Here is a 54,625-nt window from a genome sequence, read left to right as displayed (position 1 = left end):
TGGTGGCGAGGTCCGTGGCCAGTTCGCCCCACCGTCGGGCGTTCGGATGCTGCGTCGCCGCGAGTACCCGATGTGCGCTGCGAAGTGCCCAGTACCAGAGCATCTGCAGGGCGATCGGATCGCGGCCGATTTCCAGTGTGAGGCCCCAGTCGAGGAACACCGAGCCGTGCCCGGCGTCGACGAAACCGCCTGGCTGGTTCGTGGGCCGGAACACCCCGTCTTCTCCCGAGTGTCGGGCCAGGTCGGTGACGAACGCGTCGAGTCGGTCCGCTTCCGTGGCGGCGAAGGAGAGATCGCCGAAATACCGCAGGCGAAGGCCGGCGTTCACCACCCACCAGAGTGAATAGTCGGCGATCCCGTTCACGTATCCGTGATCGGGTCGGCCCAGCGCGACAAGTCCGTCGGCGACGACACCACCGACCCCGAGCGCGTAGGCGTTGGCGAGTGTGCTCAACGCCTGGTCGCCGGCCCACGGCATCCGATCACGTTTGATCCCGTCGATCATCAGTCCCTGCATACAGAGACGTAGGGTGTACTGCGATGCAGCCCAGATGCGGGTGAGCCGGTCATCGGAGCAGGCGAATGCTCCCGGGCGGTCGACCGGGGGCACGGATGCCTGCACGACGACGGATGCGAGGGGAACGCTCGATTCGACGGAAAGGTATCGGAAGCCGAGCAGATGTCTCGTCGTCCAGCCCCCATCGCCCATGGCGACGAGCTCGTGCCGCGTTTCATGTGTGTCCGGGTCGGCGCGGGCCTCGTCGATGCTCTCGCCGCTGGACACACGCGGGGGATGGCCAGGCGGGAAGATCGGGCGGCCGAGCACAGGCGCGCCCACGTCGAACAGCGAGTCGCCGATGCCGAGCGCGACGACTTCGACCGAGCCGGCCTGTTCGAGGTGCGGTGCGACGTCGCCGCCGTGTCGGGGGAGTACGGCCTCCCACGCACCGTCACCGGTCCGCGCCTGCCAGTTCCGGAGCGGCGCGTCCCGATCGACCAAAACACCGGGAACCTCACCCTCGGCCCCGGTGACGTCGACGCGGACCTCGGCGCCTGCTGGAGCGGTGACCGAGAGAACTCTTGCGGACTGATCGAGGACGTCGCGGGTGCTGGGCACGCCGTTCACGGTAGCCGCGGTCAGCGTGCCGGCGATGCGCACGGTGACGGTCGCGGCATCCGTGGTCGTCGCGACGAACGACGCCGCGCAGGAGGCCCGTCCGTAGTTGCGCGGGTAATGCACGTTGCGGTTGGCGGCGAAGCCGTCGTCTACCAGCCGGGCCAGCAGGGCGAGTTCATACTGTCCGGGTCCGTATACCCACGCCGTCCCATCCGGAGATTGCTTGACAGCGGCATCCTCGAAAGGCTGGGGAGAGCGTTCACGAACGCAGGCGCGGACTTCTGCTGCCGTGCCAGGCAGCCGCTGGTCTCCGGTCACCCCTTCACGGCACCGGAGGTCATGCCGGCGACGATCTCTCGCTGGAAGAAGATGTACATGATCAGCGGCGGGATCGTGATGAGGAGTACATCCGCGAAGAGGAGATTGAACGAACTCACCGATTGGGAGATGAAGTTGAATGTCGTCAACTGCACGGTGGCGTTCTCATCTCCCGGCAGGAAGTACAGCGCATAGGTGAAGTCGCTGAAGACGAAGACGGACTGCACGACGATGACCGTGACGATTACTGAACGCAGCAGCGGGAAGATCACGCGGAAGAAGAGCTTGAGCGGGCCGGCGCCGTCGATGATCGCCGCCTCGTCGAGCTCGCGCGGGATCGTGGAGACGAACGCACGGAACAATAGGATGCAGAACGACAGACCGAATGCGACGTGCACCGCGATGAGGCCGGGCAGCGTCTTGAACATCTCGAGACCCTGCAGGACCCAGATGGTGGGCACGACAGCCGGTGGAATGATGAGGCCGGCAAGGACGAGACCGTTCACCAGCGGATTCCAGCGCGACCTCCGGCGCTGCAGGACGTACCCCACCATCGCAGCCAGCACCACCATGACGGAGACCGCCACGACGGTCAGGATGGTGCTGTTGAGAAATGCCCGGACCAGCAGGAAGTCGCGGTTCTGGATGACGGTGATGATGTTGTCGAACAGCACCCACTCGGTGGGCCACGTGAATTCGAGGGCAGCTGCCTCCGCCTGCGTTTTTCCAGCCGTGAAGACGATGAACGCGAACGGGACGATGAAGACGATGAGGGCGAGAACGATGGCGACGATGCCGGCGCCCCACTTCCAGGCGACATTTCTCATTGTGCGTCCCCCTTTCGGTTGAGCCACCACGACAGTGGGAAGATGATCGCGCCGACGACGACGAACAGAACGACGTTTCCGGCAGTGGAGAGGCCGAAGAACCCGGCCTGGTACTGCTTGTAGATGACAGATGCGAGCACGTCACTGGTGAAGCCAGGACCTCCACCGGTCATCGCCCAGATCAGGTCGAACGATCGCAGGCCTCCGATGAGGGAGAGCAGGACAACGGTCACCGTCGCGGGGCGGAGCAGTGGAAGTGTGATGTGCCGGAAGTTGTTCCACGCCCCGGCGCCGTCGACTTTCGCGGCTTCGAAGTACTCCTGGGGAATCGCGACCATGCCGGCGATGTAGATGAGCGTTGCAAGACCGACACCCTTCCAGATGTCGACGAGGGCGACCGAGAGCAAAGCTATCGACGGGTCGGTCAGCCATGCAGGGCCCTGGATCCCGATCGCCGCAAGGGTCTCGTTGATAGGGCCGCCGAACGGGTCCATCAGCACCTTGAACAGGATGCCCACGCCGATGGTGCTGACAAGCACGGGGAAGAAGATGGTAGCTCGCAGGAAACCGCGTCCGATGATCTGCGAACTGAGGAAGACGCCGAGCAGGAGGCCCAGTACGACCTTGGAGGCCGACGTGATGAAGGCGTAGATGAAGGTGTTGATGAAACCCTGCACCAGTTGTGGTTCCTGGAAGAACCGCACGAAGTTGGCGAAGCCGATGAATTCGACCTCGAAGAGGGTCCAGCGCGTGAGTGAGAAGTAGAACGACGCGAGCGTGGGAACGAGGAAGAGGACGACATAGAAGACGCCAGCCGGAATGAAGAACCAGGTCGGGTACGAGCTCTTCATTTGCCGACGCTTGGCTGGTTGCGGAGGGGTGACGTCCCCGCGCGATGTGGAGGTTGGTGTTGTCGCTGTGGTCATTGTGTGATCTCCCGGATGTGCCTGCGGGGCCGGACTGCTGCCCGGCCCCGCAGGTCATGGATGCGGCTTACCAGCCCTCGATGCCGAGCTGCTGTGCCTGCTTTTTCACATCCTCGTCATACTGTGCTGCGCCGTCGGCGGCAGAGGTGATTCCGGAGCCGACCGCGACCGTGATCTGTTCGAGCGCAGGGCCTTTGATGGGGGAGAGGAACTCGAGGGCGAGGTTCGTCTTCTCCTCGTCGAAGTACGGCTGGAGGTCGGAGACGATCGCCGGCACGTCGTCGGGCAGTTCGCAACCCTCGACGACGAACGGACCCTGGGGTGCCGTGGTCTCGGCCTGGATGTCGCAGCTCTCCGGTGTGACGAGCCACTCCACGAACTTTTTCGCGGCTTCGAGCTTCTCGCCCTCGGTCGACTGGGGGATGTAGACCGCGCCCGGCATCCACACGGTGAGCCCGTTCGTTTCGGCGTCCGGACCGGGCAGTGGGAACGTCCCGACGGTGTCGGCGGCTTCGGGATTCGTCGTCATCAGTTGTGACGCGGCGAAGGTGAGCATCGGGTAGTGCGCGCCTGCGCCTGTAGCAACCATGGTGACGCCGTCCGCGTAGCCTGCCGACGCGAAGTCCTCGTTGAACAGCCCGGCTTCGAATGCCTCCTGAAGGTGCTCGAAGCCTGCGGAGGCGGGTTCATCGACGTACTTGGCCTCATTGTTGGTGTATTTCTCGGCCCAGTCGGGGTCTTCCGCGAGGACGTTGTTGAAGTCTCCGAGCACGAAGAGCTGCGAGGTCCATGTTTCGCCATAGGTCTGCACGATCGGCGCGGCCGTCCCGGCATCCTTGATCGCCTCGCTGTTGGCGATGAACTCATCCCAGGTGGTGGGAATCTCGAGGCCGAGCTCTGCGTAGATGTCCTTGTTGTACAGCACGGCGCCGGCCATTGCCTGCCCCATCGGCACGCCGAAGACGCCGTCGTCGCCGCCCACCGAGTCGATGAAGTTCTTGTCGAGCTTGTCGATCCATGCCTCGTCGGAGAGATCGACGAGGGTGGACTTCGGGGTCAGTGCCTGAAGGAGCGACCCGGAGTTGTAGGCGAACACGTCGCTCATCTCTCCAGTGGACAGACGCGTCTTGATGAGGTTGTCGCCGTCCGCGCCCTGCGGGCGAGTTTCGACGTCGATCTTGATGTCAGGGTTTTCCTCGGTGAACGCCGTCGCGAGGGCCTCGGCGGTCGCGACCGTCGCCTCCTGGTTGTCGACGAGATAGCTGAGCGTGGTGGTGCCGCCCGAATCGGAATCCCCGGCGGAACAGCCGGCGAGTGCTAGCGACAGGGCTATACCGCCTGCGCCTATGGCGACGACCGAGCGTCGCGACGTACGGGGGACCATCATCTTTACCTCCATGTAAAGCAACTGCACTGTTGGATGCTCCGAACGATCTCGGTGCTGTGGTGGCCCACGTTACAAGTGGCGCCGAATTTATGTCAACCGATCTACAACAATTTATTGAAACGATTTTACAACGCCCGGGAATCCAGTTGTAGATCGGTCTATCTTTTCGCCGTCGAGCGTGTATCGTGGCAGCCAGTCGAAAGGGGGAGGCATGCCAGGATTGCGGGGAGCGACCATCGAGGATGTCGCGCGAGTGGCTGGGGTCTCGCGCGCAGCGGTGTCCAAAGTCATCCGGAACGCGTATGGCGTGAGCCCCGCGATGCGCGAGCGAGTGAACGCGGCGATCCAGACGCTCGACTATCGCCCGAGCGTCGCGGCCCGGGCGATGCGCGGCGTGAGTTTCACGCTCGGGATCGAGCTGCCGAACATCGGAAACCCGTTCTTCTCGAAGATCATCGCCGGGGCGACTGCCGCGTTGCAGCACACCCAGTACCAGCTCATCATCGCTCCGGCCACAGGGGATGACGGTGACGAAGGAGTGCGCGCGCTGAGTGCCCTGTCCGACCGGCAGGTCGACGGCATCGTCGCGATTTCGCCTCTTGTGACGTCCGAATGGCTCGAACGGCTCGCGACGAAGGTTCCCGTGGTCATGCTCGGCCGCCACGACCACGCGGTCTCGTACGACACGGTCATCGGTGACGATGTCGAGGGAACCCGCCTCGTCATGGAACATCTTTTCCAGCTGGGCCATCACCGGATCGTCCACCTCACCCGAAGCGAAGAGGTCACCCGACCGGGCTCAGGCAATCCCCACGCGGTTCGGCTGGAGCAATACGTCGCCCGGATGCACGCTGCCGGCTTCGGCGAGCACACACGTGTCGTGCGCACGGGCCTCACCGAAGAGTCCGCGCGGCTCGACACTCTTGCGCTGCTCGACCAGGAGATTCCCACGGCGATCTTCGCCGGGAACGACGAACTCGCCCTCGGATCTCTGCGGGCGATCGATGAGTTCGGCCCCACCGCAGCAGAGGTTTCCGTCGTGGGCTACGACGACATCGACATCGCCGGCCACCCCGCCGTCTCGCTCACGAGCATCAACCAGTCCGGCGAAGCCATGGGTGAGCAAGCCATCCGCCTGCTTCTCGAGCGCATCGGCGGACGCTCTGAGCCCACCAACTTCATGGTCGAGCCCGCGCTCAAGATCCGAAAATCATCGCGACCAGTACCGACCAGAGACACACCCTGACCCGAACCACTCACACCGGGCACTCACCCAAGGAAGGTTGACAATGTCCCAGCTTCTGCCTGCCCCAACGGCCGTCGATCCCAGCGCTCGCATCGTTGCGCTGCGAACGCAGTATCCCGAGGATCTGATCGGCGTCCCGCTGACTGATCTGCGCCTCACCTGGCGAGCGAACGCGGCATCCCCCCAGATCGGCTATCAGGTGCGCTGGCACGGAGCGACGAGCGGCACGGCGGAACCGACCGTCGCGGACACCTCGATCGGCGTCGTCGTGCCAGGGCCTTCCTTGCAGGCGGGGCAGGTGCGGATCTATGAGGTTCGCATCGCAACGGCTGCCGGATGGTCGGCGTGGAGCGATCCGCTCACTGTGGAGGCTGCCGTCGACCCGGGCGCACTGACGGCGCGACCGATCGGTGGCACTGAGTCGGTCGACGGCCCGGTGATGCTGCTGCGCACGACGTTCACCGTTCCTGCGACGCCGGTACGGGCTCGCCTGCACGCCACGTTCTGGGGTGTCGGTGAGCTGCGGATCAATGGCGAACGCGCAACGGATGAACACCTCACCCCCGGCTGGACGGCGTACAAGGATCGTGTCGTTCTCGGAACCTGGGACGTCACCGGGCTGCTCCACGTCGGTGAGAACGCACTCGGTGCGTTGCTTGGCGACGGCTGGTACCGGGGCCGTCTCGGCTGGGAGAACGGAACCGAGCAATACGGGACACAGACGGCCGCTTTCGTCCAGCTCGACGTCGAGTGTGCCGATGGCACGACGGTGCGCGTGGCCACGTCCCCCGAGTGGACGACCTCCACAGGGGGCATCCGATCCGCCGGCCTTTACGACGGAGTGGAGATCGATCTCGGGGCTGAGCCCGAGGGGTGGGATGCCGCGGACTTCGACGATTCCGCGTGGGTTCAGGCCCTCCCGATCGATGTCGACACTGCAACCGTGGAGCCCAGGATCACCGGCGGTGTGCGGACGATCCGGGAGTGGGACGTCGCCGTCGAGCAGCGTGAAGGCCACAGTTTCCTTGACAGCGGCCAGAACATCGCCGGATGGCTGCGGCTCGTGGTTCGCGGCTCGGCCGGCGACCGGGTGGAAGTCCGTCACGCCGAGGTGCTGGAGCCCGACGGCTCCATCCACACCAAGTCACTGCGCACAGCGCGGGCGACCGACGGCTACGTGCTCGCCCACGACGGTGAGACGACGCTCGAGCCGACCTTCACTTTCCACGGTTTCCAGTACGCCGAAATCACGGGTGCCGAAGTCGTATCGGCCACGGCCGTCGCCATCTCCAGCGCGGACCGGCCCCGTTCCGAGTTCGCGTGTTCCGACCCGATGCTCGAGCAATTGCACTCGAACGTCGCCTGGTCTCAGCGCGACAACTTCGTCTCGCTGCCCACGGACTGCCCGCAACGAGACGAACGACTCGGCTGGACCGGCGATGCCCAGGCATTTGCACCCACCGCCAGCACACTGTTCGATGTCGAGCAGTTCTGGGTGTCGTGGTTGCGAGACCTCGAACTCGATCAGGACGCTGACGGCTCCGTCGCGGCCGTCGTACCCAACATTCTCGTCGACCCAGAGGAGCCGAAGGATGGCGAATGGACGACGATGGGACGCGCCGGGTGGGGGGATGCCGCCACCATCGTGCCGTGGGCGATCTACGAGTCCTATGGCAGCGATGAGGTTCTCGTTCGGCAGCTGAGCAGCATGCGCCGCTGGGTGGCGAGCCTGGAACGCCGGGCCGACGGTGGTCTGCTTCCCACCGAATTCCAGTTCGGTGACTGGCTCGACCCTGATGCACCGGGCGATCAGCCGTGGAAGGCGAAGGTCTCGTCTGACTACGTGGCGAACGCATTCTTCGCGCACAGCGCCCGGCTGCTGGCGAACGCCGAGCGGCTCGTCGGCGACGCCGACCGCGCCAAGGCCGCCGATCATCTCGCCGACCGCGTGACGCAGGACACCTGGGAGCGCTGGGGCGCTGAAGCGGTTAGCACCCAAACCGGTGCGGCGATCGCGCTGGAGTTCGGGATCTCACCCGACGAGGAACGCGCGCGCATCGGCGAGGAGCTCGCGCGGAATGTCCGCGATGAGCGCGGACGCATCGCCACCGGATTCCTCGGCACCCCGCTCGTGCTCTTCGCCCTGGTGAACAGCGGCCACACCGACGAGGCGTTCCTCATGCTCCTCCGACTGGAAGCACCGTCGTGGCTGTACCAGGTGGAGATGGGCGCGACGACCGTGTGGGAACGATGGGACGCGCTGGCGCCCGACGGAAGCATCCACACAGGGGAGATGGCCACGGACGACAGCTCTGGAATGCTCTCGTTCAACCATTACGCCTACGGAGCTGTCATCGATTGGATCTACCGCTACGTCGCCGGTATTGCCCCGACTCTCGAGCGGCCGGGTTACCGGCGGATCGTCGTGGCACCGCGACCCTCAACGGCCATCACCTGGGCACGCGCAACCGTTGAGACCCGACTGGGCGACGCATCCGTCGACTGGCGTCTCTCGGGGAACAACCTGCACATGGACCTGGTGGTGCCGTACGGCGCCGAAGCGGTACTTGACCTTCCGGCCACGGAAGAGTCGTCGATCGAGGTTGACGGTGGCGCCTATACCGGTGAACCCGTCGGCCCTGGAGAGCATCGCATCGTCGTCTCTGCGGTGCGCGTCGCTGACCCGCAGGCCCTTCTGGCGGCGACCTCCTGACGCTCATCTCTCAGACGGTTCGTTCTCCGCCAACGGCACCAGGGAAACATCGAGCAGTGCGGGACAGTCCCGATTGCAGCCGGCCAGATGATCCAGGTCGTCCGAGATGTGCCCGATGAGAGAAAAGCCGTCATGGGGAACGGCCGCGCCATCGGTGAGGAAGACGATAATGCTCTCTTCGGCCGTCCAATAGGCGACGTCGCCGGCGCGGTAGTGGGTGATGGGGTCGCCGTCGGAGGGCCCCAGTGGCTCGGCAAGACGGGCAACCTGGGCTGTGCCCATGACGTCGTTGAAGACGAGTGAATGTGGAACTCGCTGTGCGAGCTGCGCGGCCTGGGTTGAATCGTTCAGTTTGATCTGCGGATGAACAGGGGTGTCTGCGGGACCTGCTGTCGCCGCGGCGATCGCCAGGAAGAGCACCACGAGTGGCGTGAGTATGAATCGGAGGCGCATGACATCAGCAAACTGCGCGACGGCGCTATGCGGGAGTCCCGGCTCTGACGCGCCCTGGCAGGGCATCCCACTCCCGATCGCCACCGACCTAAACTTCAGGCATGGAACACCACGCGGAGGTTCGCGACTTTCTGATGACGCGGCGAGCCAGGATTGAACCAGAGCAGGTCGGTCTTCTGAGAGGGAGCGACCGACGAGTGCCCGGGCTTCGTCGGGGCGAGGCCGCCGCGTTGGCCGGTGTCAGTGTCGAGTACTACGCGCGACTTGAGCGTGGTGCGATTGGGGGAGCGTCCGACGCAGTCCTGGACGGTCTCGCGAGCGCGTTGCTCATGGATGCCGCCGAACGCGAGCACCTGTACCGGCTGGCACGCCAGTCGGGCGGTTTTGCGTTGCCCAGCCGAGGCAAGGCGAAAGCGCCGAAGGCATGGCGTCCGTCGCCGAGTATCCAGTGGTTTCTCGATTCCATGGAATCAACTGCCGCGCTGATCGGAAACGGCAGGACTGACCTCCTGGCGTGGAACCCGCTCGGCGGCGCGCTCATGGAGGAGATGATCTCCTCGTCGACGACGTCTCCGCCGAACTTTGCGCGGTTCATCTTCCTCGAACCGGTCGCACGACGATTCTTCCCGGATTGGGACATTGCAGCGGGCACGAACGTGGCGCAACTTCGCACCGAAGCAGGCCGCGATCCGCACAGCAAGGAATTGCATGACCTGGTCGGCGAACTCTCGACCCGCAGCGACCACTTTCGTCACCTGTGGAGTCGTCACGACGTGTGGCACCACGAGACCGGAACGAAACGCTTCCATCATCCGTTCGTCGGCGACCTCACTCTGCATTACGACGGCCTGGATCTGGTCGGAGACCCACCGGCGCAACTCACCGTGCTGACTGCCGAGCCTGGATCCCGAGACTATGAAGGGCTCAAGCTACTCGGCACCTTCGTGGCGCCTCAGAGCGCGCCTGCGGAACCACGGTCTCGCGCCTCGCAGTGACAATCGACTCGCGACCGGGTAGTCGAACCCGTGGGGGTTGGGGCGACTCCGGCCGTCACCGTTCGAGCACCTTCTTCAGGCGCTGCAGGTGATCCCCGTCTTCTTTCTTCAGCTCGGCAACGACCAGTGGAAGAAGTAGCTTCTTTGCACCGCTCGCCGTGACCTCACAGACCAGGTCAGCGCGCGTACCGGTCGCCTCTGGGCGGAACGCATAACGGTAAACGGTCTCGATTCCCTCGGTCAGATTCTTCACGGCATACGTCTGATTCGGTTCGTACACGACGACCTCGAGTTCGGCCTGCTCTTCCCTGCCCCTCATCAGGCGGGTCTCGCGATAGCGCGAACCCACCCGGGTGGGTCCCTCGGTGATCGCGACCATGCTCTTCACGGATGGAACGACCTTCGGCGCGTTGTCGGGTGTCGTGATGAAGTCGAAGACATCCTGCGGTGGACGAGAAATCCATTCACTCGTGGTGAACCCGGCCATTGTGTCCTCCTTGTCGGATCGGTCGAGCTCACGGTAACCCCGGGCAGGTCGCCGCACAAGCGGCCGCGAACGACTGCGACTGCCCTGGTCTGCGTTGGAATACGGCGTCGCCGTCTGACCCCTACCGGCCCGCGCCGCGGCACTCTATATTGTCGTCAGCGTCTGGCACAGCACAGGACGCGGCCCCACCACATCGAGTCGCCAACGGCGACGCAATTGAATGGAAGTCGAATGCCTGAAAGCAACAAGCCGACCATCGTCCTCGTCCACGGCGCGTGGGCGGACGCATCCAGCTGGAACGCCGTCGTCGTTCCCCTTCAAGCCCAGGGTTACACGGTTCTCGCACCGCCGAACGAGCTTCGCGGGCTGACGAGCGATGCCGCGTACATCTCGTCCTTCCTGGCACAGCGGACGACAGGTCCCGTCGTGCTTGTCGGGCACTCGTACGGCGGTGCGGTCATCACCAACGCAGGCGCGAACGGAGGCGACGTCAAGGCGCTCGTCTACGTCGACGCGTTCATCCCTGACGAGGGTGAAACCGTCGTAAGTATTCTCGAAGGTTCTGGTTCGGCACTTGCCGTGGCCGATCCGACGACCGTGCTCGATGTGGCGGGCTATCCCGGCGCCCCTGAGGGCGCCGCCGAGGCCTTCCTGAAGCCGGAGACGGTGCACACCGCCTTCGCCCAAGACCTGCCTGAAGCGGATCGGTGGGTCATCGTGGCGACTCAGCGACCGGCATCCTTCGTCGCCAACGTCACACCCTCAGCCGCCCCGGCGTGGAAGTCGATTCCGAGCTGGGCGGTGCTGGGCACCGACGATCTCGTCATCCCGATCGCCACGCAACGGAAGATGGCTGAGCGAGCGAACGCGACCATCACCGAGGTCGACGCATCCCATGTGTCGATGGTGTCGCGTCCAGAGGTGACGATCGCCGCGATCCTGGCAGCTGTGGAAGGGATCAGCTGATGTCGACCATCGTCGAGAAGATGACGGCGTCGCTGCCGTCCTGGGGCGCAAGGATGGCGTTCGGCGAGAGCGTCACGGTGGGCGGGCAGGAGGTCATCCCGGCCGCCCTGGTCGTGTTCGGTTTCGGCGGTGGCGAAGGCTCAGGCACCTGGCCCGAGCGCGGTGGGGCCCCCGAAGGCCAGGGCGAAGGGAGCGGCGGTGGAGGTGGGGGTTACGTCTTGCCGATCGGCGCATACGTGGGCGGCCCGAACGGGTTGACGTTCCGGCCGAACCCGGTCGCCATGATCATCGTGAGTGTCCCTCTTGTGTCCGCTCTCGGTTGGGGCGTCGCACGGATCATCAGCGCCGCGAAATAGGCCTCCGCTTCGTGCGGATCGCGTCTGCTCGGGTGTCGCGCGTCACGCCCGCCACGGCGTGATTCGCGGCCACCACCCGGGAACCGGGTTGCGCACGAAGCCGCTGAAGCTGCCTGTGCCATGCGCGTCAGGCTATTCCGATTGGTGCGACCGCGCGAGGGGGCGGTTTTCAGGATGCAGCTGCATCCTCGGGTCCTCGGTCGGATCGGCGTACAGGCGAGGACAACCACCGCTGATCGCCTCGGGACGGAGCTCGTAGTGCCATGGTTCATTGCCGTAGATCTGACACAGACCGTAAGCGGCGCCGTGCTCGGACAGCCACAGCGTGGCATCGAACTCTCCGATGTCGATCGCGGTCCCTGACACGTGGGCGGATGTTTCCGCTGTCGCGACCCAGCGGGCAGCTTCTTCTTCCGAGCCGTACTCGGAGACGGCGTCGCGAAGAAGCTGGTCCTGATACTCGCCGGAACGCCACCCGCTGTTGATGTAGAACTCGATGCCTGCATCTCGTCCGGCAACCGCGGCCGCCTGTCGCACGGCATGGAGCAGATCGGAGTCGAGGTTGGCGACAGCGGGGAACCGGTCATCGAACACGGTCACGCCGCCCGGGAGAGTGCCGTCCGCCTCGTCGATCACACCGTCGGGCTCGACAACCGTCGCCCGCTCGTCGCCGCCGAGGATGCCGCCAGGCGCGGCGGCCGACGATGACGTCGACTGGTAGATCAGTGTTCCGGTCATCGTCGCGGCGATGACGGCCAGGACGATGGCGAGAATGCGGAGAATGCTGCGGGTCGTCGTTCGAGCTGCCGTGTTTGTCATGCCGCCAGTCAACGCAGTCCCGTGTTGCCAGCGCGTACGCAGTTTTCGATATGCCGACGATATGTGCCGGCTCGTAGGATCGAGACCATGCGAGTCTTGGTCGTCGAGGATGAGCCCTACATGGCTGAGGCCATCCGCGATGGCTTGCGCCTGGAAGCAATCGCTGCCGACATCGCAGGGGACGGCGACTCCGCTCTGGAATTGTTGAGCATCAACTCGTACGACATCGCCGTTCTCGACCGCGACATTCCCGGTCCCTCCGGTGACGAGATCGCCCGGAGCATCATTGATTCCGGAAGCGGGATGCCCATTCTGATGCTGACCGCAGCCGACCGGCTGGACGACAAGGCCTCCGGGTTCGAGCTCGGAGCCGACGACTATCTCACCAAACCGTTTGAGCTTCGTGAGCTCGTTCTCAGGCTGCGAGCGCTCGATCGCCGGCGCACACACAACCGGCCCCCCGTGCGGGAAATCGCCGGTCTGCGTCTGGACCCGTTCCGACGTGAGGTCTACCGGGATGGCCGGTACGTCGCGCTGACCAGGAAGCAGTTCGCCGTGCTCGACGTTCTCGTCGCCGCCGAGGGTGGCGTGATCAGCGCCGAAGAACTTTTGGAGCGGGCGTGGGATGAGAACGCCGACCCGTTCACGAACGCCGTGCGCATCACCGTTTCGGCACTGCGCAAACGGCTGGGCGAGCCCTGGGTCATCGCCACGGTTCCCGGCGTCGGCTACCGCATCGACACCGGTCCGGACGTCGGACATCGGGGAGGCGACCGTGGTTAGGCCGTCAGGGCCCAGCGTCCGACTCAAACTCACCCTCAGCTACGCCGGGTTCCTCATGCTGGCAGCCGTATTGCTGCTCGCGGTCGTGTGGCTGTTTCTCCTGCGTTACGTGCCCAGTGATGCGGTCAGCGGCCCCGGCGGGTTCGTGCCCGGCCGCGACGATCTCGTGCGCGCCTTCGCCCCGCCGATCGCGTGGGCGCTGGTGTTCCTACTTGCTTTCGGCCTGCTGGGAGGGTGGATCCTCGCCGGACGGATGCTCGCTCCACTGACCCGCATCACGAACGCCACCCGGGTGGCAGCGACTGGTTCGCTCTCGCACCGCATTGCGATGGAAGGCCGTGACGACGAGTTCCGCGAGCTCGCCGACAGCTTCGACGCGATGCTCGAACGGCTCGAAGCACATGTCGCCGAACAGCAGAGATTCGCCGCGAACGCATCCCACGAGCTTCGAACACCCCTCGCGATTACGCAGACCCTCCTCGATGTCGCCCGCAACGATCCCGACCGGGACTGCGACGAACTCGTCGAACGCCTTCACGCGGTCAACTCCCGCGCGATCGACCTCACCGAGGCCTTGCTCCTGCTCAGCCGCGCCGACCAGCGATCATTCGTCCGGGGGCAGGTCGACCTGTCCCTCCTGGCCGAACAGGCCGGCGAGACCCTCCTTCCTCTCGCCGAGAGGCACGGTGTCGCCATCGAGGCCGCAGGGGATATCACCCCCACCATCGGCTCCCACGCGCTCCTGCTGCAGATGACGACCAACCTCCTGCACAATGCCATCGTGCACAACCTGCCCGACCACGGCACGGTGCAGGTCGACACCGCCACCGTCGCGGAGTTCGTCGTGCTCACGGTCGAGAACACCGGCGTCACGCTCAGCCCACAGCTGGTGTCGACGCTCACCGAGCCGTTCCAGCGCGGCAGCGAACGCATCCGCGGTCATCATGCGGGTGTCGGCCTCGGTCTCGCGATCGTCAAGAGCATCGTTCAGGCTCACGACGGCGCCCTCACTCTCACCCCTCGCCCGGACGGCGGGCTTCGCGTCACGGTGCAACTCCCCGCGGCTCCATGAGCGTTGCACTCGTGGCCAGAGGCACGATGACGCGGGTGGGGGACCGGCGGGGGTGTCGTCAGGATGTGATGCGCAGTATTTTGGGGCGATCGCGAGCGGGGAGGAATCATGGCGGAACTGACGACCGACGATGTCTGGCGGGTGATCGAGAAGCAGAACTTCATGGTGGTCGGGACGATCACGTTCTGCGGTGTCGCCGAGGTCCTTCCGGCGGCTCGGATGCCGGCCACGGTGCGGGATGCCCTCACGAAAGGGCTGGAGCTGAGTGAAGACGGGTCTCGTGGCACGCTGCTCGGCATCGGTGTCCGGCCGACCGGCGACTTCGTCACGTATGGCGTCGGGGTATCGGTCGTGAAGATGCGCGACACCGAGGCCGCGCGGGGGAGAGCGCCGAGCGGAGGCTAGCTCAGTACTCGCCCTTGATCACGAAGAAGGAGCCACGGATGACGCCTGCGAGCTTCGACTTCTGGCGGGCGAACTTGAAACGCGTCGCCAACTCCTCCGGTATCTCCATGCCGTCGGCCAGTTTGAATCCGACCGCTCGCTTTCCGCCCTCTTCGACGCTGTACATGACGTTGATCGACAACCCTGACTCGTAGAAGACGTAGCTCATCCGCAGCCCATCGACCTCGAACTCGGTTGCTTCGAGGGGTCGGGAACCGATGACAATGTCTCGCTCGTCCCTGAGGATGCGGCTCACCCGCTCAATCACCTCCTGAGCCTCGGAGGCAGGGTGCACCGTGAACTCGTGGTCGTACTTGTTCCGGTAGTAGCGAGCCTCGTTGGCGCGCAGTCCGGCGAGCGCATCGGCGACCGGAGACGATTCCAGGCCGACGGTGGAAACGTTCTCGAAGTCAACGGCGTACGACATGCGGCCTCCCAGTCAGATGAGTCGGGATCAACGATAGCGCGCGACGTGTTCGTGACCGATAGCTACCATCGGAGCATGGGGAGAACGGATCGAGCGAGCCTGCTGATTCACGCCGGCACCGACACGGTGTTCGCCGCGCTGACCACCCCACAGGCTCTCGTGCAGTGGTTGCCTCCGAAAGGCATGCACGGCCGATTCGAGCGGTTCGACATGCGTGACGGTGGTTCCTACCGACTCGTGCTCACCTACGACGATGCGTCTGGCGCGCCAGGCAAGACGTCGGCAGATTCGGATGTGTCCGAGGTGCGCGTCACGCGGATCGTTCCGGGAGAGCGTGTGGTGCAGGAGGTCGACTTCGATTCGGACGATCCCTCGTTCCAGGGCACGATGCGGATGGAGTGGAGCCTCCACCGCGGGAGCGAAGGGACAACGGTCGAGTTTGTGGCTCAGGATGTCCCGGCAGGAATTCGCGCGCGGGATCATGCGGAGGGCATGACGTCCTCGCTCGCGAATCTCGCAGCGTACCTCGACGCCTGACCGCTGCCCGGAACCGGACAGAAACGTCCCTCGAAAAACTTCGATTTCCCTCTTGCACGGTCGCTATTCAGTGATACTATCTAGTGGTAGATAGCAACACCGAGTAGTGATTGGACGGGTTCATGGGCAAGCAGATGACGGAGATGCTCAAGGGCACTCTGGAGGGCATCGTCCTCGCGATTCTCGCCGTGCAGCCGGCATATGGCTACGACATCACGGCCCGCCTTCGCGACCAGGGTTTCTCCGAAATCGTGGAAGGCACCGTTTATGCGTTGCTGGTCAGAATCGAGCAGCGCGGCCTCGTCGACGTGGCGAAAGTCCCGTCCGAGAAGGGGCCGCCGCGCAAGGTCTACTCGTTGAACGCACAGGGCAGGGAGTCCCTCGAAGAGTTCTGGAGCACGTGGAGCTTTCTCGCAGAACGCATCGAACAGCTCCACCACAACATTGAAAACCCGCAGGAAGAAGGAGAGTAATCATGGCCGCAAAGTGGATCGAAGCCGTCACAGGCTCGCTCGAGCAGAAGAAGCAGTACAGGCAGTACAAGGCGCGCATCGCGGCTCTTCCCGAGCCGTACGGCACGGCTGCGAAGGCGTTCGAGCGGTACTTCATGTACTACGGCGGAATCACCGACGGTGACACCCTCGTCAGGATGCTCAGCGACTTCGCCGACCTCTGGGAGCGCGCAGCCATCGACGGAACACCGGTCCGCGCCATCGTCGGCGACGACCCTGTCGAGTTCGCCGAGGCGTTCACCCAGGCCTACGGCGGAACGCAATGGATCGACAAGGAGCGCGCTCGCCTGGAGAAGGCCATCGACACCGCGGCCGGAGACACCGAAAAGGAGACGAAAGAATGACCACCACCCATGCCCCTGCACCCGCGATCCGAGTGCAGGGCATCCAGAAGTCCTTCAAGGACGTACACGTGTTGCGGGGCGTCGACTTCGACGTGAAGCCGGGCAGCATCTTCGCTCTGCTCGGCTCCAACGGTGCAGGCAAGACCACCCTGGTGCGGATCCTGTCCACCCTGCTGAAAGCCGACGCGGGAACCGCCTCGGTCCACGGCTTCGACGTCGCGGGGAGTGCCGGCGACGTGCGCGAATCGATCAGCCTGACCGGCCAGTTCGCGGCGGTCGATGAGATTCTCAGCGGTCGGGAGAACCTCGTGTTGATCGCGAAGCTGCGTCACTTGAAGAACCCGGGAGCGATCGCCGACGACCTCCTCGCCCGTTTCTCGCTCACCGAAGCCGCCAGCCGGAAGGCATCGACGTATTCGGGCGGGATGCGCCGCCGGCTCGACATCGCGATGAGCCTGATCGGCAACCCGCCGATCATCTTCCTCGACGAACCGACCACGGGACTTGACCCCGAGGCGCGCATCGAAGTCTGGGAGACCGTCAAGCGCCTCGCCGCGCAGGGGACCACCGTGCTGCTCACAACGCAGTACCTCGATGAGGCCGAGCAACTCGCCGACCGCATCGCGATCCTGCACAAGGGCACGATCATCCAGAACGGGACGCTCAGCGAACTCAAGCAACTCCTCCCGCCTGCCACGGTCGAATACGTCGAGAAACAGCCATCGCTCGAGGACGTGTTCCTCGCCCTCGTCGGGGACACCGACGAGACCGATACCGCCAGCGGCGACCCGGCCGACACCAGGGCCACTGCACGAAAGGAATTCTGATGACCACCAACGTCCTCGGCGATACCAGCGTCCTGACCGGCCGCTCGCTGCGCCACATCCTCCGCAGCCCCGACACGATCATCACCACCGCGGTCACCCCGATCGCTCTGATGCTGCTGTTCGTGTATGTGTTCAGCGGGGCGATCAGTACAGGATCCGACGAGTCGTACGTCAACTACATGCTCCCGGGCATCCTGCTCATCACGATCGCGTCTGGAGTGGCGTACACCGCATACCGGCTGTTCCTCGACCTTCAGGGCGGCATCTTCGAACGCTTCCAGTCCATGCCGATCGCGAGGTCGAGCGTGCTCTGGGCGCACGTGCTCACCTCCCTGGTGGCGAACCTCGTCTCGATCGCTCTCGTCGTCGGCGTCGCGCTGCTCATGGGGTTCCGCACCGGAGCATCCGTCGTCGACTGGCTCGCGGTCATCGGCATTCTGGTCCTCTTCACCCTCGCACTGACCTGGATCGCTGTGATCGCCGGGCTCTCGGCGAAGACTGTGGACGGCGCGAGTGCGTTCAGCTACCCGCTGATCTTCCTGCCGTTCATCAGTTCCGCCTTCGTGCCCACCGAGTCGATGCCGGCCCCGGTAGCCTGGTTCGCCGAGAATCAGCCTGTGACCGCCATCGTGGATACCACCAGGGCCCTGTTCGCACAGGAACCCGTCGGTAGCGACATCTGGATCGCCCTCGCCTGGCTCGTCGGGATCCTTGTCGTCGCGTACGCCTTCGCGATCGGGATCTACCGTCGCAAGGTCAGCTGAGCCCGAGTGCCTACGCTCTCCACTCCGAACGGCGTCGCCCGCTCCCCGTACGGGAGGCGGGCGATGTCGTTGTTGGGAGACGTCGCCAGGATCAAGCAGGATCGAAGAAGCCCCGAGGGTGTCGAACGCATAGCGTGGCGATCATGACACGCATCGAATCAGTGATCCTCGAGGTCGCAGACACCGCAGCTGCCCAACAGTTTTATTCAGCAGCATTCGGGCTCGAAGACCAGGTGAGCCTCCGCGCCTCAGACGCGCCGACCTCCGGGTTCCGTGGCTTCACACTTTCGCTCATCGTGTCGCAACCCGGCGACGCGGGCGCGCTTCTCGCCGCGGCTGTGGACGCGGGAGCAACCGTGCTGAGGCCCGCAGCGAAGTCCATCTGGGGTTTCGGCGGCACCGTGCAGGCGCCTGACGGCACCATCTGGAAGGTCGCCACGTCGGCGAAGAAGGACACCGCAGCAGTATCACGGAAGATCGATTCGATCGTGTTGCTGCTGGGAGCGGCGGACGTGGCGGCGAGCAAGAAGTTCTACACCGGGCATGGCTTCGAGATCGGCAGGAGTTTCGGCTCGTATGTCGACTTCGCCACACCTTCGAGTCCGATCGGCCTCGGCCTGTACAAGCGTCGTGCGCTCGCCAAGGATGCCGGCGTCCCGGTCGACGGATCCGGATCGAACCGTCTCGCTGTCGCCGCCGACGTCGGAGTGTTCACCGACCCCGACGGATTCGCATGGGAAGTCGCTGCTGGCGGCGCAGAGGAGCCTCCTGCGATCATGGGTGCATGAGCGAGGTGACCGTGCGTCCGATGACGCAGAGTGAGTTCGATCACTGGCAGGACGCGCTCGCCGAGGACTTCGCGGCCGAACAGGTCGCGGTCGGCCGCTGGGCGAAGGACGGGTCGGTTAAGCGCGCCCGCGATTCGAACGCGGAACTGCTCCCCCTGGGATTGAACACGCCGAGAATGCTCATTCTTTGGGGGATCGACTCGGACGGAGAATCCGTCGGGCGTGCGTGGGTGGGCCTGGATCACCCGCGCGGAGCTCCGGATACGGGCTTCCTCTACGACATCGAAGTCGTCGAGGAGCGGCGGGGTGAAGGGCTCGGCCGCGGTTTGCTGGAGGCGGTGGAGCACGCGGCGCTCGAGGCCGGAGTGCATGCCCTGGAGTTGAACGTTTTCGGCACCAATTGTGTGGCCGTCGCGCTGTATGAATCGTCGGGGTACTCCGTCTCGACCCAGCAAATGCGAAAGACGCTCCGCTCCTAGGCGGCACACGGACAGTCGCATCAGGTCAGACGCCGGGATGCTCCGGATCGATTAGATCCGAGTACTGCGGATTCCTGGTCATGAACGCGGCGACCACCCGGCAATGCACGGTGACGCGCAAACCACGTTCCCGGATGTCATCGAGAGCGTCGGCAATGAGGTCGGCAGCGATGCCTCTCCCGCGGAACTCCGGAATGACCGTTGTCGTTTGAACGATGACCCGTCCATCGGCCTCGTCGTACCGAAGGCTCGCCAGCTCGCGACCGCCCATGGTGGCGGAGTACACGCGCTCGTCGGCGAGCCGGTGCACCTCGATCTCGGCTTCGGCATCCGCAGACGGCCGGTCGACCTCGCGAATGGCGTTCGACGTCACGCCGTCGATGAGTGCTGAGGTGCCCTCGTCGAGAAAGCCGGCGCCATCCGGATAACCGGAAGCATCGGGATACTCGAATGCTCTCGGTTCATTCCCTGTATTCACGTCGTTCCTCCTTCTCATCGGGACGGGTCGGCGGCGGGAGGGACCAGCCGCAGTCTGCTTGGCGCAACCTTGGGGAAGGCCGCCTGAAACCCAGTGCTCCCGCTCTTACCTCGCGACTCGGCCGAGTCCCGTCACCAGCAATGACCGAACGCGCGTCCGGGTTGTGACAGCAGTGGCCGCAGAGGGCGCGTTCCGACGTCGTTACTGCGAGCCACACCTGTTCAACTCAGGTAGGCGTCGACCATGACGGGGCCGCGGATGTCACGGAACGTGTCGAGCAGGCGCTCGAGGCCCCGCGCATTCATCGACGTCAGTTGCAGATCGTATGGCCCGAGCTTCTCGAGTTTGCCGGTGCGGATTCGCACGACCTCCCAGTGAGCCGAACGCAGAATCCGGTCCTTCCGCCGGTCTGCGTCCTCCCGTTTGCCCACGTGTTCGAGACCGTGACGGCCGGTGCTGTCGTATTCGACTGCGATCCGCAGTTCGGGTAGGAGGATGTCTGGCCACACCTCGAGATGGTCGAAGAACGGCCGGGCCACGCGGACGGCGTTCAGGCCGGGTGTGACGCTGAGGCGTGCGAAAAGATCCATCCTCAGCTGTGCCTCGACGGCGGATGCCGGTCGGGGCGCGCATGCGCTGGCGAACGGTTCACCTGTTGGCAGCATCGGTGTTTTCGGACACAGGATTCGTGGCGACTTTGCAATGCGGGGCGAGGAGCTGGACCCAGCGGGACGTGCGGGCCGCGGTTGTGCCAGCGCCGCGCACTCCGGGCACCAGGCCGAACGGCGACGTTCGCGGCCGGGGCGGGAGCGTTGTTCGGCCGGCGTGGCGACGAACGTGTGCCCGGCATTGCATGTCCAGAGGAGGAAGACGTCGGCGGCAGGCGGAATCTGATTCAGCATGATCCCGGAATTCCGATCCGGGAAGTACTGCCTGATCAGCGTCGGATACGGCGCCCACGCCTCACGGTACGTCCCGATCGGGTAGGGCACATCGTTCCCGCGTGAGAACTGGCGGCGTGCCCACCAGTCCTCGATCCTCTCCGCCATTCAGGCACGGTAACAGGGGCGTCAGACACCCGCCGGCCGCGGCGTGATGTCTTTCAGCGCACCGACTTCCGCTCGTAGATCGTCATCGACCAGGCATAGCCGGCGACGGTGATCACGACGCACCAGCCGATCGCGAGGATCGGGCTCCAACCGAGCGGGGTGCCGAGCAGCAGGCCGCGGATCGCTTCGATGAACGGCGTGAACGGCTGGTACTGCGCGAACCACTGCATCCATTCCGGCATCGATTCGGTCGGCACGAACCCACTGCTGAGGAAGGGCAGGAAGGTCAGCAGGAGTGGCCAGTTGCTGGCCGTCTCGACCGACTTCGCCTGCATCCCCATCGCGACACCGATCCAGCTGATCGCGAACGAAATGAGCACGAGCAGCCCGGCGGCGGCAAGCCACTCGAGCGGCCCTGCGGTCGTGCGGAAGCCGATCAGGAGGCCGACCCCGAGCACGAGAGCGACGGCGATGACGGCCTGGATCGTATTGCCGAGCACGTGGCCGGCGAGTACAGCAGCCCGCGAGATCGCCATCGTCCGGAACCGAGCGGTGATCCCCTCGGTCATGTCCATCGCCACTGTTGTCGCCGTACCGCCGGCGCTGCCGGCGATGGTCAGCAGCAGGATGCCCGGCATGATGTATTCGACGTAGGCTTCCCGCCCGCCCGCCGGATCCGCGCCGGGCAATCCGGCGCCCAGCGTGCCGCCGAACACGAACACGAAGAAGAGCAGGAGCACGACCGGACCCAGGATGGTGAACGCCGACAGGCCCGGGTAGCGAATCATGTGCAGCAGGTTGCGGCGCAGCATCGTGATCGCGTCGGCGACGATGTACGATCGTCGGCTGGTGCTCGACCCCGCGGTCGGGCGCTCGGCAGTGATGGTGGTCATGACTCGGTTCCCTTCGTGTCGACCCGGCCGGTGAGGGCGAAGAACACGTCGTCCAGGTCCGGAGTGTGGATGCTGAGGTCGTCGACCTCGACGTCGGCCGCATCGAGGCGGTCGAGGACGGTGCGCAGCGCTCGGACGCCGCCGTCGCTCGGAACACTGAGGGCGAGTCCGGCATCGTCGCGGGTGGGGTCGTCCAGGAGACGGGACGCGGAGTCGAGCGCCGCGGCATCCGCGAACCGGAGCCTGATGTGTCCACCTGGGACGAGGCGTTTGAGCTCATCCGGAGTGCCCTCGGCGACGATCCGCCCGCCGTCGAGCACAGCAATGCGGGTGGCGAGCTCGTCCGCCTCCTCGAGGTGCTGTGTGGTGAGCAGCACGGTCGTGCCATCCGCGACCAGGCTGCGCACGATGTCCCACATCGTGTGACGGCTGCGCGGGTCCAGGCCGGTTGTGGGCTCGTCGAGGAAGATCACGCTCGGGGTGGAGACCAGCGTCATTGCCAGGTCAAGCCGCCGCCGCATCCCGCCCGAGTAGGTCGCGAGTGGTTTGCGCGCCGCTTCCGTGAGGTCGAACTGCTCGAGAAGCTCGGCCACGCGCGTCTTCGAGCGTTTGGCTCCGAGGTGCCGCAACCGCGCCATGAGCTGGAGGTTCTCCTCGCCGCTGAGCAGACCGTCGACCGCTGAGAACTGGCCGGTGAGACCGATCGACGCGCGCGCACCATCCGGATCTCGCACCACGTCGCATCCGTTGACGAATGCCGCTCCACCATCGGGCCGAACGAGTGTGCTGAGGATGTGGACGGTCGTCGTCTTCCCCGCGCCGTTCGGGCCGAGGAGTGCGGTGACGGTGCCTGTGGCCACCGCGAGGTCGATGCCGTCGAGCACGACCTTGTCGCCGTATGACTTGCGAAGCCCGCGAACATCGATTGCTGGAGTGTTCATGTGATTCGTTCCCTACTTTTCTGTCGGTTCGACCTCGGTCGCAGGCTCCCTCGGCGCTGGGGTCGCGGGATCGCTGGCGCGATCCTCATTGCTCCACCGCGCGGGCGCGCTGAATGGTGATGTCGCCGTACTGGGTACGTGCCCGCACAGCGACGGTCTCTTCGGACGCCCCGGGAGCGCGGTCGCCATCGAGCTGATTGCGCACATGTCCTTCCTTGGACGACAGGTCGAGCCAGGCTGGGACACCGGGCCGAACACCGATCGTGACCTGACCGAATCCGCTTTCGACCTGGATGGACCCGCTCGAGACGTCTCGCAGCTGGATGCTGCCGTATGCGGTCTTCGCCTCGACGGAGGACAGTGACTTTGCGATCTCGAGGTCGCCGTATGAAAGCTTTGCTTCGAGGTCGCCGCCGGACTCGCCGATCAGGATCGAACCGTGAGAGGCCTTGAGGAGCGCGTCGCCGGTGATGGTGCCGATCCGGATCTGGCCGTGGTCTGCCGTGATCTCGACGCCGCCGTCGGCCCGGCAGACCGTTGCGTTGCCGTGGGAGGCACGGAGCCACAGATCGCCGGTGGTGTCGACATCCACTGGGCCCATGGAACTCTTGATCCGGGTCGCGCCGAGGCGGCCGACGGTGCGGACACCACCGACCGAGATCTCCGCCGTAAGCCGCGAACCGGCGGGCAGCTCCACCGTCACGTCGACCGAGTCCGTCGGCCCGATCCAGCTGAGCCTCGCCTTCGGACCCGTGATGGTGAGCCGGTTACCGTCGAAGTCCACCTTCGTCTCCTCTGCGCCCCGGCGATCGACTGCCCTGCCAGGGTTGGTGGGGGAGACGGTCACGACGGTGTCCGCGCGTTCTCCGGCGATGACGTCGACCGCACCGACCGGAAGGTTGATGGCGAGGTCGATCGGCGAAGGGGTTGTGAATGTGGGCATGCTGGCGCTTCCCTTTCTCTGGGCGTGTTCGTCTGGCCCCGCAGTTCGCGTGGCTGATGGATGTTGTCGGTGGGCGGTTTAGCGTGCCCAGCCTGCGAAGTTGTCTCCGGTGCGCAACGTGCGTTGTGCCGCTCGTCGTTGCCTGGGCTGCAGGGCGGCCGCAACCGCGCGAACCAGCCACGTGTTGACGGACAGCCCATCAGCCGCAGCGGCATCGTCCACCCGCGACTTCAAGGCGTCCGGCAGGCGAAGAGTCGTGCGCGAGGTGCTCGCGTCGTCGAGGTCGACGGATGCGACGGGCCGCTCGTCGGCGTCGGTTTCGCCGCTGGGCTGGCTGACGACGAACTCGACCTCTCGCCCGCGCAGCCGCATGTCGACCGAGCCGGGGGCGAGGTCGCGGGTTATTTCGCCGACGGCGGCGGACAGGGCGTCGAGCAACACGAGCCGGGTGGCGGCATCCAGTCCGGCGGCGAGACGTTCTGCCACCGCGCGGGTCTCCTCGACGCCGTTGTCTGCGGCATCCACCAACTGACGCTGCAGGTCACTGACGTACTGTCCAAGTTCCATGGCACCATGATGACACCACTATGGTGTCAAGTCAAGCAATCATGGTGTCAGGCGTCATGTGACCGCCGACGTGCGGTTCGTGCGACGCTAGAGGCATGGATCTGGAGGTGTCACCCGCGCTCACGATTCCGGCATCCGAACTCGGCTGGAGGTTCTCCCGCTCGTCCGGGCCCGGCGGGCAGCATGTCAACACCTCGGACAGCCGGGTTGAACTGTTCTGGGATGTCGGGCGTTCCGCTGCGCTGTCGGACGATCAGCGCCAGAGGTTGCTCGCGCGACTCGGACGCCGACTCGTCGGGGGAGTAGTCACCGTCTCTGCCTCGGAGGAGCGCTCACAGCTTCGCAATCGCGAGATCGCCCGGCGCAAGCTCGCCGAGGTGGCGAGCGCGGCTCTCGCCCCCGATGGGCCTCGACGGCGTTCGACGAAACCCACGAGAGGGTCGACGAGGCGGCACCTCGCCGCAAAGCAGCAGCGGTCAGCGACCAAACAGCAGCGCAAGCGTCCGTCCGCAGAATAAGGAACGTCTCCTAGCTGTCGCCCTTCCGCCTCACCATCTCGGTGATCCAGGCCGGCGCGAACGGCGAGGTACAGTTCGGCGGCGTGGGGTAGTCCTTGAGCACCTCGAGGCGTTCGCCGATGTCGAGGGCGCGGGCCCGATACTCCGGGTGCTCGATCCCGATCTGGGCGAGGCAGTGGTTCATCGCCCACTGCAGGCGATCCGGGGCATCCTTCATCTCCGCTTCGATCGTGTCGAGCAGACCGGGGAGGTCGAGGCCATCGGGGTTCTTCGCCACGCGTTCGGTGGTCAGGGCCCACCCGGCACTTGCCACAACAGGGTCGGGATCGGCGAACCAGATCACGCGCAGTTCCTCGGCGTGAGGATTCTTCTTCACCACGTAGTTGACGAGCCAGTCGTGCACCTTGGGCTTGCGTGCCGCGCGCAGCATCGTGTCCAACCGGTCACGGTCGAACGCCTTCGGACGACAGATCAGGAGTGCCAGGAGTCTGGCAGCGGTGTCGCCGGTCGCCCACAGATCGAGCGAGAGGTCCTGCTGGGTCTTCAGCCGCTTGGCGACGGCGCGCAGCTTGCCGAGGTTGACCCCGTGGTCGTCTCCGTGCCGGGTATTCACCTCGCGGGCCTTCGGGTCGTCGAGTGCGGCCAGCTCGGCCATCACCTCGGGCACCGTGACCTCGGTCACCATCGTCTGCGCCATCTCAGCTCCTGTCATGCATGTGGAAATCAGCCTACGACGAGAGCAGAGGGTGACGTCGCCTCTCCCGACGGGAACACTCCCGCCACAAGATCCTGCGCTGCGAGGTCGCCAGCGACACGTTCGTCGCATCTTCTGCGACGGGGACGGCTTTTTCGTAATCTCCATTCCCACCGTCACCGTTTGGTGGTGTACTGGCATGCAATCGGCAGGCGACCGCCTGCCCCTCATTGGTCCCGCTGTGGAGACTACGAATTGCCGATGGCTGGACCCCTCACTTGGAGGTACAGCTGTGCACAAGCCCCGCGCTCGCGCACTCGGTGTTTCACTGGGATGCGCGTTAGCTTTCACTCTTGTCGCCACTGCGGCAGTTCCTGCCGTCGCCGACGATCACCTGAACCTGCCCGGCGAGCCCGGTCTCACGCTGCCGATCAACGACAGTGAAGCCGGCGGCACCTACGATCAGGACTTCGACCGGGCGTACGCCGGAGCGACTCCTGACGGGACTCCCGTCTACATCTACGTTCCCGAAGGCACGCCATTGGATGGTTCGGCGCCAGCCGGCGTAGCCAGCCTCGATCCGGCATTCGACCACAATCCTGGCGACGAGTTCGTCCCCTGCGCTGACAACGCCGTAACGGACTTTGCGCTCACGCAGGCTCAGATCGATTACATGGGTGACCAGCTGTCCAGTCAGATCGTTGCTGTCGATGAGGAACACTTCGGCCCCATGGACGCGGCCGATCCTGCCGAGCCCGCCAGCGACTCACTCGTGATGGTGGTCTATAACGTGCAGGACACGAACTACTACGACTGTGCCGAGGACACGTACACAGCCGGGTACTTCGCTCCGGACTTCATCGATTCGGTCGGCATGAACGTCATCGTCATCGACGCCTTCGACTGGGCGAACCGGGTGGGGCCGAACGACGCCGAATGGCGTGACGACGACCCGGAGAACGACCAGCCCACGCTGTACGAGGGCGTGATCGCCCACGAGCTGGAGCATTTGCTGCACAACTACAGCGACCCGGGCGAGTTGTCCTGGGTGGACGAGGGTCTCGCCGACTTCGCGGTGTTCCTCAACGGCTACGACGTCGGAGGGTCGCACCTCAGCAATCATCAGGTGTTCTACGCGGAGACATCGCTCACCCGCTGGGGTGGAGGACTGGAGAATTACGGCGCCTCTTACACCTTCTTCCAGTACGTCTGGGAGCAGGCCGGTGGCAACGGCGACGGCACATACACCCCGGACCTTCAGAACGACACAGCCGGCGGTGACCTGCTGATCCAGCGGATCTTCGAGAACCAGGCGGATGGGATGGACGGAGTCCAGGCCTCGATCGACGCATTCAATGCGGAGACCGGAGCGGATCTGCGCTCCGCGAAGACCCTGTTCCAGGACTGGGCAGTCGCCGTGTACCTCGACGACGAGGACTCAGCGCTGTTCGACATCAAGGCGGTCGACTTCGGCGATCCTGCATTCACTGACTGGACGATCGACATTGCGGACGACCAGTTCTGGGGCGACCGGGGAAACAACCAGGGCGCTCAGCCGTCACCCAAGTGGGACAACCGAGCAAACGGTCAGTCGCCGACTGCCCTGCCGTACGGTCTCCAGGTCGAGCGATTCCGTAACCCCGGTCCGACGGTGACGGTGGGTCTGGACGGCGAAGACAGCACCCAGGTCCCGCCGCACACCGGAGAGACTCACTGGTATGCCGGTTACGAGAGCCAGTCGGACAACATCCTCGACGTGGATGTGACGGGCACGGCCACGTCACTCGATTTCTGGACATGGCACTTCATCGAAGAGGGATGGGACTACGGATTCGTCGAGGCGCTCGTCGGCGGCGAATGGGTGACGGTCCCGCTCGTCGATGACGCCGGCACGGTCGTCACGAGCAACGAGGATCCGCACGGCGGGAACACGGAAGGCAACGGGCTCACCGGCACATCGGGCGGCGAGTACTTCGTCGACGAGCCTGCCTATGTGCACTACTCCGCTCAGCTGCCCGCCGACGCAACGGACGTGCGTTTCCGCTACTCAACGGACGCGGCCTATCTCGACACAGGATGGTTCGTCGACGATGTGCTCGTCAACGGCGCGGCAGCGACGGTGAGTTCTGCGGAGGGCGAATGGACCGAGACGACCGGACTCCAGAACAACAACTGGACGCTCCAGCTCGTCGCGTCCTGCGATCTCACACCGGGTGTTGCCTCGCCGTTCGAGATCAACGATGGCGCAGGCAACTACGTTTACCGGCTCGAAGGCGACGCGATCACGCAGCCCGGCTTCAACACGAAGTGTGCCAATGGTCCGAATCGCGATTTCGCGACCCTGGTGTCAAACCTGCCCACCGGTGACCTCCAGTTCCTCGACGCGGATTACGCGCTCACCGTGAAGAACACTGGGAACGGCAAGAAGAAATAGCTGACCGGCGCGGCTGGGATCTCCGCTTGCGGCGGTCCCAGCCGTGACGTCAGGCGCGGGCGGGCGGAGGACGCTGTCGCGCGTAGCCGCTCAGGCGGGCAAGACCCGGATCACCCGGTTGACGAGCATGCCGGTCTTCCTCGAAATGACCGTCCGCAACTGGCGCACGACCACCCGGCTTCTCGCCCTGCTCGACGGTGAGATAAGTCAACCAGCGAAAAAAGGTGCGCTTGCGGGATGCTGCTGCCATGATCTGAGGAACGCATCCGTCACGTCGACGAACAGGGGAGACCGACAATGGCACGTCTGACAAAGCAGGAGAAGGCCGCGAAGGCGGCTCTTCACAAAGCGCAGAAGGCGATCGGCAAGGCGATCAAGGCGGCCAAGAAGGCTGACAAGAAGGCGAGAAAGAAGGCCGCCGAACTGGCGCAGACGCTGGACAAGGGCCTGAAGAAGACGACTGTGCGCAAGCCGGGCAAGAGCAACAAGACCATCAGCGAGAGCAAGAAGGCGGTCACAGCGAAACCGGCCAAGAAGAAGGCTGCATCAGGAAAGACAACGGCCACCCCCGCGTCACCCACAGTCGCGACATCATCCTCGTCACCCACGATCGATGTGCCCACGGCATCTCCTGCCGCGTCGAAGCCCGCCGCGACTTCCGTGGCCACGAAGTCCGCACCAGTGACCACCGCGAAGCCAGCGGCGTCGAAGCCAGCGGCGTCGAAGCCGGCGGCGCCCCGCGGACGACGAACTCGGTCGACATCCGGACCGACCCTGGCGCAGCTGCGCCAGCAGGCGAAAACCGCGGGTCTTTCGGGCTACTCGAAACTGAACAAGTCAGACCTGGCCGCCCTCCTGGCCAGGAAGTAGGCGGTCTCCCTCCCGTTCACCTGCCGGTTACCCAGCTTGGCTAGCGTGGCCCGATGTGCCCGGTGACCTGTCTCTTGCGAAACCGTTCCCAACGACAGGGCGGAGCACTGTGACGCAGGTCGAATCCGGACAAGCAATTCTGCTGCGGGGCGAGCAGGCTGCGCCGGCGCGCACTCTGCTGGACATCCTGCGGGAGAGTACGGAACGGCATCCCGAAGCCTCTGCCATCGAGGACGCCACCGGCTCGCTGAGCTACCGCGAGCTGATGGCGCGCGTCGTGCAGGTGTCTGCTCGTCTGCTCGCAGAGGGAGTCCGCCGCGGTGACCGCGTCGGTATCAGGATGCCGTCGGGCTCGTCTGAGCTGTACATCTCCATCCTCGCCGTCCTCGCGGCCGGTGCCGCCTACGTCCCCGTCGATGCGGACGATCCTCAGGAGCGGGCCGACCTGGTGTTCGGTGACGCGGACGTCTGCGGGGTGATCACAGCAGACGGCATTTTTCAATCGACAAGGCGGACGTCCAGTGAGATCACCCGAGATCCGCTCTTCGATTCCCCGCCCGCTCACGCCAGTACACACAGCCATCCCGTGGTCGCTCCACCACGCCCCGAGGACGAGGCGTGGATCATCTTCACGTCCGGTTCGACCGGTCGGCCCAAGGGTGTCGCCGTCAGCCATCGATCCGCCGCAGCTTTTGTCGATGCCGAGTCACGGCTCTTTCTCCGTGCCGAGCCGCTCGGTCCAGGCGACAGGGTGATGGCCGGGCTGTCCGTCGCATTCGACGCCTCGTGCGAAGAGATGTGGCTGGCCTGGGCGCACGGCGCGTGCCTCGTGCCCGCACCGCGGGCGCTGGTGCGCACGGGCATGGATCTCGGACCATGGCTCACCGCGAGAGGCATCACGGTGGTATCGACGGTGCCGACCCTGGCAGCCTTGTGGCCGCAGGAGTCGCTCGAGAACGTTCGGTTGCTGATCTTCGGCGGGGAGGCGTGCCCCCCTGAGCTCGCCGCGCGGCTCGCCGTGGATGGACGCGAGGTGTGGAACACCTATGGGCCCACCGAGGCGACCGTCGTCGCGTGTGCTGCAGAACTCAACGGCAGCGGCCCCGTCCGGATCGGACTCCCGCTGGACGGCTGGGACCTCGCTGTCGTCGGAGCGGATGGGACGCCGGTGATCGAGGGCGACGTCGGGGAGCTCATCATCGGCGGCGTCGGGCTCGGTCGCTACCTCGACGCCGCGAAGGACGCCGAAAAGTACGCCCCGCACGAAGAACTGGGCTGGGACCGGGCCTATCGGAGCGGAGACCTCGTCAGATTCGAGCGGGAGGGACTCATCTTCCAGGGTCGTGTCGACGATCAGGTGAAGGTGGGCGGCCGGCGCATCGAATTGGGGGAGATCGAGGCAGCGCTGCAGACGCTCGACGGCGTCGGGAGTGCGGCGGTCGCGGTGCGTGAGACACAGACCGGCAACCAGGTTCTCGTGGGCTATGTCGCCATGGCGAACGGTGCCCGCCTGGATCGCGGCCTCGCCCTCGCGCGCCTGCGCGAGGAGCTTCCTGCGGCACTCGTACCGTTGCTTGCCGAGGTTGAGCAACTGCCGACCCGTACCTCCGGCAAAGTGGACAAGAGTGCCCTGCCGTGGCCGTTGCCCGGTGTCGATCCCGATGGAGAGAAGTCAGGCCTCACTCCGATGCAGCTTCGACTGTCTGAGCAATGGCAGGCGGTCCTCGGTATTCCCGTTTCGGACGTCGACGCGAATTTCTTCGATCTCGGCGGCGGGTCCCTGGCCGCCGCGCAGCTGGTGAGCGCGATCCGACAGGATGACCCGAGTTTCACGGTTGCCGACATCTACTCGCATCCGCGCCTCGGGGCGATGGCCGACGAGCTGGAAGACCGGGTGCTTGAGACCCCGGAGGCCCTTCGCCCCTACCACCACGTGGCGCCGACTCCCCGTCGGATGCAGGCGCTCCAGACGGTACTGTCCATCCCTTTGCAGGTTCTGGCCGGGGTGCGCTGGCTGCTGTATGTGCTCGTGGCAGGGACCGTTCTGAGCTGGGTCGGCGGCTTCGACGTCCTGCCCGCCGCACCTCTGTGGGCATTGGTCCCTGCGCTGGTCATCTTCGCGACCCCGTTCGGTCGGATGGCCATCGCCGTCGTTGCAGCGAGGCTGTTGCTGGCCGGCGTGCGTCCCGGCGACTACCCGCGGGGAAGTGGCGTGCACCTCCGATTGTGGCTGGCTGAACAGGTCGCCGAGCAGGTCGGAGCAGTGAGTCTGTCAGGGGCGCCGTGGATCAGTTACTACGCGAGGGCACTGGGCGCGACAATCGGGCCGGATGTCGACCTGCACACCTTGCCGCCCGTCACGGGAATGTTGCGGATCGGCGGGGGAGCGGCGATCGAACCGGAGGTGGATCTCGCCGGGTACTGGATCGACGGCGACGTCGTGCGGATCGGTGAGATCCGGATCGGGTCGGATAGCACCATCGGGGCACGCAGCACGCTTCTTCCTGGCACGAAGATCGGCCGTGGCGCCGAGATCGCTCCCGGATCTGCCGTTTTCGGCAGGGTGCCCTCGGGACAACTGTGGTCCGGGTCGCCGGCGCAGCGCGTCGGCAAAGCCCGTGCCTGGTGGCCAGGAGAGCGGCCACCGCGCAAGACCCGGTGGCTGTCTGCGTATGCACTGTCCGCAGTCGTCGTTGCGGCGCTTCCGGTCCTCTCGCTGCTGCCGGGGTTCGCGCTCATCGCTGTGGGTATCCGCGATTCCGCCTCGCTGGCCGAGGCCGCAGCGAGAGGCTTCGCGCTGCTGGTGCCGGCAACTTTGATCGCCGGCGTGGTCATGGCCGGAGTAGTCGTCGTTCTCGTGAGGGCGTTGGGCCTCGGTGTCCGCGAAGGCACGTATGCGGTGCGCAGCCGCACCGGGTGGCAGGTCTGGACCATCGAACGCTTGCTCGACATGAGCAGGACGCTGCTGTTCCCGCTGTATTCCAGCCTGTTCACTCCGGTCTGGCTGCGGATGCTCGGCGCGAAGGTGGGACGCGACGTCGAGGCATCCACCGTGCTTCTCGTCCCGTCGATGACGACAGTACGAGATGGGACGTTCCTTGCCGACGACACGATGATCGCCTCGTATGAGCTCGGTGGCGGATGGTTGCGGATCGCGGCGATCGACATCGGAAAGCGCGCATTCATCGGAAACTCGGGCATTGTGCCTGCCGGGCACAAAGTGCCGAAGGACGGCCTCATCGCCGTGCTGTCATCTGCTCCACCGAAGTCGAAGCCGGGTTCCTCATGGCTGGGATCGCCGGCCGTGCGGTTGCGTCGTACCGTGGCTGCCGCGGATGACAGCCTCACCTTCAACCCACCGTCCCGGCTGCGGCTCGCCCGCAGCCTGTGGGAGCTCGCCCGTATCGTTCCGGTCCTCGTCACGGCTGCCATCGGTCTGGCGGTGCTCTTCGCCATCGCCGCCCTCGTGGCGCTGACGAACATCTGGCTTGCGGTCGTACTGAGCGGCGTCGTGATGATCCTGGCGGGCGCTGCAGCGGCCGGGTTCACCACGGCGGCGAAATGGGCGCTGGTCGGTCGTATGAAGGCCGTCGAGCACCCGCTGTGGTCCTCGTTCGTCTGGCGTACTGAGGTCTCCGACGTTTTCGTCGAGATGGTCGCCGCACCGTGGTTTGCAAATGCGGCATCAGGCACGCCCGCCCTCGTCTGGTGGCTGCGGAGCATGGGAACGACGATCGGACGGGGTGTGTGGTGCGAGACGTACTGGCTGCCTGAACCGGATCTGGCGACTCTGGCCGACGGCGCCACAGTGAATCGGGGCTGCGTTGTGCAGACCCACCTTTTTCATGATCGAATCATGAGCATGGACACCGTCACACTCGACGCAGGCGCAACCCTGGGCCCGCACAGCGTCATCCTCCCGGCCGCCCGGATCGGGGCGCACGCCACCGTTGGCCCTGCATCGCTTGTCATGCGGGGAGAGGTCGTCCCAGTCGGCAGTCGCTGGAGTGGCAACCCGATCGGCCCGTGGCGGGACGTGACCACACGGAACTACCATGCCGATGGAACGCGATGACAATGACATCCGTCGGCGCACGAACTGCGGGTGATCGATATGCGCCGACGAGTGGCAATGGCGGCTATCACGTCGAGCACTACGCCCTCGATCTGCAGTACAGGATGGCAACCAATCGGCTCTCGGCTGTTGCGACGATCACTGCCGTCAGCGAGCAGGAGCTCAGCCGGTTCACGCTCGATCTGAGTCGCCTCCAGGCGTCCCGGGTGTCGGTGGACGGTCGGCGGGCGATCAGGACCCAGTCCAATGGGAAGCTGAGTGTGGTGCCGGCGACGCCGATCGCTGCCGGCGCCACGTTCACCGTGATCGTCGAATACTCCGGGTCGCCTGCGCCGCGTCGGAGCAAATGGGGGCTGGTGGGCTGGGAAGAGCTCGACGACGGCGTGATCGTGGCGTCCCAGCCCAACGGCGCGCCCACGTGGTTCCCGTGTAATGATCATCCGGCCGACCGGGCGACGTACAGCATCCGGGTCTCGACCGAGCAGGCGTACACGGTGCTCTGCAACGGTGTCCTCACCAGCCACACCGTGGCATCCGGTCGCGGAACCTGGCTGTATGAGCAGGTCGAACCCACCTCCACATACCTGGCCACCGTGCAGATCGGCCGGTACACGGTCGAAGAGATCGATCTCGGTCCGGTTGCCGGACTCCTCGCGTATCCAAAGAGACTGCAAGGGCGGGTTCGCGCCGATTTCGCCCTGCTGCCCGGAATGATGCGCTACTTCGAGGGCGTCTTCGGCACCTACCCCTTCGGCGGTTACGCCGCGGTCGTCACCCCGGACGAACTCGAGATTCCTCTGGAAGCGCAGTCGATGGCGATTTTCGGGGCCAACCATGTCGACGGGCACGGCGGCGAAGAGCGCCTGCTCGCACACGAGCTCGCTCACCAGTGGTTCGGCAACGGCGTGGGGCTCGCCGCGTGGCAGCACATTTGGCTGAATGAGGGCTTCGCCTGCTACGCCGAATGGCTCTGGTCCGAGCATTCAGGCAAGGAAACCACGGATGCCCTCGCCCGCCGCTACTACGGGCAGCTCCGCATCAGGCCGCAAGACATCCTTCTCGGAGATCCGGGACCGGCAGACATGTTCGACGATCGAATCTACAAGCGGGGAGCGCTCACTCTCCATGCGCTCCGCCAGACGATTGGTGACGAACATTTCTTCGCGTTGCTCCGGGACTGGACGTCACGCGACCGCAGCGCCACGGTTACGACTGACGACTTCCGCTCCCACGCTGATCGCTTCAGCGCCGTTCCGCTCGACTCCCTGTTCGACGCCTGGCTGTTCACTCCCGCCCTGCCACCCTTCCCGGTCGCGGCGCAGGTGCCAGGGCGACGCTGACGACGAACCGAGGGTCGATGTCAGGCTCGATGAGGCGGTACTGAACCCCATCCAGCTCGGCCAGGTCGCCATCGACCTCGACCAGCTGCGGATCCATCCGGAGGCCACGTCCATCTGCTTTGAGCACCGCCTCGACCCGAGTCCAATGTCGAAGCGGATCCTCGGTCTCGCCGGCGATCCGCTGGATCGCGAGTAGCCGGTCCGTGCTGCCAGTTGCGGGCTCGATGTCGATGCCGATCCGGCGCCCGTGGCTCGTCGCGACAACCACCATCCCTGCGCAACCCGAGACACTCACGGAGAGTGCGCGGGAAGCATCGTTCGGGCCGGTCGTGATCGGTCGACCGTGCGCGCCACCGCAGTCGGGGCACAGCGCCATGATCGTCACCTCTGCAGCGCTCACACCTGAACGTTCGGCCACCAGTTCGCGGAGGAGCAGCCGGCCCCACAGCAAGCGACTCCGGGCATGTTCCGATACCGTCGTGGCGAATCTGGTCCGTTCGTCGACCGAGAGAAGCGCGATCGCCTCCGCTTCACGGTCAGCGAGGGAGTCTGGCGGCGCCCAGCGCAAAACTGTGTCGTCGTCGAACTCGAGTGTGTCCATCGAGCGGTCCCGGCTATCCGCCGGCTGTGGCAGAACTCTTGAGGCGCTTCTTCGCTGCTCGCTCGGTGAGGATGAGGACGTAGTCGCGGACCGGACGACTTGCGAGGTTGTCGAACTCTTCGCGAACCACCGTTTCGATCTCATCCGGTGACCGATCCGCGAACTTCTGCTCGAGTTCGCCGATGACCTGACGGATGATCTCTTCGTTGTCGAGTTCTGTCGTCATCTGCTCAGTCTCGGCTCACAAGGGGCGCGGGTCAAGAGAACATCTGATGAACGCCGCCGTCGTTTCACTCGATCGAGTCTGGCGCTTGCGCGAGCACCGGTCACGCGCCAGGCGGGCGATACCCGATCTCGTTCGCTTTGCGCAGGGCGTCGAGGGTTTCGTCGACGGTCAGGAGCACCGTCGTCTCCATGGAACTCATCGCTCCGCCGCCGTTGATCGCCAGGGCGACCGCAGCCATCGACGCGTTGTCCGGGGCTTCCCAGAGCGTGTAGCCGTCGTGATCGCCGAACGCGTACCAGAATCCGTGGAGCTTCCCGCCGACCGATTCGATGTACGTCTCGGCAGCCTTCCGGCGGTCCTCCGGATTGCCGGTCAACCTCGCCCAGGTCTGGGGGGTGTAACTGAACTTCGTCAGATAGAGAGGCATCGTATCGTCCTTTCGGTCACGTCCGTCACTGCTGATGCCCATCAGGATGGCCCTGTGAGGTCCGACATACAACCGGGTGGTGGTTCACTCTTCGATCGCTCCACCGAAAGTGCGCAGATATTCACGGAACGTGGTCCCGTGTGCGTCCCGAGCTGCGAGGTACTCGGTAAATCGCGCCTGAGTCCTGAACGAGGTTCCGGCAGTCATCAGGGCTGCCTGACGTCGTTCGGTGTCGCGGATGCCGCGGGCCACGTCGGCGATGTCCGCTGCACGGTCCACGGGCAGGAACAGGACGCCATCGTCGTCGCCGAGCACGAAGTCCTCCCCGGTCACGATATGGTCGCCGACCCGGGCGGACACGAGAGCATCCGCATCCTGTGCGTCGAGGCGTTGCGGACTGGCGGGAAGCGCACCCTGGCTGAACACAGGCAACCGGATGGTGAGAAGTTCGGGGGTGTCGCGGTGCAGGCCCCAGATCACGATGCCGGCGAGGCCCGCTCTGCTTACCTCAAGTGTGATCAGGTCGCCGACGCAGGCTTCGTCCGTGCGAGCGGCGTTGTCGACGACAAGCACGTCGCCGGGATGCGCGTGCTCGACGGCTTCGAGGAAGACATCGACGCTTCCGAAATGACGGGCAGGGCGCGCGCGGCCGACAAGGTGCACGCCGCTCCACAACGGCCGAACGTCCGCCGGCGCGCAACGGATCGGGATGCCCAGTCTCAGGCAGGCGTCGGCCACGTGCGGCGTTGTCAGGTCGAGGTACGTTGTCTGCAGGTCGGCGGCATCCATTGCGGGGTCCTTTCAATCGAACCGGGAGAGAGTCGGCCTGGTGTCTGCGACAGGTGTCATCAGATCGTCGAAGACACCGGGGCGACGGGTTTCCGCATCGACACGAGCGGAATGTCGTGCAGGGGGTCGGTCTCCCAGTTCGCGGTGAACGTGGAATTCGACCGGTCGAGAACGAGGTGCAAACGGTGGGGCGTCTCGATGAAGATGACGTCGACCGCCAGGCGTCCGGCCGGATCCCACGCGGCACTGGCGGCTGTCGCGTCGCTTGCCGTCCATTCGCCGAGGCCGGCCGTGACCTCAAGGGTGCTGCCACCCTGCCTGAGCGACAGATCCCAACCGGATCCGCCTGTGTGTGCGTTGACCTCGAGGCGCGTGAGGTCCGGCAGGACCCTGCCGGGTGTCCTGATGAACGAACCATCTACTATCCACTCACCGGTCGCGTTGCCGCTGAGCGGGGCAATGCTGAGGGATGCCAGCTGCGCGGCAAGCGCGGCGTCCGCCTCGCCGCCCCCGGTGCCGTCTCCCTGCCTGCCGATCGCCGGGAGCAGGTGTTCCCACGCCAGGTTGAGGACGCCCTGCATGTCATCGCTTTGACCGGTCATCGCCAGGACGATCCCGTGTTCAGGCAGGATCACGCAGAACTGACCGTAGGCACCGTCACCGCGGTACCCGTGCCTGGCCATCCAGAACTGGAAGCCATAACCCTGCTCCCAGTCGGATGCGGGATCGGAGCCGTTGGAGACATGCGACCGGGTCGCCTCATCGACCCACGCGGACGGAAGGAGCTGGCGGCCATCCCACTCTCCGCGCTGCAGGTAGAGCTGCCCGAGCAACGCGATCGCCTCGGTCTGTGCGTGCAGCCCGCTGAACCCCAGCTCGTTTCCGGACGGGTGACGGATCCACCCGACGTCACCGATGCCCAGCGGATCGAACAACCGTGGTCTCAGGAATTCGGTCAACGATTGACCAGACGCACGCTGCACGATCGCGGCGGCCGCGTAGGTGCAGGGCTGGTTGTAGGCGAAGACGGTTCCGGGTTCCTCGTCGGGAGGAAGCAGCAGGAAGCCGCGAACGAGGTCGACCGGGTCGATGGCGTCTGCCCGGTCGACGGTCTCCTCGCGGTGCCCACTCGCCATGGCGAGCACGTGCCGCACCAGCATCCGCCGGCTTCGCGGGTCGGTGATCTCGTCGTCGAGCTCCGGGAAGTGGCTGAGAACGGTGTCGTCGAGAGACAGCAGTCCCTCGTCGACCGCGAGACCGACGGCGGTGGAGGTGAAACTCTTGCTCAGCGAGTAGAGCAGATGCACGCGGTCGGCGGAATACGGTGCCCACCAGCCCTCCGCGAGAACCTCGCCGTCGCGCAGAAGCATCAGGCTGTGCGGCTCGATCAGGGGAGTGGCCTCCAGCGCTGTGATGAAGGAGGTGATACCTGCGGCATCGACGGCGTGGGCGGATGGCGTGCTTCTCGGCAGTGAGCGGCTCATCGTTCCATGCTAGGCCGAGGGGATGCCTCAGCGGTGTCTGGTCCGAGCGCCAGGTCCAGCGCGTCGCGCCGGGACATCGCGCGACCACGAGTGCGAACGGCCCTTGCGTCGCCCTGTGAGACCGGGCGTTTTTCAGCGCCGGCGGTTACGATCGCAGGATGCCCCCGCGTTCTCCTCTTCCACAACGACTCGGGCTCGACCCCGCGTGGATGCGGACCCCGGATCGCGATCCGTCCCGACCCGAACCGTGGCCGACGATGGGCGCCTGGCTCGAGGACCGGTTGTCCGAGTTCATCGACGTGCCCGCGTTTCTGGCCGAGGAACGGTTCGTCTACGAGGCCGGAACGCCTGCTGCTGCGAGCGACCCATACCGGCCGCACACCTTCGTGTGGTTCCATCGCGACCTGCGCGACGAAGCATCCGTGCCAGGACAGATCCACATCGTCCATCGCGACGAGCGGATCGTCGTGATCGACAAGCCGCCCTTCCTTTCAACCATTCCACGCGGGCGACACGTCCAGCAGAGCGTAGTTGTGCGCCTGCGCGACGAACTGGGCCTGCCGGAGCTCTCGCCGCTCCACCGGCTCGACCGCGTGACATCCGGTCTCCTGATGCTGGCGACCGAGAAACGCTGGCGAGCGCCATATCAATCGATGTTCCAGCGCGGTGAGGTCGCCAAGACCTACCGCGCACTCGCGCCAGACCGTGCGGATCTCGAGTTCCCGATCACAGTGCGCAACCACCTGATCAAACAGCGCGGTCAGATGCAGGCCGACGTCGATCCCGATGCACCGGCCAACGCCGAGTCCGTGATCGAACGGGAGTCCGTGCTCGGCGCGGATGCCATCTATCGTCTGACACCGACGACCGGACGCACCCATCAGTTGCGGATGCACATGTGGGGACTCGGGATCCCGATCAGCGGCGACCCACTGTATCCGGTCGTTCGTGGCATAGCCGTCGATGACTTCGCCCACCCGCTTCAGCTGCTTGCGAGCGACGTCGACTTCGTGGATCCCATTGACGGGTCCCCGCGCCAGTTCGAGAGTGTGCGCGAGCTCCCGCTGCAGAGTGAAGCAGGTGGCCCCGCAGCGTGAGATCCAGCGGCCCGGGTGTCCGTTACCCGTCAGCTGGGGGACTCATGCGCCAGAATCGCCAGCTGGATGCGGTTGTCGAGGCCAAGTTTCGTCAGCGCGCTCGAGATGTGGGCTTTGACGCTGCCGTGCGAGATGAAGAGGCGGTCGGCGATCTCGGCGTTGCCGAGTCCTCGCGCGACGGCGAGCGCCACGTCGCGTTCCCGGACGGTCAGCGGTGCGAGGGGGTCCGGCCGGTGAGCCGGCGGAACCTCCTCCGATGACGCGACATGGTCGATGAGCTGTCGCAGGACGTCGGGGGAGACCGTTGGCTGACCGGCGGCAGCCGTTCGGATCGCCTCGACGATCTCCGCGGGCGGCGTGTGCTTGAGCAGGAACCCGGCCGCACCGGCCCTGAGCGCCTCCAGGACCGTGGCATCCGTGCGGAATGTGGTCAGCACGATCACGGCAGGCAGGCTGTCGATTTCAGAGGCGCGCAGCGTTCGGATCGCGGAGACACCGTCGACTCGAGCCATCCGCACATCCATCAACACCACGTGCGGCGAGGTCGTGCGGACCGCTTCCAAAACTTCGTCCCCGTCGGATGCGTCGCCGACGAGCTCGATGTCTGCTGCGCCACCGAGGAGGAGGCGCAACCCCGCCCGCACCAGTGCGTCGTCGTCGACAACGAGAACCCGGATGCTAGCGGTCGCCTGGCTCATGCTGCTCCCATCGGCAGGTCGCCGGCGAGCGCGAATTCACCGTCCCTCACGGCGTGGTGCAGGTGCCCGCCGTCGATGTGGACTCGTTCGCGCAGGCCCGCTAGCCCCGCACCTGCTCCGGGGATCTCACTTCCCGTCAGTCCGACTGCGACGGGGTTCGTGACTTCGACGCGGAGACGATCGTCGTCACCGCGGATCGCAACCCGGACCGGCGAGCGGGGCGCATGCTTGCGAGCATTCGTGAGTCCCTCCTGCACGATTCGGTACGCGGTCCGCTGCACGGATGCCCTGGCCTGTGAGACCGCGTCGGCGTCGATCGACACCTCCACCTGTTGCCCTGCCTGCCGCGCTTCGGCGACCAGGCCGTGCACATCGTCGAGTTGCGGCTGAGGCCGGCCAACGCCGAGCGCCGGCTCGGCGCCATCGTGACGGAGCACATGGAGCAGCTCGCGCAGTTCCTCGACGGCAAGGTGTGCGTTCTCGCGGATGATCACTGCGGCCTCGTGAACCTCTTCGCTGCTCATCGGACGCTGACCGGGCTCGGTCGCGTGACTGGTGCGGAACTCCAGGGCCCCGGCGTGCACGGAGACAAGAGAAATTCGATGAGCGAGTACGTCATGCATCTCGCGGGCGATCCGTTCCCTCTCATCCCTGCGAAGGGATGAGAGTTGCGCATCGAATCGTTCTCGGTCCGTCCTCGCGGTGTGGCGGAGCCCTTCGATGACTTGCCGGCGGGCGCGTGTGAGGAGGCCGAAGCTCAGAGCCAGGAGGTAGACGAGGGGGATGAAGATGAGCCAGGCGAGCCAGGTCATTCCCGGTATCGGAGCGACTCCGTGGTACGGCAATGCGAAAACGATGTGCAGTCCCACGAGGGGAAGAGAGACGCGCGGACGCGCATACGACCCCATCCGGTACACCCCTGCGAGCACGGCGAAGCCGGCTGTCAGCGAAAGCGAGCCGGGGATGATGAGCCAGGCGCCGACTGCCGCCGGATGTGTGCGAGACCACCAGAGACTCGCTGCGGCGAGCACTGCCAATCCGATGTCGATCGGCCAGTACCAGGCCGGAATAGCCTCATAGGCCTCGCCGCCCAGCAGAGTCAGGTAGATGTAGACGAGGGCGAGGGCGATGAGCGCCGCGTCGACGAATCGAGCGCTGCGCCCGGTCTGGTCCCGGGAATCCGATCGCACTGGCGTGCCCTGCGTCATCCTTCGAGGATACGAAGGATTCTGACGGCGATCCACGGGTTCGTCCCGCTGAGGCCGATCGGCCACCACTTCTGGCCGATCGGTCACTGTCGGCGACGACGTGAGGAGGGCAAACTGGCAGCATGTCAGCTCACGAAACACCACAGCAAGCCGAGTTCGCGCTCGAACTCACCGGGCTTCGTCGCGAGTTCGGCGACAAGGTCGCTGTCGACGACGTGAATCTCCGGATCCCGCGCGGGTCGTTCTACGGACTTGTCGGGCCGAACGGTGCCGGAAAGACGACCGCCCTGTCGATGGCGGTCGGGCTGCTCCGGCCGAGTTCCGGTCGCGCGTTCGTCGAAGGTATCGACGTGTGGCAGGACCCCGTTGCGGCGAAGAGGCATCTCGGCGTGCTGCCGGACGGTCTTGCTCTTCCCGAGCGGCTCACCGGCGGCGAACTCCTGACGTACTGGGGCCGGTTCCGTGGACTTGAGGCCGCAGCTGTCGCGAGTCGGAGCGCCGAGCTCATCCGCATCCTCGAACTCGAAGAGGCCGAAGCACTCGGAACTCTCGTCGGTGAATACTCGACGGGCATGCGCAAGAAGATCGGCCTCGCCACCGCGCTACTCCACGCCCCATCGGTCCTCGTCCTCGATGAGCCGTACGAAGCAGTCGACCCGGTTTCGGCCCGCGTGCTCACCCGCATCCTGCGGCGCTTCACCGCAACCGGCGGAGCGATCGTGATCTCGAGTCACGTGATGAGCCTCGTGGAGCAGCTCTGCGATCGCGTCGCCATCGTCACCGCCGGTCGGGTGGTCGCTGACGGCACCCTCGACGAAGTGCGGGCGGGCTCGACTCTCGAAGACCGTTTCGTCGGACTCGTCGGGTCGCCGGACATCGACGAGGAGGAGCTGTCGTGGATCGGATCCTGATCTCCCTGAAATTCACCCTGCTGCGAAACAGCTCCAAGGGCCTGCGGCTGGTCGGCTGGATCTTCGGGGCGCTCTTCGTGCTCGGCACCTGGCTGGCGGTGATCGCCGCCTCGAGCGACGACGCCCGGGGCTCCGTGCTCTCACTCGCGTTCGCGGGATGGGTTCTCGGGGCGGCACTCGGCCCGGTGCTCCTCAGCGGGAGCGGGGCTCTGAGACCCGATTACTTCGCTCTGTTGCCGATCGATCGGAGCGAACTGAGCCGCGGCCTTCTGGCGAGCACGTTCGTCGGCATCGCTTCCGGGTTCGTGCTGGTCGCGTTCCTGTCGAGTGCCGTGCACGCTCTCGCTCTCGACCCTCTCACCCTGGTCATCGTCCTCGTTGGCGCGCCTCTGACCTGGATCTTCGCGATCACGGCGTCGCGACTTGTGTACGGATTGCTGGGCGCGGCGATGCGATCCACGATCGGGGTCGAGATCGCCGGCATCCAGTTCGGGCTCATGTTCGCCGCGATGTTCACCGGTTGGATGGTCGTTCAGGCCGCCGTGCAGAGCGTCCCGGCCCTCATCCAGAACGGACTCCCGGACGGCCCGATCACCGCGGTGCTCGATGCCTTCCCGAGTTCGTGGCCTGTCCTCGCGATCGAGCAGGCGGCGGCGGGTAACTGGATCGCGGCGATGCTGCTCCTCGCCGCGCTGGCGGCGTTGGATGTCGTTCTCGTCGTCGCCACTGTCGCGCTGCTGACGCCGCGGTCGGAGCCGCCCAGGAGGAGGACCGGGCGACGCCTGTCCGCCGGCCTCGTCGCCGGCGGCGGCATCCTGCCGAAGACGCAGCTCGGCGCCGTCATCGGAAAGGAGTACCGCCAGTGGACGCGCGACCCGTGGCGGGCACTTGAAGTCCGTACAGCGGTCTGGACCGGAATCGCCATCGGCTTCTTCGCGCTGGTCAGCGGCAACTATTCCGTGCTGGCCGCATTCGCCGGCCTGATCGTCGCCTTCATGATGAGCGTCGCGGCTCTCAACCTCTACGGTCAGGACGGCACGGCGGTGTGGCAGACGATCGTGGGACAGGATGCCACGTCGATCCGTTCGGATGTCCGCGGGCGACAATGGGCGACCATTCTGGTGTTCCTGCCGCAGGCACTGTTGATCACCGTCGTCTTCCTCGTTCTGACCCAGCACTGGTGGGTCACCCCGATTGTCGTCGCTGCTCTCCCCGCACTTTTCGGCGTGGGCAGTGGAGCTGCCATGATCACATCGGCCGTCGGTGTCTCGCCGGGTGTGGACCCGCGCAAGCGGGTAGGGCCGAACGACGCGAACGGCAACATCGGCCTGCACCTGTGGATCGTGATGCTTCTGACCGCGGTCGGTGTCGTGCCGACCGCTGCGGTGCTGGTGCTGAGCCTGGTCGCTCCATCGCCGATTCTCGCGCTCGCCTCAGTGGTCGTGGGCATCCTGAACGGGTGGATTGCTGCCTGGCTGTACGGGCGGATCGCGATCGCCTATCTCACCACGCGGATGCCCGACGTGTACACCCGGATCCGGTACGGTCAGGTGTTCCACGGCGAATCGACGGGCGTGCTCGACTGGCTCGCGAAGAGCACCCTGAGCGGCGAGCAGAAGATGATCGCGCAACGTCAGAAGGAACGACAGGACAAGATCGCCGCGAGGAGTCGCGGTTGAGAGGACCGGAATGACTACGACTGACAGCGACCTGGCTGCCGAGCTCACCCGCCGACTCGGCCGGAAGCATCCGGTGGCCGCCGTGGCGACAATTTCCCCCTCCGGCACACGGACTGCCGTGGTCGGCGCTGCAACGGATGCCGGATTCGAGATCGGCTCCATCTCCAAAGGCATCACCGGCCTGCTCTACGTGGACGCGTGTTCGCGTGGCGAGCTGACACCGGAGACCACGCTGGGGGCGTTGCTGCCCCTCGGGGGCAGCGCGGCCGGTTCGGTGACGCTCGGCTCGGTGAGCACCCACACCTCGGGTCTGCCCAGACTGCCACCGGACGCGCACGCCCTTCGGCGCACGCTGGAACTCTGGCGGCACGGCACCAACCCGTATGGCGAGTCCGTCGACGCCCTGATCGAGCAGGCGAGGCGGGTGACCCTCTCGGCGCCGAAACCGCGATACTCGAACCTCGGGTTCGAGCTGCTCGGGCACGCGGTAGCCCAGGCAGCGGGCACGACATATCCTGAGCTCCTCGCCGACCGGCTGACCACCCCGCTCGGCCTGGAGTCGATGTACGCTCCTTCAGGGCCGGGCGAGCTCGAGCCGACCGCGGTTGCGGGCACGAGCCGGGGCGGTCGCGTGGTGCAGCCGTGGACCGGCGCCGGAATCGCGCCGGCGGGCGGCATCCGATCGTCCATCGGCGACATGGCGAGGCTTGCCGAGTCTCTGCTCGACGGTAGTGCCCCGGGGGTCGTAGCTCTCGATCCTGTGCGGGATTTCTCCGGCGGCATGCGGATCGGGGCGGCCTGGCTGACGCTCGAGCCCAGGGGCAGGCTGATCACGTGGCACAACGGCGGGACAGGGGGATTCCGCAGCTACCTCGCGCTCGACCGGCGCGCGGGCACGGCCGTCGTCCTCCTCTCGGCCACGTCCCGCTCGGTTGACGGGCACGGTTTCCGGATGCTCCAGGCCCTCGGATAGCCGCGGTCAGGCAGGCAGTGGTGCGAATTCGTTTGCCTCGATTCGGCCATCGACCGAGACCAGCGATGTCGACTCCGGGACCTCTCGCCACGCTCCGCGCAGGTCGCCGAGCGGTTCTGACACGATGAGGCGTGCATCGTCAGACAGCTGGTGCAGCACCGGATTGTCCGGGTACTGCAGCCTGAGCGTGGCCACATCGTTGTTGTGGAACAGCGAACGCGATCTGCCCTCGCTGGAATACCGAAACGCCCAGGTGGATTCTCCGTCGGTCGTCGCAACGGTCATCTGGATGGGGAACTCGATCCCGTGCTTCCTCCCGGTCTCCTCGATGAAGCCGACAGCGCGAGCCACAGCCTTCTGAGGATCCTCCGTCAGCCCGAAGGTGAGGGCGAGGAAGAAGAACGTCTCCGAATCCGTCGAACCCTCGATGTGCGGATAGAGCTCCGGGTCGACCGCCATGGTGAGGTCGCGTTTCACCTTCGGGAAATCGGTGATCGAACCATTGTGCATGAAGAGCCAGTTTCCGTTGCGGAACGGATGACAGTTGGTCTGCTGAACAGCAGAACCTGTGGATGCGCGGATGTGAGCGAAGACCCGGCCGGCTGACGCATGTCCGGACAGTTCCTGCAGGTTTCGGTCATTCCAGGCCGGTTCGATGCTGTGATAAATACCCGGGGTCTCCTGCGCGCCGTACCAGCCGACGCCGAAGCCGTCGCCGTTGACGGTCTCAGCGCCGAGCCGCGAGTGCCGGCTCTGCACCACGAGTGAGTTCGCTGGTTTATAGAGGAGATCTTCGAGAAGAACGGGGGAACCCGAATACGCAAGCCAACGACACATGACAACCTCGCTTTCGGGCCCAGTCCATACCCGGAGAATCGTGGGCGAATCATCCGCTCCGGGTGAGATCGGGTGCGGATGCCTCGTCGTTCGACTGAATGCCCCAGGACGAGCCGGTGGTCACGACCTCCCACGTGTGGGGGTGACGTCCCTCCGCTCGACCGCTCGGGACAGCGCCATCGTCACGAGGCCGCCCAACAGCAGAGCCAGGCCGGTGGTCCCTGCGGGAAAGAGGTCGGCGCCGGTGTCAGGGAGGGTCTCGCCCTCGTCGGCAACACCGCCCGAGTCATCAGGGTTTGGTTCCGGTTCCGGGGGAGGGATGACGGCGCTCTCGGTGTTCGTGATGGTGCAGACGACGGACGCCCCTTCGTCGACGGTGACGACGTCACCGGTGACTGTGCCACCGTCACACTCCCATGCGCTGGCTTCATAGCCGGGCGGTCCGTCTGATTCGCTGAGGATGTAGTCGCCCGTGGGCACGGACTGCTCGGTGACGGCCTCGCTGTTGCCTGCGCCGGTGATGGTGGTGGGCCCGGTGGCCGTGAGCGTCCAGTCCTGAGGTTCAGCCGTGCCGTCGTCGTTGACGACGACCTTTTCCAGAGTCAGCGTTCCTGTCGGTGTGTCCGGTGCCGAACTGCAGCTCACCTCAGTCGCGAACGGGAGGGAGTGGATCTCCCGCGGCTGGGCGAGAACCGGCGGCGGCCCGTGGGTGAAGCTCGCGGCGATGACGTTTCCCTCGATGTTCTGGGTGACCGCCCAGGTGAGTGCGGCAATCGGAGCATAGAGCGTCCCTTCGATGGAGTCCCCTCCCGTCACCGTGATGCTGGTGGCGTCTGGGAAGTTCCAGAGGATGAACGGAGCCGCCCCCGAGGAGATACCGGCGAGGTTGGGTGTCGTCCCGTTGAACGACGATCCCGTCACGTTCACGACGAGGGGCGTTGCGGCGTTGGGAACGTTGAGGAAGGTGATCTCCGCGAGTGCGTCCAGGTCGCTGGCCGATATCTCGAGAACATTCGTGATTCCGGGAGTGAGGAGCAGCCGCCCACGGCTGCCGGGTGCGTATGGCGCCACGAGTGGCGCGCCCTGATCGTCGGTCAACGTCGCGTTCGTGACGCATCCGCCGAGGTCTGACGAGATCGTCCGGTAGAGCGAGAAGGCCCCGGGGATGTCTATGAGTGACGACGGCACGGGCGTGCCGATGGATGCGGGCGACTGGTTGGGAGTCGTGCCTTCGATGGACGGACTCGACTCGTAGGTCTGCCCAGGGCGGACGAGTCGATAGTTGACCGCCGCATTGTTGGAGTCTCTGTTGAAGGCCGTGTATGTCGATGTGTCTGCGACCTTGGTGAAGCCGCCGTTGAGCACCCTCAGAATCGGCCCGGAGGTACCGGCAGGGAAGGAGACGCCGCCGCCCACGTACAGGAAGGTGGGAGCGGAATCACCCGGAGCAGTGAAGGTGGGTGCTGGGGTCGATCCGGCGCCGACGTTGTAGGTCGTGCCGAAGCCGAGGTCGCCTCCGAGAGCGAGGGTACCTTCCGCCTCGTCCGCGTTGATGAAGACATCCCCTTCGACGAAGACGAGGAACCCGCTGTTGGCCGGGTGTCCGTTGAGCGGAACCCGAACCGGGTTCACAGGGAGAACGTCGGCGCTCGCCGGTATCGGTCCGCTGAACGACAGTGCCCCGACGACCACCGCGACGCCCAGCGTCGCAAAGGCGAACCGATGTCCCCTCCCGAATCCCATGCAGCGAGGTTGCCTGAATAAGCCCTAGATCGCAAGGGTTGCAGCGAATATCGGTGCGCTGCTCACGGGTGGGGAACGTCGCTCACGGCATCCGGGAGGGACGAGTGGATGCGGTCCCGGGACTTCTCACCCGGTCCGGGGGACACCTCCGTCCGCTACGACAAGCACCATGGAGGAACTCGCGATCTCTGCCCGCCACAGCCCTCGGCGTGACCGGCACCGTCGAACGGAGGAAGGTGTGAACGTCGTCATCGGCTTCGTCGTGGTGATCGTGGCTGTCGCGATCACGATCACGGCGATGCTTCTCGTGCGCAGGCGTGCTCCTGAGGGAAGCTACTTCAGCGACGGCGACCGTGCTTCGGGCGTATTCGGCGTCCTCGCCACCGGCTTTTCGGTGCTCCTTGGTTTCATCATCGTGATCGCTTTCCAGTCCTACGACGAGTCGCGATCGGGTGCCGAACAGGAGGCGACGATTATCCTGCAGCAGATGGAGACGGCTCAGTTCCTGCCCGCGGACACGGCAAAAGATCTCACGGGTGAGCTCATCTGCTACGCGCGCTCTGTCGTCGGGCCGCAGTGGGTGGCGCTCGAGAAAGGAGAACTCGGCGATTCCATCAATCCATGGGGTGCGCAGATGTTCCTGACGATTCAGGCAGCGGACCCTCAGACCCACGCCGAAGAGTCGGGGTACGACCGATGGATGGCGCAGACGGAGGAACGAGAATTGGCCCGTCTCGACCGGATCTACGCTGCGGACGGTCTCGTGCCGCTTCCCCTGTGGATCGTCCTCTTCACGATCTTCGTTGTCATCCTCGTCTACATGCTGTTCTTCGCCGATCCGGCCGAAGGCGCTGTGACACAGGGAATGCTGATGGGGAGTGTCACCCTGATCATGACGACGCTGCTCGTTCTCCTCGTCTTCTTCAACAACCCGCACGGGCCAGGGGTGGGCCAGCTACGCCCGACAGCAATGGAACGGACACTCCGGATCATCGACATCGAGCTCGACTTCCTCGGGCTCGACCTGAAACCACCGTGTGACGACGATGGCAACGCGCGCTGACGAGGGCCCTCAGAAGGCCAGCCGTGCCGAGTTCCTTGTCACGATTCTGCTCGTGGTCGCCGCCGTCGCGACATCCTGGAGCAGCTACCAGGCGACGAGATGGAACGGAGAACAGGCCAAGGCGGCCGGCCGCACCAACGCGATCCGGATCGACGCAGCTCGGGCGGCGAGCCTGGGCGAGGCGCAAACGGAGATCGATGTCGCCACATTCATCGCGTGGGCCGACGCCGACAGGGGCGGTGATCCGGAGCTCGCCGCCTTCTACCTGGACCGCTTCCGGCCTGAATTCGCGGTGGCTTTCGACGCCTGGACGGCGGCGGAGCCGTTCACCGATTCGAGCGCCCCGAAGACGCCGTTCGAGATGCCTGAGTATCAGGTCGCGGCGCGGAACGAGGCAAGCCGGCTCGACGAAGCCGCAGAAAAATCGGCGACAGAGGTGCAGCGAAACATCCAAAGGGCCAGCAACTATGTGTTGACGGTCGTCCTCTACGCCGTTGTGCTGTTCTTCGCCGGCATCTCGACGAAGATGTCCAGTCGCCGCTTGCGCGTCGTCATGGTCGCGGGAGGGTTCATCGTGCTCGCGGGTGCGCTCGGCTGGGTCGCGACGTTCCCCATCAGTATCGGGCTCTGATGCGCGAGATCACAGCGTCGTCGTAGCAGACCGCAATTCGGGCTCGGGAGGCGAGTCAGGGCTGTGTCCTGATCTCCGTGATCTCTATTCCCATGTCACCCAGCCGCGCTACGAGGCCCTGAAGGTCCGATTGATCGCGGACGAGACCAGACAGGACGGTGCTGGAAGGGGAGAGCTGGACGGCGTCGAATTCAGGGAACGCGGCCCGAATCGTGTCTGAGACAGCGCAGGCGATGCGGATTTCATATCGCGTGGGTCGCATTCTCTCTCCCGCCGTCGGTGCGTCCAGCCTGATCTCAAGCATCCCGCGGGCGCGGTGACCGGGTATCCCCCGTTCCGGGCGAATCGACTAGAGGAGGCCTTCCGCCAGCGCTGTCTCGACCGCAGCGGTCCTGCCCGAGACCCCGAGCTTCTGGTAGATCGCCCTGAGGTGGGTCTTCACCGTGTTGGGGCTCAACCGCTGTTTGACGGCGATGTCGGAGATGCTCTGATGGCGCGGCAACTCCCTGAGGATCTCTCGCTCCTTCTGCGTGAAGGCGACGCGTGCGACGAACTGTGCCTGGGGCTTGCGATCGCGCGCACGCTCGACGATCGACTCGGCGAAGTCGTCATACGAGCCGAGCCGCCCGAGGCGGGACTCGACGAGCTGCGCACCCCAGGCGCCGTCGGCGAGGAACGGTCGGCGTGCCTGCATCGGCTCGGCCGTTGCCAGCGCGCGGACGAGCCTCGCGTCGGCGATGGCCACCCGATCGGTCGCGTCCGCCCATTTCGCCAGGAGAAGCCAGCCGAGCACGGTCGACCCGTGATCCCAGGCGCGAGGCGTCCCGATCAGCAGTTGTTCGAGAGTCGGCTCGTGGGCGCTCAGGCGGCCACCCGAGCCGCTGTAAAGCGCAGCGGCGAGAGCGGCCTCGACGCTGTTCTCATCGAGGACGCCTGAAATGAAGTCGCGCGCCTCCCGTGCACGATAGCGGTCGTGCAGGCGCAAGGTCAGTGCCATGTATGTGAACGAGCACGATGCAAGGGTCAACGGGTTTCGCTGCCCGTACACCCGAAGAAGACGGTGGAGCTCATCCAGGTGGGCTCGTTCGTTCTCGCCGCCGTCCAGAAGGACGAGAAGCCGAAGTGCCGACGCTGGCACGGTCAGTCCGAGATCCCGATGTTCGTTGCCGGTGTGCAGGATGTCGTCGAGAAGCGTGACTTGCGGGTCGCTTCCTCCATCGAACTCCGCGGTCTCGATGGAGAGCTGGAGGCGGGCAGAGACGAGATCTGATGATCTCGCGTGGTTCTGGGCATCACCGACGATGAGGTCGCGGTAGGCAAGCGCTTCGGGCCAGCCGTTGATTTGCGTTGCGACCGCAGCTGTCACGTCCAGCAGGTTGAGATAGAGCCAGCGATGGCGGGACTCACGCGCGCTGGCCGTGGCCGACCTCAGGATCGAGACGGAGCGCTCCAGCTCCCCGAGCGCGCGGAGTGCCACGCCGCGCGCCAACGCGCAGAAGATGAGGGCGTCGAGCGCAGCATCCGAGACGAGGCGACCGGGCACGGTCACACTTTCCTCGACGGCGTCGAGGTTCGCGAGTGCCACACGCGCGGTCTGCGGGTTCGACCGGAGAACGAGGAGGGCCGCATGGACGAGACGGAGGTCGTCCCTGCTCGTCGACATGGCATCCCGAAGCGCAGCGAGTCGATAGTCGGCACGGACGCTGTCTGGCAGGTATGGCGCAGTGAGGACCAACTCGAGCAAGCGCGTCGCCACCGAGTGCAGGCCGTGCTCCGCGAGCACCTCCAGCGATCGCTTCACCTGCGCGGAGTAGCCCGAGAAGACGAGACCCATGCCCTCTCTGTCGAGGAAGTCGAGGAGATCGCGGGTCGCGTCGGAGCGAAGCAGGATCTCACATGCGGTGTCGACGCGATCATGTTGCCGGTACCACTCGGCGGCGACTCGCTGTGCGCGAGAGTACGCGTCGAGGTCGCGACGTCTACTCTCCGCACGCAGGTAGCTGAGAAGGACGGAGTGGTAGGTGTAGACGTGCTCCACTTCGGTCGAGTGGCTGACGAGCGCTGTTCTCGACTCGAGCCGCTCCAGCATTGCACCCGCATCTGCGCGTCCGGTCAGCTCAACGGCGAGCGGAACGGTCAGGGTGTCTGTCGCTGATGTTGTCAACAGGAACTCGCGGGACTCGACCGAGACCTGACTGAGGACTTCGTTCACCAGGTAGTCGGCGACGGCACGGTGGTCGCCGCCGAAGTCGTCGGGCAACGACGTGACGTCCTTGTCCTTCTTCAGCCAACCCGCCAGCAGCACAAGTGCGGCCGACCACCCCTCGGTGCGCTCCTGGACGGTCTGGATCTCGGATTCGCCCAAGTGGATGCCGGTGGACTCGAGGAACGCCGCTGTTTCCTCGTTCGTGAAGGCGAGGTCGGTCGTGCGAAGTTCCCGGGTCTCCGGGCACAGGGGGAGTCGGGCCAGGAGCGGCGGCGGATACCGGCCGGCGAGGACGATCTGCAGGCCATCGGGTCGCTCTCGGCACAACTCGACCAGCCATTCTGCGTCGGCCTGGCTGTGCAGACGGTGCAGGTCGTCGATCATGAGCGTGAGAGGTTCCATGGCCTCCCGAGGGCTGAAGTCCGCGGCGGTGAGCTGGTCGGTTGATTCGAGTGCGGAAAGATTGGCCATCCATCCTCCCCTGATGCAAGCGGACTTCACCAGCCAGGGCAGGGACGGGCGGGAGACGCTCGGTGTGGCCAGTCCAACCCAGGCGACAGCATGGTCCGCCGTACGCAATTCCTGTGCCCATAGCGCCAGAAGCGTGGTCTTTCCGGCGCCTGCCGTTGCCCACACCTCGGTGATGGGGGATGTCTCGGCGAGTGAGAGGCGCGGACGCGGTCGAACACTCGAGGCGACGCGCGGCGTGACCAGGAGCCGTCGTATCTCAGAACTTATCGATTCGGGATCTGACATGGTCCGCTCCTGACTGTGCTCCGCGACGGTCAGGCAAAAAAATTCTGTAAGCCGCCCCTGCAGGTCAGTTTAGGACTTTCGGTCAGTCGCGCCACCTCACCCTTTTCGGGTGAGGTGGCCCCGGTTTACCACAAGTTCATCTCCCGGCTCGCGACGGTGAGCCGCCCATTTCGGGTGAAGAGGGTGTGCCCGGCCACCTCACCCGGGTCGGATGAGGCGACGTGCCTCCGCCGTCGCCACTCTTGTGGAACAGGGACAAGCAGGTTGCACAGAGTGTGTGCCGCATCGCTGGTGCCTCGCCGTCAACGGTCACATTCAACGAAAGGACAGATGATGGACATCTGGAACACACTCTGGGAATTCTTCTGGCTCTTCTTCTGGAGTTTCGCATTCATCGCCTACCTCATGGCGATCTTCTCGGTCATCGGCGATCTTTTCCGCGACAGCTCGCTCAGCGGCTGGGGTAAGGCGCTGTGGATCATCTTCCTGATCTTCCTGCCGTTCCTGACGGTCCTCATCTACCTGATCGCGAGGGGACAGGGGATGGCCGAGCGCAGCCAGAGGGACGCCGCGAACTCGCAGCGGGCGACGAACGACTACATCCGTGAGGTGGCTGGTTCGAGTTCCGCAGATGAGATCGCGAAGGCGAAGGCGCTCCTTGACGCCGGCACCATCACGAACGATGAGTACGCGGCTTTGAAAGCACGGGCGCTCAAGGCGAGCTGAACTGTAGACACCACTCACACCCGGCGGGTCCGGCGTCGTCGAACATCGACGACACCGGGCCCGCTTCTTCACGTCGTGGACGGTCCCGCCACATTCCTAGAATCGGCTGAGGCCGTCGCCGAGGATGATGGCGCCGATGAGAAGCAGCACGACAGCGGTCACCGTTCGAGCGTGCCGGACAATCCACCGCTCGGCGTTTTGGAGGCGGGGCCGCGTCGCTTCGGGGCGTGCGAGGGCCACAATCACCGGGACCGCCACCGTGCTGCCGCCTGCGATCGCGAAGATCGCGAGGGCCGCGACGATCTCAGCGTTCGTCAGCCTCGCCGTACCGATGATCAGCCCGGCCGCCGTCGACAACAGAAGTGCTTTCGGGCGAATGTTGAGAACGAGGCCCAGGGCGAGAGCCGTGATCGGCCTGATCGTGCCGACGGCCCGCAGCCATCGGGGCATCCCGGTTCGGGAGTCGCGGCCCCGCCGAACCAACAGCACGATGCCGGAGGCGATGAACGCGAGACCGATCACCGTCGCCACCATTGCGACCGTGGGCCCGCTGCCGAACATAGAGAAGGTCGGAAGAGACTGCACCCCGTATGCAAGCAGCCCGGTCACAAAGAACGATCCCGAGAGCAGGCCGATCACGAAGAGGATCGCCGAGACCGTCGAACGTGGTGCCAGGAGGATGGTGATCGTCACCATGATGGGCACCGTGCTGAGCGCCGCCGCCACCATCAGGGGGAGGAGCTGACCGATGACGCCGATCATGTTCCCTCCCGACTCGTCGCCGGTGGCGGCGCGTCAGCAGACCGAATCGCTCGTCTTCTGACGACCGTGACCGGTGGATCAGTACCTGTTGCCGAGCGCCTTCGCCTTCAACGCATCGAACTCTCCTGCGGAGATCACACCCTTGTCGAGCAGGGCCTTGGCCTGCGCAATGTCTGCGGCCGGAGCGTCGGACGCGCGTGGCGTGTAATCGGGTTCGCTGACGACTCCTCTGTCGCGACCCTGGCGGTCGGCCATCCCCGAACCGCGGGCGATCAGGTAGATCAGCACGGTGAGGAAAGGCACGAAGACCAGGAAGATGATCCAGACGGCTTTGAGCCAGCCGTTCAGGGAGCCGTCCCTGAAGATGTCGATGAGCACGGAGACGAGGGCGATGAGGTACGTGACGACGGCCACGCCCCAGAACGTGAGCCAGAACAGGGACCAGATGTTGTTCCAGATGGAATCCATGGGCGGGCCTCTCAGTCGAAAACGCTTGAGCCGAAGATATGCCCGCGGGCGACAGCGTTGACCACCCGCATCGGGTGATACTCGGCATCCGCCGCCCGGCCGCGGGGTGAGCCGTCGCCCCCTTGTCAGGCGCACTTCGGCGGGAGTAACGTGAGCCCGCCTCACCCGAGGCGATCCCCGTGAGTACCCGACCCGCGTCGATAGTTTCCGTCGTCAGACACCATCACAAGGAGCGGTCGTGGACCTCAGCAGAATCCTCATCAAGAACGACATCGTCTGGAAAGAGATCATCGGGGAACGGTGGCACACGCTCGCCGGCCTGTACCTCGATGGAATCGAGGTGACACAGGCGATCCAGTACTTCGACTCGGAAGAGCATCTGACGGATGCCAGTGATCGCGCCGCGGACAACGCCATCAGGCTCGTGACCGGCAAACCGGCCTGGGTGCGAGTGTTCGTCAACAGCTTCTTCGGTGCGTCGGGAGTCACCGCGACTCTCGACGTCCAGCGCCGTGAGAACGGCATCTTCTGGCGGACGATCGCGACTCTGAACCCTGACCCCTCGTCGATGACATCCGTTCCCTCGATCGGGGCGACCACATATGCGGCACGCCGGGGCGCGGCATCCGGTTCGGTCAACTTCATCATCCCTGCGGCCGAGATGATCGGAACCCTCCGGCTCACCGCGAACATCACTGCCGGCTCTCGGACAGCCCAGGGTTCAGTCGTCGTTGCGGCCACCCTGCGCCAGACGTTGCGACTGGCCGGTGTGATGATCTCGTACAACGGCCCGGCGAGCATGGCGGCGAACGCGCCCAATCTCACCATCGCGGCACCGAACCTGACGAACCTTCAGGCCATGTCCGGCACCGCGCTGACGTTGTTCCCCGTCGAATCGACCGCGCAGTTCCGCACGGCAGGCACGATCACGCTGACGACGCATCTCCAGCA

General features: G+C 65.3%; 56 protein-coding genes (2 of these 56 cut by a window edge). 28 read left to right on the top strand and 28 right to left on the bottom strand.

The window, feature by feature from the left end:
- The 4 genes from AC1M2K_RS15645 to AC1M2K_RS15630 all read right to left on the bottom strand — a co-directional run.
- A protein-coding gene (locus AC1M2K_RS15645; RefSeq protein WP_480241659.1) for an alpha-L-rhamnosidase-related protein crosses the window boundary here: on the bottom strand, positions 1-1,435 show its 5' portion. 656 nt of this gene lie to the left of the window's left edge; 1,435 of the gene's 2,091 nt are visible here — the first part of the coding sequence; its start codon is at positions 1,433-1,435; its stop codon lies beyond the left edge, outside the window.
- Entirely contained in the window at positions 1,432-2,262 is an 831-nt protein-coding gene (locus AC1M2K_RS15640; protein ID WP_480236243.1) for a carbohydrate ABC transporter permease, read from the bottom strand. Before AC1M2K_RS15640 ends, AC1M2K_RS15645 begins: the two co-directional genes overlap by 4 nt.
- A complete protein-coding gene (locus tag AC1M2K_RS15635; protein WP_480241658.1) occupies positions 2,259-3,113 on the bottom strand; it encodes a carbohydrate ABC transporter permease in 855 nt (284 codons plus the stop codon). Before AC1M2K_RS15635 ends, AC1M2K_RS15640 begins: the two co-directional genes overlap by 4 nt.
- Positions 3,114-3,255: 142 nt before the next feature.
- Positions 3,256-4,575: an ABC transporter substrate-binding protein gene (locus AC1M2K_RS15630; protein ID WP_480241657.1), complete on the bottom strand. Its 1,320-nt coding sequence runs from the start codon at positions 4,573-4,575 to the stop codon at positions 3,256-3,258.
- Between the two features lie 211 nt (positions 4,576-4,786).
- Between AC1M2K_RS15630 and AC1M2K_RS15625 the strand changes: the two genes are divergently transcribed.
- On the top strand, positions 4,787-5,821 hold the full coding sequence (locus AC1M2K_RS15625) for a LacI family DNA-binding transcriptional regulator (protein ID WP_480241656.1): 1,035 nt from the start codon (positions 4,787-4,789) through the stop codon (positions 5,819-5,821).
- A 43-nt stretch (positions 5,822-5,864) separates the two neighbouring features.
- Positions 5,865-8,534 (top strand): family 78 glycoside hydrolase catalytic domain, encoded by a 2,670-nt coding sequence (locus AC1M2K_RS15620; protein WP_480241655.1) that lies wholly within the window; start codon positions 5,865-5,867, stop codon positions 8,532-8,534.
- Between the two features lie 3 nt (positions 8,535-8,537).
- Here AC1M2K_RS15620 and AC1M2K_RS15615 read toward each other — a convergent pair whose 3' ends face one another.
- Complete coding sequence (locus AC1M2K_RS15615; protein ID WP_480241654.1) at positions 8,538-8,957, bottom strand: cyclophilin-like fold protein; 420 nt, start codon at positions 8,955-8,957, stop codon at positions 8,538-8,540.
- A gap of 227 nt (positions 8,958-9,184) precedes the next feature.
- Between AC1M2K_RS15615 and AC1M2K_RS15610 the strand changes: the two genes are divergently transcribed.
- Positions 9,185-9,982 carry a helix-turn-helix transcriptional regulator gene (locus AC1M2K_RS15610; RefSeq protein ID WP_480241653.1) on the top strand — a complete coding sequence of 266 codons (798 nt, stop codon included), beginning with the start codon at positions 9,185-9,187 and terminating at the stop codon, positions 9,980-9,982.
- A gap of 55 nt (positions 9,983-10,037) precedes the next feature.
- On the opposite strand, the gene AC1M2K_RS15605 is transcribed toward AC1M2K_RS15610, so the two are convergent.
- Positions 10,038-10,469: an SRPBCC family protein gene (locus tag AC1M2K_RS15605; RefSeq protein WP_480241652.1), complete on the bottom strand. Its 432-nt coding sequence runs from the start codon at positions 10,467-10,469 to the stop codon at positions 10,038-10,040.
- A gap of 231 nt (positions 10,470-10,700) precedes the next feature.
- On the opposite strand from AC1M2K_RS15605, the gene AC1M2K_RS15600 reads away from it, so the two are divergent.
- Complete coding sequence (locus tag AC1M2K_RS15600) at positions 10,701-11,435, top strand: alpha/beta fold hydrolase (RefSeq protein WP_480241651.1); 735 nt, start codon at positions 10,701-10,703, stop codon at positions 11,433-11,435.
- A complete protein-coding gene (locus tag AC1M2K_RS15595; protein ID WP_480241650.1) occupies positions 11,435-11,791 on the top strand; it encodes a hypothetical protein in 357 nt (118 codons plus the stop codon). Before AC1M2K_RS15600 ends, AC1M2K_RS15595 begins: the two co-directional genes overlap by 1 nt.
- 132 nt (positions 11,792-11,923) lie before the next feature.
- Here AC1M2K_RS15595 and AC1M2K_RS15590 read toward each other — a convergent pair whose 3' ends face one another.
- Complete coding sequence (locus AC1M2K_RS15590; RefSeq protein WP_480241649.1) at positions 11,924-12,610, bottom strand: M15 family metallopeptidase; 687 nt, start codon at positions 12,608-12,610, stop codon at positions 11,924-11,926.
- Positions 12,611-12,697: 87 nt separating this feature from the next.
- On the opposite strand from AC1M2K_RS15590, the gene AC1M2K_RS15585 reads away from it, so the two are divergent.
- The 3 genes from AC1M2K_RS15585 (at position 12,698) to AC1M2K_RS15575 (ending at position 14,870) form a co-directional block, all read left to right on the top strand.
- The gene (locus tag AC1M2K_RS15585; protein ID WP_480236253.1) at positions 12,698-13,393 is read left to right on the top strand and encodes a response regulator transcription factor; all 696 of its coding nucleotides are present in this window, start codon (positions 12,698-12,700) and stop codon (positions 13,391-13,393) included.
- Between the two features lie 55 nt (positions 13,394-13,448).
- Positions 13,449-14,465, top strand: a complete 1,017-nt coding sequence (locus tag AC1M2K_RS15580) for a sensor histidine kinase (RefSeq protein ID WP_480241750.1) — start codon at positions 13,449-13,451, stop codon at positions 14,463-14,465.
- Positions 14,466-14,573: 108 nt separating this feature from the next.
- Positions 14,574-14,870: a hypothetical protein gene (locus AC1M2K_RS15575; protein WP_480241648.1), complete on the top strand. Its 297-nt coding sequence runs from the start codon at positions 14,574-14,576 to the stop codon at positions 14,868-14,870.
- Between the two features lies 1 nt (position 14,871).
- On the opposite strand, the gene AC1M2K_RS15570 is transcribed toward AC1M2K_RS15575, so the two are convergent.
- The gene (locus AC1M2K_RS15570) at positions 14,872-15,336 is read right to left on the bottom strand and encodes a phage tail protein (protein ID WP_480241647.1); all 465 of its coding nucleotides are present in this window, start codon (positions 15,334-15,336) and stop codon (positions 14,872-14,874) included.
- 75 nt (positions 15,337-15,411) lie between these two features.
- Between AC1M2K_RS15570 and AC1M2K_RS15565 the strand changes: the two genes are divergently transcribed.
- The 7 genes from AC1M2K_RS15565 to AC1M2K_RS15535 all read left to right on the top strand — a co-directional run bounded on the left by AC1M2K_RS15565 (position 15,412) and on the right by AC1M2K_RS15535 (position 19,587).
- On the top strand, positions 15,412-15,873 hold the full coding sequence (locus AC1M2K_RS15565; RefSeq protein ID WP_480241646.1) for an SRPBCC domain-containing protein: 462 nt from the start codon (positions 15,412-15,414) through the stop codon (positions 15,871-15,873).
- Positions 15,874-15,995: 122 nt separating this feature from the next.
- Entirely contained in the window at positions 15,996-16,346 is a 351-nt protein-coding gene (locus tag AC1M2K_RS15560; protein ID WP_480236258.1) for a PadR family transcriptional regulator, read from the top strand.
- A gap of 2 nt (positions 16,347-16,348) precedes the next feature.
- A complete protein-coding gene (locus AC1M2K_RS15555) occupies positions 16,349-16,729 on the top strand; it encodes a DUF1048 domain-containing protein (RefSeq protein WP_480241645.1) in 381 nt (126 codons plus the stop codon).
- The gene (locus AC1M2K_RS15550; protein ID WP_480241644.1) at positions 16,726-17,556 is read left to right on the top strand and encodes an ABC transporter ATP-binding protein; all 831 of its coding nucleotides are present in this window, start codon (positions 16,726-16,728) and stop codon (positions 17,554-17,556) included. Before AC1M2K_RS15555 ends, AC1M2K_RS15550 begins: the two co-directional genes overlap by 4 nt.
- Positions 17,556-18,320, top strand: a complete 765-nt coding sequence (locus tag AC1M2K_RS15545; protein WP_480236261.1) for an ABC transporter permease — start codon at positions 17,556-17,558, stop codon at positions 18,318-18,320. The genes AC1M2K_RS15550 and AC1M2K_RS15545 overlap by 1 nt, the downstream gene beginning before the upstream one ends.
- Before the next feature lie 143 nt (positions 18,321-18,463).
- Positions 18,464-19,108, top strand: coding sequence for a glyoxalase (locus AC1M2K_RS15540; RefSeq protein ID WP_480241643.1), 645 nt, complete (start codon positions 18,464-18,466; stop codon positions 19,106-19,108).
- Entirely contained in the window at positions 19,105-19,587 is a 483-nt protein-coding gene (locus AC1M2K_RS15535; protein WP_480241642.1) for a GNAT family N-acetyltransferase, read from the top strand. The genes AC1M2K_RS15540 and AC1M2K_RS15535 overlap by 4 nt, the downstream gene beginning before the upstream one ends.
- A gap of 25 nt (positions 19,588-19,612) precedes the next feature.
- On the opposite strand, the gene AC1M2K_RS15530 is transcribed toward AC1M2K_RS15535, so the two are convergent.
- The 6 genes from AC1M2K_RS15530 to AC1M2K_RS15505 form a co-directional block, all read right to left on the bottom strand.
- Complete coding sequence (locus tag AC1M2K_RS15530) at positions 19,613-20,065, bottom strand: GNAT family N-acetyltransferase (protein WP_480241641.1); 453 nt, start codon at positions 20,063-20,065, stop codon at positions 19,613-19,615.
- Between the two features lie 221 nt (positions 20,066-20,286).
- Complete coding sequence (locus AC1M2K_RS15525) at positions 20,287-21,114, bottom strand: hypothetical protein (protein ID WP_480241640.1); 828 nt, start codon at positions 21,112-21,114, stop codon at positions 20,287-20,289.
- A gap of 53 nt (positions 21,115-21,167) precedes the next feature.
- Positions 21,168-22,007: an ABC transporter permease gene (locus tag AC1M2K_RS15520; protein WP_480241639.1), complete on the bottom strand. Its 840-nt coding sequence runs from the start codon at positions 22,005-22,007 to the stop codon at positions 21,168-21,170.
- Complete coding sequence (locus AC1M2K_RS15515) at positions 22,004-22,948, bottom strand: ATP-binding cassette domain-containing protein (RefSeq protein WP_480241638.1); 945 nt, start codon at positions 22,946-22,948, stop codon at positions 22,004-22,006. The genes AC1M2K_RS15520 and AC1M2K_RS15515 overlap by 4 nt, the downstream gene beginning before the upstream one ends.
- Positions 22,949-23,033: 85 nt before the next feature.
- Positions 23,034-23,891 (bottom strand): DUF4097 family beta strand repeat-containing protein, encoded by an 858-nt coding sequence (locus AC1M2K_RS15510; RefSeq protein ID WP_480241637.1) that lies wholly within the window; start codon positions 23,889-23,891, stop codon positions 23,034-23,036.
- 78 nt (positions 23,892-23,969) lie between these two features.
- Positions 23,970-24,458 carry a histidine kinase gene (locus AC1M2K_RS15505; protein ID WP_480241636.1) on the bottom strand — a complete coding sequence of 163 codons (489 nt, stop codon included), beginning with the start codon at positions 24,456-24,458 and terminating at the stop codon, positions 23,970-23,972.
- Between the two features lie 95 nt (positions 24,459-24,553).
- Between AC1M2K_RS15505 and arfB the strand changes: the two genes are divergently transcribed.
- Positions 24,554-24,976, top strand: coding sequence for an alternative ribosome rescue aminoacyl-tRNA hydrolase ArfB (gene arfB / locus AC1M2K_RS15500; RefSeq protein ID WP_480241635.1), 423 nt, complete (start codon positions 24,554-24,556; stop codon positions 24,974-24,976).
- A gap of 10 nt (positions 24,977-24,986) precedes the next feature.
- On the opposite strand, the gene AC1M2K_RS15495 is transcribed toward arfB, so the two are convergent.
- Entirely contained in the window at positions 24,987-25,673 is a 687-nt protein-coding gene (locus tag AC1M2K_RS15495) for a DNA alkylation repair protein (protein WP_480241634.1), read from the bottom strand.
- A 289-nt stretch (positions 25,674-25,962) separates the two neighbouring features.
- On the opposite strand from AC1M2K_RS15495, the gene AC1M2K_RS15490 reads away from it, so the two are divergent.
- Positions 25,963-28,104, top strand: coding sequence for a hypothetical protein (locus tag AC1M2K_RS15490; RefSeq protein ID WP_480241633.1), 2,142 nt, complete (start codon positions 25,963-25,965; stop codon positions 28,102-28,104).
- A 49-nt stretch (positions 28,105-28,153) separates the two neighbouring features.
- Here the strand turns inward: AC1M2K_RS15490 and AC1M2K_RS15485 are convergent, their stop codons facing one another.
- The gene (locus tag AC1M2K_RS15485; protein ID WP_480241632.1) at positions 28,154-28,354 is read right to left on the bottom strand and encodes a hypothetical protein; all 201 of its coding nucleotides are present in this window, start codon (positions 28,352-28,354) and stop codon (positions 28,154-28,156) included.
- A 47-nt stretch (positions 28,355-28,401) separates the two neighbouring features.
- On the opposite strand from AC1M2K_RS15485, the gene AC1M2K_RS15480 reads away from it, so the two are divergent.
- The 3 genes from AC1M2K_RS15480 to AC1M2K_RS15470 all read left to right on the top strand — a co-directional run bounded on the left by AC1M2K_RS15480 (position 28,402) and on the right by AC1M2K_RS15470 (position 34,389).
- A complete protein-coding gene (locus AC1M2K_RS15480) occupies positions 28,402-28,974 on the top strand; it encodes a Rho termination factor N-terminal domain-containing protein (protein ID WP_480241631.1) in 573 nt (190 codons plus the stop codon).
- A gap of 109 nt (positions 28,975-29,083) precedes the next feature.
- A complete protein-coding gene (locus AC1M2K_RS15475) occupies positions 29,084-33,049 on the top strand; it encodes a Pls/PosA family non-ribosomal peptide synthetase (protein ID WP_480241630.1) in 3,966 nt (1,321 codons plus the stop codon).
- Entirely contained in the window at positions 33,046-34,389 is a 1,344-nt protein-coding gene (locus tag AC1M2K_RS15470) for a M1 family metallopeptidase (RefSeq protein ID WP_480241629.1), read from the top strand. Before AC1M2K_RS15475 ends, AC1M2K_RS15470 begins: the two co-directional genes overlap by 4 nt.
- Here AC1M2K_RS15470 and AC1M2K_RS15465 read toward each other — a convergent pair.
- The 5 genes from AC1M2K_RS15465 to AC1M2K_RS15445 all read right to left on the bottom strand — a co-directional run bounded on the left by AC1M2K_RS15465 (position 34,334) and on the right by AC1M2K_RS15445 (position 37,916).
- The gene (locus AC1M2K_RS15465) at positions 34,334-34,990 is read right to left on the bottom strand and encodes a 4'-phosphopantetheinyl transferase family protein (protein WP_480241628.1); all 657 of its coding nucleotides are present in this window, start codon (positions 34,988-34,990) and stop codon (positions 34,334-34,336) included. The genes AC1M2K_RS15470 and AC1M2K_RS15465 overlap by 56 nt on opposite strands.
- Positions 34,991-35,003: 13 nt before the next feature.
- Positions 35,004-35,216: a three-helix bundle dimerization domain-containing protein gene (locus AC1M2K_RS15460; protein WP_480241627.1), complete on the bottom strand. Its 213-nt coding sequence runs from the start codon at positions 35,214-35,216 to the stop codon at positions 35,004-35,006.
- Between the two features lie 100 nt (positions 35,217-35,316).
- A complete protein-coding gene (locus AC1M2K_RS15455; RefSeq protein ID WP_480241626.1) occupies positions 35,317-35,643 on the bottom strand; it encodes a GYD domain-containing protein in 327 nt (108 codons plus the stop codon).
- Positions 35,644-35,727: 84 nt separating this feature from the next.
- Positions 35,728-36,432 (bottom strand): RraA family protein, encoded by a 705-nt coding sequence (locus tag AC1M2K_RS15450; RefSeq protein ID WP_480241625.1) that lies wholly within the window; start codon positions 36,430-36,432, stop codon positions 35,728-35,730.
- A gap of 59 nt (positions 36,433-36,491) precedes the next feature.
- Positions 36,492-37,916, bottom strand: a complete 1,425-nt coding sequence (locus AC1M2K_RS15445; RefSeq protein WP_480241624.1) for a serine hydrolase domain-containing protein — start codon at positions 37,914-37,916, stop codon at positions 36,492-36,494.
- A 158-nt stretch (positions 37,917-38,074) separates the two neighbouring features.
- On the opposite strand from AC1M2K_RS15445, the gene AC1M2K_RS15440 reads away from it, so the two are divergent.
- Entirely contained in the window at positions 38,075-39,013 is a 939-nt protein-coding gene (locus AC1M2K_RS15440; RefSeq protein WP_480241623.1) for a pseudouridine synthase, read from the top strand.
- 29 nt (positions 39,014-39,042) lie between these two features.
- Here AC1M2K_RS15440 and AC1M2K_RS15435 read toward each other — a convergent pair whose 3' ends face one another.
- Together AC1M2K_RS15435 and AC1M2K_RS15430 are read right to left on the bottom strand one after the other, a co-directional pair.
- Entirely contained in the window at positions 39,043-39,711 is a 669-nt protein-coding gene (locus AC1M2K_RS15435) for a response regulator transcription factor (protein ID WP_480241622.1), read from the bottom strand.
- Positions 39,708-40,919, bottom strand: coding sequence for a sensor histidine kinase (locus AC1M2K_RS15430; protein WP_480241621.1), 1,212 nt, complete (start codon positions 40,917-40,919; stop codon positions 39,708-39,710). The genes AC1M2K_RS15435 and AC1M2K_RS15430 overlap by 4 nt, the downstream gene beginning before the upstream one ends.
- 122 nt (positions 40,920-41,041) lie before the next feature.
- Between AC1M2K_RS15430 and AC1M2K_RS15425 the strand changes: the two genes are divergently transcribed.
- The 3 genes from AC1M2K_RS15425 to AC1M2K_RS15415 are packed head-to-tail and all read left to right on the top strand — an operon-like array spanning position 41,042 to position 44,482.
- Complete coding sequence (locus AC1M2K_RS15425; RefSeq protein WP_480241620.1) at positions 41,042-41,830, top strand: ABC transporter ATP-binding protein; 789 nt, start codon at positions 41,042-41,044, stop codon at positions 41,828-41,830.
- The gene (locus AC1M2K_RS15420) at positions 41,815-43,509 is read left to right on the top strand and encodes a hypothetical protein (protein WP_480241619.1); all 1,695 of its coding nucleotides are present in this window, start codon (positions 41,815-41,817) and stop codon (positions 43,507-43,509) included. The genes AC1M2K_RS15425 and AC1M2K_RS15420 overlap by 16 nt, the downstream gene beginning before the upstream one ends.
- Before the next feature lie 10 nt (positions 43,510-43,519).
- Positions 43,520-44,482, top strand: coding sequence for a serine hydrolase domain-containing protein (locus tag AC1M2K_RS15415; RefSeq protein WP_480241618.1), 963 nt, complete (start codon positions 43,520-43,522; stop codon positions 44,480-44,482).
- A 6-nt stretch (positions 44,483-44,488) separates the two neighbouring features.
- Here the strand turns inward: AC1M2K_RS15415 and AC1M2K_RS15410 are convergent, their stop codons facing one another.
- Together AC1M2K_RS15410 and AC1M2K_RS15405 are read right to left on the bottom strand one after the other, a co-directional pair.
- Positions 44,489-45,319 (bottom strand): class II glutamine amidotransferase, encoded by an 831-nt coding sequence (locus AC1M2K_RS15410; protein ID WP_480241617.1) that lies wholly within the window; start codon positions 45,317-45,319, stop codon positions 44,489-44,491.
- Between the two features lie 120 nt (positions 45,320-45,439).
- A complete protein-coding gene (locus tag AC1M2K_RS15405; protein WP_480241616.1) occupies positions 45,440-47,062 on the bottom strand; it encodes a collagen-binding domain-containing protein in 1,623 nt (540 codons plus the stop codon).
- Between the two features lie 238 nt (positions 47,063-47,300).
- On the opposite strand from AC1M2K_RS15405, the gene AC1M2K_RS15400 reads away from it, so the two are divergent.
- Positions 47,301-48,125: a bestrophin-like domain gene (locus AC1M2K_RS15400; protein WP_480236285.1), complete on the top strand. Its 825-nt coding sequence runs from the start codon at positions 47,301-47,303 to the stop codon at positions 48,123-48,125.
- Complete coding sequence (locus AC1M2K_RS15395) at positions 48,109-48,756, top strand: hypothetical protein (RefSeq protein WP_480241615.1); 648 nt, start codon at positions 48,109-48,111, stop codon at positions 48,754-48,756. The genes AC1M2K_RS15400 and AC1M2K_RS15395 overlap by 17 nt, the downstream gene beginning before the upstream one ends.
- Positions 48,757-49,105: 349 nt before the next feature.
- On the opposite strand, the gene AC1M2K_RS15390 is transcribed toward AC1M2K_RS15395, so the two are convergent.
- A complete protein-coding gene (locus AC1M2K_RS15390) occupies positions 49,106-51,433 on the bottom strand; it encodes a winged helix-turn-helix domain-containing protein (RefSeq protein ID WP_480241614.1) in 2,328 nt (775 codons plus the stop codon).
- A gap of 618 nt (positions 51,434-52,051) precedes the next feature.
- Between AC1M2K_RS15390 and AC1M2K_RS15385 the strand changes: the two genes are divergently transcribed.
- Complete coding sequence (locus tag AC1M2K_RS15385; protein ID WP_480241613.1) at positions 52,052-52,444, top strand: PLD nuclease N-terminal domain-containing protein; 393 nt, start codon at positions 52,052-52,054, stop codon at positions 52,442-52,444.
- Between the two features lie 96 nt (positions 52,445-52,540).
- Here the strand turns inward: AC1M2K_RS15385 and AC1M2K_RS15380 are convergent, their stop codons facing one another.
- Complete coding sequence (locus AC1M2K_RS15380; RefSeq protein ID WP_480241612.1) at positions 52,541-53,206, bottom strand: GAP family protein; 666 nt, start codon at positions 53,204-53,206, stop codon at positions 52,541-52,543.
- Between the two features lie 78 nt (positions 53,207-53,284).
- The gene (locus tag AC1M2K_RS15375; protein ID WP_480241611.1) at positions 53,285-53,674 is read right to left on the bottom strand and encodes an SHOCT domain-containing protein; all 390 of its coding nucleotides are present in this window, start codon (positions 53,672-53,674) and stop codon (positions 53,285-53,287) included.
- Between the two features lie 238 nt (positions 53,675-53,912).
- On the opposite strand from AC1M2K_RS15375, the gene AC1M2K_RS15370 reads away from it, so the two are divergent.
- On the top strand, positions 53,913-54,625 hold the beginning of the coding sequence (locus AC1M2K_RS15370) for a M66 family metalloprotease (protein ID WP_480241610.1). It continues 1,453 nt past the right edge of the window; the window shows 713 of its 2,166 coding nt (coding positions 1-713); it begins with the start codon at positions 53,913-53,915; the stop codon falls past the right edge of the window.

The organism is Mycetocola sp. Y171, assembly GCF_056713165.1.
Note: the sequence above shows the minus strand (reverse complement) of the source record. Positions and strands in the feature narration are given on the sequence as shown.

What these genes read in the sequence shown, in the direction of transcription:
- AC1M2K_RS15635 (WP_480241658.1), bottom strand. Translation starts at nt 3,113, where the DNA reads ATGAAGAGCTCGTACCCGACCTGGTTCTTCATTCCGGCTGGCGTCTTC.
- AC1M2K_RS15405 (WP_480241616.1), bottom strand. Translation starts at nt 47,062, where the DNA reads ATGGGATTCGGGAGGGGACATCGGTTCGCCTTTGCGACGCTGGGCGTC.
- AC1M2K_RS15380 (WP_480241612.1), bottom strand. Translation starts at nt 53,206, where the DNA reads ATGATCGGCGTCATCGGTCAGCTCCTCCCCCTGATGGTGGCGGCGGCG.
- AC1M2K_RS15505 (WP_480241636.1), bottom strand. Translation starts at nt 24,458, where the DNA reads ATGGAACTTGGACAGTACGTCAGTGACCTGCAGCGTCAGTTGGTGGAT.
- AC1M2K_RS15445 (WP_480241624.1), bottom strand. Translation starts at nt 37,916, where the DNA reads ATGAGCCGCTCACTGCCGAGAAGCACGCCATCCGCCCACGCCGTCGAT.
- AC1M2K_RS15580 (WP_480241750.1), top strand. Translation starts at nt 13,449, where the DNA reads ATGCTGGCAGCCGTATTGCTGCTCGCGGTCGTGTGGCTGTTTCTCCTG.
- AC1M2K_RS15375 (WP_480241611.1), bottom strand. Translation starts at nt 53,674, where the DNA reads ATGGATTCCATCTGGAACAACATCTGGTCCCTGTTCTGGCTCACGTTC.
- AC1M2K_RS15495 (WP_480241634.1), bottom strand. Translation starts at nt 25,673, where the DNA reads ATGGCGCAGACGATGGTGACCGAGGTCACGGTGCCCGAGGTGATGGCC.
- AC1M2K_RS15510 (WP_480241637.1), bottom strand. Translation starts at nt 23,891, where the DNA reads ATGCCCACATTCACAACCCCTTCGCCGATCGACCTCGCCATCAACCTT.
- AC1M2K_RS15425 (WP_480241620.1), top strand. Translation starts at nt 41,042, where the DNA reads ATGTCAGCTCACGAAACACCACAGCAAGCCGAGTTCGCGCTCGAACTC.
- AC1M2K_RS15585 (WP_480236253.1), top strand. Translation starts at nt 12,698, where the DNA reads ATGCGAGTCTTGGTCGTCGAGGATGAGCCCTACATGGCTGAGGCCATC.
- AC1M2K_RS15430 (WP_480241621.1), bottom strand. Translation starts at nt 40,919, where the DNA reads ATGACGCAGGGCACGCCAGTGCGATCGGATTCCCGGGACCAGACCGGG.
- AC1M2K_RS15390 (WP_480241614.1), bottom strand. Translation starts at nt 51,433, where the DNA reads ATGGCCAATCTTTCCGCACTCGAATCAACCGACCAGCTCACCGCCGCG.
- AC1M2K_RS15485 (WP_480241632.1), bottom strand. Translation starts at nt 28,354, where the DNA reads ATGGCAGCAGCATCCCGCAAGCGCACCTTTTTTCGCTGGTTGACTTAT.
- AC1M2K_RS15440 (WP_480241623.1), top strand. Translation starts at nt 38,075, where the DNA reads ATGCCCCCGCGTTCTCCTCTTCCACAACGACTCGGGCTCGACCCCGCG.
- AC1M2K_RS15515 (WP_480241638.1), bottom strand. Translation starts at nt 22,948, where the DNA reads ATGAACACTCCAGCAATCGATGTTCGCGGGCTTCGCAAGTCATACGGC.
- AC1M2K_RS15595 (WP_480241650.1), top strand. Translation starts at nt 11,435, where the DNA reads ATGTCGACCATCGTCGAGAAGATGACGGCGTCGCTGCCGTCCTGGGGC.
- AC1M2K_RS15550 (WP_480241644.1), top strand. Translation starts at nt 16,726, where the DNA reads ATGACCACCACCCATGCCCCTGCACCCGCGATCCGAGTGCAGGGCATC.
- AC1M2K_RS15525 (WP_480241640.1), bottom strand. Translation starts at nt 21,114, where the DNA reads ATGGCGGAGAGGATCGAGGACTGGTGGGCACGCCGCCAGTTCTCACGC.
- AC1M2K_RS15415 (WP_480241618.1), top strand. Translation starts at nt 43,520, where the DNA reads ATGACTACGACTGACAGCGACCTGGCTGCCGAGCTCACCCGCCGACTC.
- AC1M2K_RS15565 (WP_480241646.1), top strand. Translation starts at nt 15,412, where the DNA reads ATGGGGAGAACGGATCGAGCGAGCCTGCTGATTCACGCCGGCACCGAC.
- AC1M2K_RS15575 (WP_480241648.1), top strand. Translation starts at nt 14,574, where the DNA reads ATGGCGGAACTGACGACCGACGATGTCTGGCGGGTGATCGAGAAGCAG.
- AC1M2K_RS15630 (WP_480241657.1), bottom strand. Translation starts at nt 4,575, where the DNA reads ATGATGGTCCCCCGTACGTCGCGACGCTCGGTCGTCGCCATAGGCGCA.
- arfB (WP_480241635.1), top strand. Translation starts at nt 24,554, where the DNA reads ATGGATCTGGAGGTGTCACCCGCGCTCACGATTCCGGCATCCGAACTC.
- AC1M2K_RS15480 (WP_480241631.1), top strand. Translation starts at nt 28,402, where the DNA reads ATGGCACGTCTGACAAAGCAGGAGAAGGCCGCGAAGGCGGCTCTTCAC.
- AC1M2K_RS15555 (WP_480241645.1), top strand. Translation starts at nt 16,349, where the DNA reads ATGGCCGCAAAGTGGATCGAAGCCGTCACAGGCTCGCTCGAGCAGAAG.
- AC1M2K_RS15625 (WP_480241656.1), top strand. Translation starts at nt 4,787, where the DNA reads ATGCCAGGATTGCGGGGAGCGACCATCGAGGATGTCGCGCGAGTGGCT.
- AC1M2K_RS15435 (WP_480241622.1), bottom strand. Translation starts at nt 39,711, where the DNA reads ATGAGCCAGGCGACCGCTAGCATCCGGGTTCTCGTTGTCGACGACGAC.
- AC1M2K_RS15535 (WP_480241642.1), top strand. Translation starts at nt 19,105, where the DNA reads ATGAGCGAGGTGACCGTGCGTCCGATGACGCAGAGTGAGTTCGATCAC.
- AC1M2K_RS15520 (WP_480241639.1), bottom strand. Translation starts at nt 22,007, where the DNA reads ATGACCACCATCACTGCCGAGCGCCCGACCGCGGGGTCGAGCACCAGC.
- AC1M2K_RS15465 (WP_480241628.1), bottom strand. Translation starts at nt 34,990, where the DNA reads ATGGACACACTCGAGTTCGACGACGACACAGTTTTGCGCTGGGCGCCG.
- AC1M2K_RS15545 (WP_480236261.1), top strand. Translation starts at nt 17,556, where the DNA reads ATGACCACCAACGTCCTCGGCGATACCAGCGTCCTGACCGGCCGCTCG.
- AC1M2K_RS15590 (WP_480241649.1), bottom strand. Translation starts at nt 12,610, where the DNA reads ATGACAAACACGGCAGCTCGAACGACGACCCGCAGCATTCTCCGCATT.
- AC1M2K_RS15560 (WP_480236258.1), top strand. Translation starts at nt 15,996, where the DNA reads ATGGGCAAGCAGATGACGGAGATGCTCAAGGGCACTCTGGAGGGCATC.
- AC1M2K_RS15450 (WP_480241625.1), bottom strand. Translation starts at nt 36,432, where the DNA reads ATGGATGCCGCCGACCTGCAGACAACGTACCTCGACCTGACAACGCCG.
- AC1M2K_RS15460 (WP_480241627.1), bottom strand. Translation starts at nt 35,216, where the DNA reads ATGACGACAGAACTCGACAACGAAGAGATCATCCGTCAGGTCATCGGC.
- AC1M2K_RS15620 (WP_480241655.1), top strand. Translation starts at nt 5,865, where the DNA reads ATGTCCCAGCTTCTGCCTGCCCCAACGGCCGTCGATCCCAGCGCTCGC.
- AC1M2K_RS15640 (WP_480236243.1), bottom strand. Translation starts at nt 2,262, where the DNA reads ATGAGAAATGTCGCCTGGAAGTGGGGCGCCGGCATCGTCGCCATCGTT.
- AC1M2K_RS15410 (WP_480241617.1), bottom strand. Translation starts at nt 45,319, where the DNA reads ATGTGTCGTTGGCTTGCGTATTCGGGTTCCCCCGTTCTTCTCGAAGAT.
- AC1M2K_RS15540 (WP_480241643.1), top strand. Translation starts at nt 18,464, where the DNA reads ATGACACGCATCGAATCAGTGATCCTCGAGGTCGCAGACACCGCAGCT.
- AC1M2K_RS15455 (WP_480241626.1), bottom strand. Translation starts at nt 35,643, where the DNA reads ATGCCTCTCTATCTGACGAAGTTCAGTTACACCCCCCAGACCTGGGCG.
- AC1M2K_RS15470 (WP_480241629.1), top strand. Translation starts at nt 33,046, where the DNA reads ATGACAATGACATCCGTCGGCGCACGAACTGCGGGTGATCGATATGCG.
- AC1M2K_RS15570 (WP_480241647.1), bottom strand. Translation starts at nt 15,336, where the DNA reads ATGTCGTACGCCGTTGACTTCGAGAACGTTTCCACCGTCGGCCTGGAA.
- AC1M2K_RS15605 (WP_480241652.1), bottom strand. Translation starts at nt 10,469, where the DNA reads ATGGCCGGGTTCACCACGAGTGAATGGATTTCTCGTCCACCGCAGGAT.
- AC1M2K_RS15395 (WP_480241615.1), top strand. Translation starts at nt 48,109, where the DNA reads ATGGCAACGCGCGCTGACGAGGGCCCTCAGAAGGCCAGCCGTGCCGAG.
- AC1M2K_RS15385 (WP_480241613.1), top strand. Translation starts at nt 52,052, where the DNA reads ATGGACATCTGGAACACACTCTGGGAATTCTTCTGGCTCTTCTTCTGG.
- AC1M2K_RS15600 (WP_480241651.1), top strand. Translation starts at nt 10,701, where the DNA reads ATGCCTGAAAGCAACAAGCCGACCATCGTCCTCGTCCACGGCGCGTGG.